The following is a 56,916-nucleotide window of genomic DNA, read 5'->3' on the forward strand; positions in this document are numbered from 1 at the left end:
AGGTGAGTCTGGCATTAGCGTGGGACATGGGAACCTCCGGACCGTGAAGGATTAGACAACTCCACTAAGCCCGGAGGCTCCCCCTTTTTTCAAGACCCGAGCGTCACCAACCTCATGGCCAAGTACACCTAACCCGGTCCCGGGACCTTCCGCCGGCGCCGGAAACGGTAGCATGGAGCTTTTGGATGCTGCCCGTTTTTGGGCCGGCGCCACGGCACATGGGGAGTGGAATGGCGGTCTGGACAGGGCACAACTGGCAGTTCATCGAGACAGGTGACGCACAGGCTGTCATCGGCATAGCCTTCGGCATTGGCCTGCTGGATGAGGCCGTCAGCTCCACCGGGGCACTGTCGATTGCCCTGTCCGCGCTCCGGGCGGAGCTGTCGCAGCCCGTCGACGTGGGCGACGGGACCTTCTTTGTCCCGGACGTAGAAGTTTCCCTGTGCACCGACACGGCCACCCTCACCATCCGGGGCAGCCGTGAAGGGGTCTCCGCCACCTGGCGCCGCCTGCCCGGGCTGTTCGTCCCCGGCACTGTTCACGCGGACGTCCCGCTGCTGCGGCCCGAGCCCCTTGCCTGGCCCGCTGACGTTGTGCACCGCACCGGACACAATGCCGCTGCCCTGGGCTGGTTGAAGACCACTGCCCCCGACGCCCACGGCCAGGCGGCGGCCCTCCTGCCCCGACTGGATCCCCGGTCCCGCGCATTCCCCGCGGTGTTTTTCACCAACGACAAGTTCCTCGTTGGCCTGGCGTTTCCCATCGAGCCCGTCACTGACATTCCACCCCTGTTCAGCGGGCCGGACGACGTCGTTGCGGCGCCCCGCTCGCTGTGGGCAGACGGCACCCCTGCCTGCACCGATCCGGACCGGGCCGGCCAGGAGCCGTCCACCGTCAGCAAGGGGGACTCCTCCCACCTCGACGGCTCCCTGGGCATCTCACAAACGGGCATCAGGCGGGTGCTGCTGTCGGCCCTGGTTCCGCGCTCTACAGGGGGCCAGCTGGCAGCCGAACTCCTGCGCCGAAAGGCCGCCGCGATTGGCGCCGACACCATCGGCCACCGGGACGGCCTGGGCCTTGAACTGCAAGGTGCCGGGGCCGCGTCGATGCTGGTGGTCACCTCTGGGCAGCCAATTTCCGGACCGGACCGGAACGAGCTGCTCAAGGAACTCGGCAAGGCCCTGGCGCTCGTTCCGGACGCCTGGATCCACGATGCCGTGGCCGATGCCGGTGCGTCGGATCCAAGGCTGGAACGCGAGCGCAGGCTCATGGGCCTCCCGGCGGAATCGGCCGCCACGGTTTTCGGGGTGCGCAAGGCCATCAGCGACGCCGTCAGTCACACCCTGAGATTGAACTTCGTCCTGGCCAGCTCCGGCTTCGGCGATGCCAAGCAGGCGGACGCCGGCCTGCCCCAGCCGGGAAGCGAGCAGGTATTCAAGACCCGGGTGGGCCGCGTGGTCCACGAAGCACGGGTGGATTCCTGGGACCCGACACCCCCTCCGGCGTGGATTTCCTCGCTCATTGTTGGCCGGGACAACATCCGCCTTGGCGGGCTGCAGGCCGGCCATGGCCAACGGGCACCCATCACCGACGGGGTTGCCACCACGGCAGCAATTGCCGTTTTGGAGGACCCGGCCGGCACAGTGGTGGTTGTCGATGACCAGCTGCGGACGCTGACACTGCAGCCGGAACTGTTCCACCGCCCCGACAAATTGCGCCAGGTCCTGTCCACGAGGCTGGCAGGGGTCCCACGCCTTGCTTTCACCAGCACAGTGGATCCCGCCAAGCTGAAGAGCTTCATCCGGCAAAAGCAACGCGCAAAACTGTGGCCGATCGTGGGTGCGGCTGCCGTGGTTGGGGCGGTGGTCGGCCTCAGTGCGCTGAACAACACTTCCGACCCCGTCGCCACCGAGCGCATTGCCTTCGGCGAAACCGCGCAGCTGAGCAACGGCACGACAATCACCGTGGGCAATCCGGAGCTTGGGGCGGAGGGCCTGCTGCGCACCGCCGCCGTCGATGTTCGCTTCTGTGCAGGTGGCGACACGAAGGCCAAGGGCCTGCCACCGGAAACCCGCCGAAGCATCGCCCCTGCGGACTTTCTCGGATTCAACAAGGGAGCGGGCAATGCCCAGCTGGTGGACAGTTCAGGGGGTCTGCATGCCGCCGTCCTCGCCGACGGCCAATGCACCACGGGCAGCCTGACCTTCGGGGCGCCACAGCTGGAGAACCCCAGGTTTGCCTACAAGAACCAGGCAGGCGACGACGTGGTCTGGTATCCGGCCGGTGAGCTGCCGGACGGCAAGTAGCCTTCCGCATTTTCAGCTTACAACCTGTGGGGGGCCTTGCCGCAAGGCCCCCCCACAGGGCGCACAATGGGTAGCTGCCCCACCAGCTCCACCCGAAGGAACCGCGCCCATGACCCCGGCAAACAGCCCGTTCAATCTCCCCGAAAACCTTGCCGCCAAGGCCCGTCATGCGCTCATCGCCGCCGACGAACAGCACTTTGACCTCATCGCCTCGACCCTTGCATCCACAGCCTCCCAGCTTGGCGAACAGCTCGTGGCCGCGCGCCGGGAGCACGTCCGGCTGGGGCAAGCCGCCGTGGAACGCGATGTCGAAGTCCGCCGGCTGGCCACACGCCTGCGCACGCTTGAGCGCTTTGGCCTGGACCTCTGCCTGGGCCGGATTGACCCGGCTGACGGTTCCGGGCCGCTCTACATTGGGCGGCTCGGCCTGACGGACTCCGAGGGCAACCGCCTGCTGACCGACTGGCGTTCCCCGGCGGCCGAACCGTTCTTCGGCGCAACCCACGCCAATGCCATGGGCCTGGCGGGCCGCCGCAGGTACCGCTGGACGCGCGGCAACATCACCGACTACTGGGACGAGGCGTTTGCCCTGGACGGCACCGCGCCGGATTCCACCGCAGCACTTGAAGACCTCTCCGCCTTCATCGCCAGCCTGGGCAGCGCCCGCTCGGACTCCATGCGGGATGTGCTCGGCACCATTGCTGCCGACCAGGACGCCGTCATCCGGGCACCAGCACGCGGCACGCTCGTGGTCGACGGCGGCCCCGGCACGGGCAAGACGGTCGTGGCACTCCACCGCGCCGCGTACCTTATCTACTCCGACCCACGCATCGGCCGGCACCAGGGCAGCGTGCTGTTCGTGGGACCGCACCAGCCCTTCCTGAACTACGTTGCCGACGTCCTGCCAAGCCTGGGGGAGGAGGGCGTTCGGACGGCCACCTTGCGGCACCTGGTCCCGGAGGGCACCGAGACCCTTCCGGAACGCGAGCCGAACGTGGCCAGGCTGAAATCAACGGCGGCCATGGTCTCCGCCATCGAATCGGCGGTGCGATTCTACGAGCAGCCACCCGCAGGGGCACTGTCCATCGAAACGCCATGGGCTGATCTCCAGGTCAGCACCGGCGACTGGGCCGAGGCCTTTGCCACGCCGGGCCCCGGCACCCCTCACAACGAGGCCCGCACCGAGGTGTGGGAGGCGCTGCTGGACATCCTCGAGGAGCGGCACAACGGCGGCGACTTCCCCGAGGGCGCGCTTCGCCAGGCCCTTGCCCGGCATGGGGAATTGGCGGCCACCTTCAGCCAAGCCTGGCCGCTGCTGCAGTACACGGACATTGTGGGTGACCTCTGGCGGGTCCCGGCCTACTTGCGCCTGTGCGCGCCGTGGCTCAGCCGCGCGGAGGTGGAGCTCCTGCAACGCGAGGACCCCTCGGCGTGGACCGTGGCTGACCTGCCCCTGCTCGGCGCGGCCAGGCTGCGCCTTGGCGACCCGGAGGAATCCCGGCGCAAGCTGCGGCAGGCCGCCGTCGAACGTTCCGGGAGGGAACTCATGGACAGGGTGGTGGGGGACCTCATTGCCGCCGATGATTCCGAGCTGCTCGTCATGACCATGCTGCGCGGCGACGACATGCGGGAGAGGCTGGGCGGCCAGGACCAGGTGCCCGGCGCGGAACCGGATGCACTGGCGGGCCCGTTCGAGCACATTGTGGTGGATGAGGCGCAGGAACTCACGGACGCCCAATGGCAGATGCTGCTGACGCGCTGCCCGTCGCGCAGTTTCACAGTGGTGGGGGACAGGGCGCAGGCGCGGCACGGCTTCGCAGAGTCCTGGGAGGAACGGCTGGCGCGGGTGGGGCTGGGCAGCATCTCGCTGGCGCGGCTCGGGGTCAACTACCGCACGCCCGCGGAGGTCATGGACGCGGCCGGGCCCGTCATCAGGGCGGCGCTTCCGGATGCCAATGTGCCGGCATCCATCCGCAGCGGCCCGCCTGTCCTGTACGGTTCGACGGCGGAACTTGGCTCCCGTCTGGAGGCTTGGCTGGGTGCCAATCCGGCGGGAACCGCGTGTGTCATCGCTACGATTCCGGTGGCCTCTGCGGTGACAGCCATGCCACGGGTTTCGGTGCTGGCGCCGGAATTGGCCAAGGGACTGGAATTTGACCTGGTGGTGCTGCTGGAACCGGAGTCGTTCGGAGCTGGCATCACGGGTGCGGTTGACCGCTATGTCGCCATGACGCGCGCAACGACGCAGCTCGTGGTGCTTGGCTGACGCCCGCCACTCGGCTGCATAGCCTTGGCTCCCATGGGAGACAAACAAACAGACATCACATGGGAACTGGCGCGCGCCACCAACTTGGACAACTGGGAGGACAGGGTCCCGCTGCACGAGGCGGCCTACGGCGTCGCGGCATTTGAGGATCCCGGCCACCTCAGTGAAGTGGCCCGGGAAGACCTAATGGCCATGGCGCCATTCCTGCCGGGCGGATCCGTTGCTGCCTTGGATGTGTGCCACCTGCAGTGCCACATCGGCACCGACACGTTGTCGTTGGCCAGGGCGGGTGCCAGGGTCACCGGCGTCGACTTTTCACCTGCGGCACTGGAGTCCGCGGCTGGGCTGGCGGAACGGCTGGGCCTGTCTGCCACGTGGGTGGCGAGCGATGTCCTGGACGCGCGGGCAGCTGTTGCCGGGGACTTCGACGTGGTTTACACGAGCATCGGCACCATCACTTGGCTGGATGACCTGCACCGCTGGGCCGCCCAGATCGCCGGGCTGCTGCGCGCCGGCGGACTCTTCTACATCCGGGATGGGCACCCCTCGCTGTACGCCCTGGATGAGGATGCCGAGAGTTTGCAGCTGCGGTACCCGTACTTCGGCGGCGGAGCTGCACAGCTCTGGGACGAGTCGACCACTTACGCCGGCGACGGCACTGTGGCGCACTCCCGCACCTACCAGTGGGTCCATCCAATGTCCGATATTCTCAACGCCTTGATCGGCGCCGGGCTGAAGCTGCTGCGCGTGGATGAGGGCAAGACCCTGCCGTGGCGCTTCAGCACTCGCATGGTTGAGGTGCCGGGTGGTTTTGCCTGGCCCGAGGAGGAGCGGGACCTGGTGCCGTGCACGTACACCATCATCGCCAGGAAGGGCGGGGCATAAGCCTTGCTCAGCCATCAATGACGGCGTCGCCACGCCGCCCAAGGTCGGGCAGCGCACTGGGTTGTCGCATCGAGGCAAGCAAAAGTCAGCGTCGGCCACAATTGAATGTCGGCCACAACGGGCGTGGGACCGCCGGAGTAGCGTGGAGGCATGGGTGAATGGGACGGACAGCCCGGAACGTTGATGCTCCCGGATGGCCGGACCGTCCGTGGAACGGGCGTTCGACGGGCTCGCGGAGATGTCGGGCCACCGGAGTTTGCCGTCTACCTGCTCGGCCGCGACCCGGGCATCCGTCTATGGGATTGCCGTTGGGTGCGATGGCGGGATTTTGGCCCCCCGCACTCAACCACCGACGCCTTGGCTGCGCTGCAAGAGGCATTTGCCAGGGCCGCATCGGAGCGGGTGGAAATAGCCTGCGGCGGCGGTGTCGGGCGAACCGGAACCGCACTGGCCCTCATGGCCGTCATGGCGGGCATCCCGGCTTCCGGCGCTGTGGCCTGGGTCCGGGAGAACTACCACCCGAGAGCGGTGGAAACCCGACGCCAGAGACGGTGGGTTATGGAGGCCTCGGCGACGCTGTGAGCCTGCCCCGGTGGTCGATCCCGTGCGCGGTGGTCGAGCTTGTCGAGACCCCGGGCGCCTCGGTGGTCGAGCCTGTCGAGACCCCCGCGCACCCCGGTGGTCGAGCCTGTCGAGACCCGGTTCGGCCTCCGGCGGTCGAGCCTGTCGAGACCCGGCCGTACCCCGGTGGTCGAGCCTGCCCCCGGTGGTCGAGGTTGTCGAGACCCGGGCCTTGCCCGTGATGCGAAAATATGTCCGTGAACTTCTCAACAACCATGTTGCTACTAGCAAATTTGATCTATAATTGATGCATGGGCGGTTCGGTGAATTTCCCGGCTAACCGGGAGGATTCCTCCACCACAGATGCTGTGGCGGAACTGCTGAATGCCTTCACATTTCCCACCATCATCCCCCTGACCACCGACATGGCAGCCCTGGAGGGTTTGCCCGATTATCCAGAGCTGGACATGGCCGCTGTTCCCGACGCCACCGTCCCAGATAGGGCCAGGGAGTTCCCGGAATCCCGCCTGGGCGGGCTCCGGTCCTTGCAGGACAGCACCGCAACAGCCTTGGCCGCGATGCACCGGCACAAGAACCAGGGCGCCGCCTTCACCGCGGTGTTGGTGGAACGAATGCTCTCCGCGGCGGAGGCCGAAGCCACCGTGTTGGAGTTGGATCCGTGGCAGCGAGAAACGTCCCGGGCCGGGGTGCGGGCCGAAATCGCCGCGCTGTTCACCATCTCCGAGGGCTACGCCGGGGCCTTGATGGTCGATGCGGCCATCCTGGTCCGGCACCTTCCCGCGACCATGGAGCAGCTCTCGGCGGGGGTGTTGGGGTGGGAGCATGCGGTCATCATCGCCGAAGAAACCACCCTGCTGCGCCAAGCCCGCCTGCCCCAAGACGTGATTGACGCGTTCGAACAAGTGTTGTTGGGGAAGGCGGAGCATGCCACGCTGCACAATTTCCGGGAGAAGGCACGCAGGGCGCGGGAACGCGCCTATCCGGAGACCCTGGTCCCCAAGACCCGGCAGGCCTATGAGCGCCGGCAACTGGGGATCAGCCGGTCCCGGGACGGGATGGCCTGGCTCAACCTCTACGGCCCCTCCCCAACCATCGAGGCGATCTGGGCCCAATGCACCGCCACAGCCCAGGGCGCCCAAGGCCCCCACGAAGACCGCACCCTCACCCAACTAAGGGCCGACATCGCCGCCGCCCTCCTCCTCTGCCAAACCCTCGATCAGAACGGGATCCACGCACCCGCACCAGCCCCCGCCAGTGACTGCGCCCTGGTGGCAGAGAAGACACAGGGAACAACCCCTGATAGTTCAGCCGACTCGGCCGATACTGCCCAGCAGGGCGCCTGGTTTACCACCCTGGCCGAGACCGGTCCGGACCCCTGCCAGGGCGCAGCGTTCCCTGACCCCGACCGCCTCGGCCCGCATTTCTACTCCTGGCAACTGCCCGTCTTTGACGACCCCGACTATCAGGACCCGGCCTTCAGGGAGCCTGACCCGCGGAACCTGCCCGACTGGCAAGTACCCGGACAGCCACCACACCTCACACCCACCAGCAACAACACCGCCGCCAACACCAGCGGTCCCGGCGGCAACGGCGCAGCCGGGCCCGGACCCAGCCCGAAGGGGAGCAGTGTGTCCGGATGTGGTGCTGGGACGTGGCCGCCACTGCCACAGGTCACCCCAATTCTGTTGGTGCCGGCGTTGTCACTGCTCGGGTTCACGGACGAGCCGGCCTGGATGTCAGGAGCAGGCCCGATCAGCATCGAGGTCGCGAAGTACCTCACCGCCAACGCACCCAGCTTCTACCGGGTGTTGGTGGACCCCATCAGCAACCAACCCCTGGATGCGGCACCCGACATTCACCGGGTGACGAAGGCGATGGAGATCAGGCTACTGATGCGCGATGAGTACTGCGTGTTCCCGGGCTGCAACGCCCGGGCCGTGAACTGCGAAACCGACCACCTCCAAGCCTTTAGCACCGGCGGACCCACCACCTACGACAACCTCGAATCCCTATGCAGGCTCCACCACCGGCTCAAGCACCACAAAGACGACAAAACCCGCAACGGCCGCATCCGCACCGAGCAGTCCTTTGAACGGCAATCCGTCCACCCCCGCGCCTGGAGCCCCCGCAAGACCCCGGACGGGATCGAATGGACCAGCCCCACCGGCCACCAACACCCACCCGAGCAACAAGACACCCAACCACCGGTCTACAACGAAACCCTCAAAACCCTCATCGATGCCACCCTGAAAGCACTCCAACAACGCCAAGAGTCCGGGAACGACGAGGACGGCACGGGCGCCTACGACCTCACCGCACCGCCCTGGGAGTACCGCCCCGACGAAGAAGACGAAGACGATCCCGACTTTGACTACGACGAGGCCGTAGCCGCCGGCTGGGATCCCGACAACCTCCCCGAACCACCGGCCCAAAGCGAGGAAGAAGTGGAAATCCTGGACCGCATGTCCATCGAAGAGTATCTACGCCGCCACCCCAACGCCGCCTAGTCGCTTGCACCATGGAACCCCGGGGGTTTCCACCCAAAGGGGGGATGAGTCCATCCGCTAGGCTCGTGAAATGGGACCTGACAAAGTGCACCGGCCGAATCTGGCAGTCGGCATAGCCGGCATCGCATTTGCTCTCACGGTGGCCTATTCCATTGCAGGGTCATTGCAGGTACTGGTGTGGAATCCGAAGGCAGCCGTGCCGGGTGCGACGCTGGAAGAGATAGCGGCAGCCATGGCGCGGGCCAATGAGACGCTGGCTGTGCCACTCGTCGTCACCTGGGCGGTGACTGGAATTCTGCTAGCCGCAGGCGTCTTCGTCGCGGCCTTGGCAATGCAGCTCCCTGCCGGAGCCGCGGCCAAGCTGGGCCTGGCGATTGTCGCGCTGGGTGCACCATCACATTGGTTTGCGTCGTTCCCTGCGGGCATGGGCATCGCAGACACTTTTGCCACTTCGGGAGGAGACCACGCCCCCTGGGGCATGCTCCTCTATGCGGTGAGTGTGGTTGCGTTCGCGGCCCTGCTGGTCTTAGTGGTCCGCAGGCGCAACGGCATCAAGCCGATTCCGGCTTAGTCGTCCGCGCCATCCACTGCGATGGAACGTCCAAGGGTTCGAACCCGAACTTTTCATAGAGCGTATGCGCGTCCTCCGTCGCTAGGAGTATGCGCTTGAGGTTCATGGGCTCGAACTCGTCCAGGATTCCCTGCAACAGGACAGAGCCGATACCCTCTCCACGATCCTCCGCGGAGACGAAGACATCGCAAAGCCAGGCAAAGGTCGCCCCATCCGTCACCACGCGGGCGTAGGCCACTTGCCGGCCAGATGCTGACTCGTAGACGCCAAAATTGCGGGATCCGCCGAACGCGCGGTCCTGCACCTCACGAGGCCGGCCCCTCGCCCAATAGCTCTCATTGCTCAGCCAGAGGTGGACCAGTGCCCGGTCAATGTCTTCCGTCGCTGCGGAGAAGTGGTAGTTCGAAGCCATCAACACATACAACCACAAGCTGGTTTCGACACGTTCAACGTTGGCCCCGAGCCACCATTGTGTTGACCTAGGGCAATTTTGGCCGCTCGGACTGCACGCTAGATTCAAGCGCCTGGATCTGCCGCGCGTGCACGTCTGCCACCCACTCCCAACCGGGCTTGGCAGAAGCGTCGATCCTCGAATCATTCACATCCTGGGCGCCCCTCAGTGCCTGCAGATACTTTCTATCCTGGAGGATCCGCGTCTTGGCCTCGCCTACACCCCCAATGGTGCCGTGGCCCGGAATGAGGACCTCGACGTCGTCCGCCAGACCCTCCAACATGAGCAGGGCAGCGAGGTAGTCCTCAATCGGGTCTGTCGCACCCGCCAGGTCCAGCATCGGAATCAAAACGTCAGAAAGTGTGTCGCCTCCGATGAGCACCCCCTGATCTTGAATCCAGAGCGCAGCATGCCCTGGGGCATGGCCTTCATGTCCCAGGATCTGGACAGGAGGGCCGTCCCATGGAATCTGCGTTGTTCCGTCTGGCAAGCCGGAAACGTGGCCCAGCAGCTCCAGTGGCACGTCCTCAGGGATGCCGAATCTCTTGGCATCGATCCCGCCGGCCAGCCTCGCCCGAACGGTGGCCGCGCAGCGGGACGTACCAAAGCGCGGCACGTCCCCGAATCCAGGGTGCCAGAGGAGGTGGTCCCAGTGCGGATGCGTTGAGAAGCCCGCCAGCACCCTCTGGCCCGCAGAGGCCAGATCATTTACCAGACAGTCCAATTCGTGGCCGTGCACTCCGGGATCAATGAGCAACACACCATCGCTGCCCTGCACCACAACAGTGTTGCTTTGGCAGAACTCGCTCACGTGCACCTGCACACCCGCCGCAACTTGCTTCAGCATGGGGGCTCTTTCCGTTGGTGGTTTGGAACCGCTGGTCAAGACTGTAGGGCGTGGTGGCGGCCAGTGGCAAGCAGGGAGCACGCGGGGGAGTGGTCCGCGCGAACGCACTTGCGACGGCACGCCTTCTCCACGACAAGCATGTAGGGGAGCTAGTCAGGACTGAAGACAGCCTTCCTGTTTTTCTATCAGGAACTCTTCAAAGGTACGCCGCCCCACGGTGCGATCAGGGGCCAGGTTGGCGCCGTCCCGCTGGGCCTTGGCCGCTTTTCCGGGAATGTGCATGGGCAGTATGAGGCGCCTGTGGCCAGTTGCCCGCACGTAGCTCCTGACCAGGTCTTCCATTGGATAAATGCGGGGCCCCCCGATGGCTGGCACAAAACCAGAGGCTTCGCCCAGCGACAACTCAACGAGGCGTTCGGCCACTTCGCGAACGTCGACGGGCTGGTAGGAGAAAGTCGCGAAGGTCGGAATGACCGGCAGCTTCATCCCCAGCTCGGCGAAGGCCGCGATGAAATCGTGGAACTGGGTTGCACGCAGGGTCGTGAACGGGATGCCGGAGCTGGCGATGATCAGCTCGCTTTTCCGCTTCTCCTCGAAGTAACCGAGTGTGGCCCGGTCAATCCGGCTGGCGAACGGCGTCGTGTCGGCTCCAACCACCGAGATGTACACCAGGTGCCGCACCGCGCCTGCCCGGATGAGGCTGTCCACCAAGTGACCGGCCTTGACCGAATCCCCCTTTGCGCTGCCGGCACCGTGGATGACCGTCTCCACGCCGGACACGGCCGCGTCAATGCCCTGGCCAGATTCCAGGTCGCCAATAAGGTATTCCACGCCGTCCCGGGGCCGCTGGGGGCTGCGACTGAGGACGCGCACGGTGTGTCCGGCGTCCACAAGTAGTGGCACCAGCGCCCTGCCCAGGTTGCCGGTGCCGCCTGTGACCAAAATGGGCTGATCCATGATTTGCTCCAAACTCTTTTCGAGGGAATGTGCCTTGTCGTGTCACATAGACCCCACTTTGCGGGTCTACTTAAGTGACACCACACAGCGGAGGAATGTGACCGAATGGGCGAGCAGGAGTGGTTCACCGAACATTTTGAGCAACATCGTCCCCGGCTACGCGCGGTTGCCTACCGCATGCTCGGTTCCGCCAGCGAGGCCGACGACGCCGTGCAGGACGCCTGGATTCGCGCCAGCCGCGCCCACACCACGGATGTCGACAACCTCGGGGCCTGGCTGACCACCATCGTTGCGCGGGTCTGCCTCAACTCTCTGCGTTCGCGCACGCGGTTGAAGGAAGAACCACTCGATGCCTTCGTGCCCGAACTGATCGTCTCCGGAGATAACGTCCGTGATCCGGAGGAACAGGCGCTGCTGGCCGACTCAGTGGGGACAGCATTGCTGGTTGTCCTGGAAACGCTGTCCCCGGCCGAACGCCTCGCTTTCGTCCTGCATGACCTCTTCGCGGTGCCCTTCGTGGAAATCGCTCCCATGATCGAGCGAACACCAGAAACCGCCCGGCAACTGGCTAGCCGGGCCCGGCGGCGGGTGCGCGGGCAGGCTCCAGCACCGGACCCGGACATCGTGCGTCAACGCGAGGTCGTTGACGCATTTTTTGCTGCCGCCCGCGACGGCGACTTTGACGCGCTCGTCGAACTGCTGCATCCCGAGGTCGTCTTCCGCGCCAACGGTCTCACGACACGGCCTCTTGTGATTGCAGGCGCCGAAACCGTGGCGAAGAACGCACGCATGTTCGGTCCGGACTCGCCACCATACCGTCACGTCTTGGTCAATGGGGCGGCGGGGGTGATCGTGGTTGCGGACGGGCAGTTGATGTCCGTCACGGGTTTCACGATCGTCAACGGTCGCATCGCCGCGATCGACGTACTTGCCGGCCCGGAGCGCATGCGCGAATACGACCTTTCGCTTCTACCTCTGGACGGTGGATCGTGAGACGCGGGAACTGTGGGGGAGTGGCGCCTCACATTTCTACGGGAAGGCGGCTAGGTCTGCGTCGTAGCTTGAGCATTCCTGTCCAGCACTGAACGTGAGTGAAGCGATCCGCGGCATGAGTGCAAAGAATAAAGTGACTGCCTTGACGCCCTTTGCGACACGTCGGCTTCGAGGAGGCTCAACCATCAATTCCGGGTGGACCTGCGGATGCACTCAGGACCCCGAAACCAAGGGACACAGGGAGTGGGCGTCACTGCAGATATCCAGCCCCTTCCGGGCCCAGATTCACTTTACTTGACATAATGTAGATTATCGGCGCTTTGGACGAGTCTTCAGAAGATATGATTTCACGACCAAATATCAAGTATCGCCCGATCTGGCTGACAGCGTTCACCGAAGAACACTGAGGGCCCTCCATCCTTCGCGCCCAGCGTCTTTTGTTTGCCCTGGAATGAAGCCAGCACGTGGCTCGAGGGTCGCTACTTCCTGCCGATCAATCGTCGTTCAGTCGGTCATCCCATATGACGAGACGATTCGGAATTGGCCATTCCAAGTCATCGAGGCTAAAACTATCGCCCCCATCGAGCGAGGCAGGCAGGCTATTTCGATCACTATCACTGAGATGACCGAACAGTCCTTCCTCCTTGACGAATCGCGCCGCGGAAGGAGAGCTAACCTCCCGCTCTCGAACTTCTGGCACGTGCATCCCTCGAATTACGTTCTCATCATCAGGATGAGAATAGAGACAAGTTCTAGAGTTGGTGGCGGTCGCCTGATTCATGCTTTTCGCGGTCAGCGCAGTCCCCTCCATCCTAAGATCAGGAAGGTCCGGAGAAGCACCTATCACAAGCCCATGAGTCCTGGACAGTGGCAGTGCGAATCCGCCAGCATTGGCCAACCCAACACCGAAGAAGGGCGGGTGCTGAGGGGTTTTGAGCAACGATACTGGATGGTCGCCCGTAACAAGATGTTTCCGCTTGTAGACGTTCACAGACCATTGCATGCTTGCCAGCATGGTGGCCGTCGGCTCCAAAAGCTCACCAACCATTCTGAGATGACTACGGGCATCTGCTCGCAGTCTCGGGCCTCCATCCCGAGTGAGCTCGGCCCATTCAAAGTCCAGACGCTCACTGCTTATGGGTGCACTTTCGGCATTTTCAATGTGTCGCCTCAAGGCCTCTTTTCCTGAGGTTCCCACGACAAGTTGAATCATGAGGGCATTGATGTTGTTTCCTTGCGTCCGAACACCCTCGGAACGAAGGTGTTGCAGGGCGATCCAAAGCGCCAGATCACACTTCTCTTCCGCACTAAGTGGCCAGCCGCCATTGCCCACGACGGACTTGAGTACCGCGCCGGCTGGCCCTTCTACGTCAGAAAACGCGCGTTCGAAATAGTCACTGAGTTGACCATCTTCCAACTCAATGGTGTAAAAGTCTTTGACAACGGAGGCCCTTTCGACGGAGATGAGGTGGCTCCGGTACCCGGGCAGGAGCGTTCGGCGAAGGCGATTCGATGAATCAGCAAAGCCCTTTAGGTAGAACTTTGATACAACATGCTGTTTGCGGACGAGCTCTGGTTTCCCCATCTGCCCAGCTTAGGACATCAAAGTTGCCGCACGCTGCCAAGTTGTCGTTTCTTGCAGCAGGTCAGGTACCCCGACCAGCCGCCCTTAGAGAAACCCCGCAGGGCTTCCACCCACGCCTAAAAATCTCCAAATGGGCGTCATGGCCTGCATCTGCAATATCGATCCGCAACGTCCCGGCCACAACAAACTTGACCTTCTTCGTTTCGTCGAACATTCCACCTTCCGCGTACAGGACAAGCGTCCTTGCCTTGACCCTGACCCTCTCTTCCCTGTGCGGCACCATGACGTGGCGGATGCAGGCCTCCATGATGTCAGCGTCAAACCTTGGCTACAGGCCACAGTCCCAGTACTCCAGCGCGTCAACCCACGCGCCCGCAATGGCGCTTCGCCCGTGTCCGCGCTGGTCCAGCGCCACCACCCGGAATTCACCGGCAAGGGCACGCAGGGTGGGCTCAAACTCCCCCGACTCCCCCGCCAGGCCGTGCAAAATCACCACAACCGGCCCCTGCCCGACCTCCAGGTACGACAACCTCACGCCATCCCGTTGGAATGCGAACCGGCGGATGTCCACGCCCAACTCCCCCACCGCCGCCATGTCCCCAGGGTGATTCACATTAGAAGATGTATTCCAATCCAGCGTCAGGCGCCCACGTAGGCGGCCAGGTGCTGCCCGGTTAGCGTCGCACGGGATGCCACAAGCTCTGCCGGCGTGCCCTCGAAAACCACCGTGCCGCCGTCGTGCCCGGCGCCGGGGCCGATGTCGATGATCCAGTCCGCGTGCGCCATGACGGCCTGGTGGTGCTCAATCACAATGACCGACTTTCCGGATTCCACGAGCCGGTCCAGCAGCCCGAGGAGCCGTTCGACGTCGGCCAGGTGCAGGCCGGTGGTGGGCTCGTCGAGGACGTAGATACCGCCCTTCTCCCCCAGGTGCGTGGCCAGCTTGATGCGCTGGCGCTCACCGCCGGACAGCGTGGTCAGCGGCTGGCCCAACTTCAGGTAGCCAAGTCCGACGTCGGCCAGGCGGCTGACGATCTTGTGCGCGGCAGGCAGCTTCGCATCGCCGTCGCGGAAGTACTCCTCAGCCTGGTCCACGGACATGCCAAGGACCTCGCTGATGTTCTTACCGCCCAGGTGGTATTCGAGCACGGCGGCCTGGAAGCGGCGGCCCTCGCACTCCTCGCAGACGGTGGAGACGCCGGCCATCATGCCCAGGTCCGTGTAGATGACGCCCGCGCCGTTGCAGGTGGGGCAGGCGCCCTCGGAGTTGGCGCTGAACAGGGCGGGCTTGACGCCGTTGGCCTTGGCGAACGCCTTGCGGATGGGTTCCAGCATGCCGGTGTAGGTGGCGGGGTTGCTGCGGCGCGATCCGCGGATGGCGCCCTGGTCAACAGTCACCACGCCCTCGCGGCCCGAGACCGAGCCGTGGATGAGCGAGCTCTTGCCCGATCCGGCCACGCCCGTGACCACCGTGAGCAGGCCCAGCGGGATGTCGACGTCGACGTTCTTGAGGTTGTTCTCCGTTGCCCCGCGAATCTCCAGGGCACCGGAAGACTTCCGGAATGAGTCCTTCAGGGACACCCTGTCGTCCAGGTGCTTGCCGGTCAGGGTGCCGCTGGCGCGCAGCCCCTCGATGCTGCCCTCGTAGACCACCTGGCCGCCGGCGGATCCTGCCCGGGGGCCCAGGTCAATGACGTGGTCGGCGATGGCAATTGCCTCGGGCTTGTGCTCCACTACCAGCACTGTGTTGCCCTTGTCGCGCAGCTGCAGCAGGAGCTTGTTCATGCGGTCGATGTCGTGCGGGTGCAGGCCAATGGTGGGCTCATCGAACACATAGGTGATGTCCGTCAGCGAGGATCCCAGGTGGCGGATCATCTTGGTGCGCTGTGACTCGCCGCCGGACAGCGTGCCGGAGGGCCGGTCCAGCGAGAGGTAGCCCAGGCCAATGTCCACGAAGGAGTCAAGGGTCTCCCCCAGCGCCTCCAGCAGCGGCGCCACGGACGGTTCGCTCAGCGAGCGGACCCAGGCGGCGAGGTCGCTGATCTGCATGGCGCAGGCGTCGGCGATGCTGACACCCTCAATTTTGGAGTTGCGGGCATGCTCGGCCAGGCGTGTGCCGTTGCAGTCGGGGCAGGTGGTGAAGACGACGGCGCGCTCCACGAAGGCGCGAATGTGCGGCTGCATGGCGTCAACGTCCTTGGCCAGCATGGACTTTTGCATCTTCGGGATGATGCCCTCATACGTGAGGTTGATGCCTTCGACCTTGACCTTGGTGGGCTCCCTGTACAGCAGGTCGTGCAGTTCCTTCTTGGTGAACTTGCCCAGCGGCTTGTCCATGTCAAAGAAGCCTGTGCCACCGAAGATGCGCCCGTACCAGCCGTCCATGCTGTAGCCGGGCACGGTGAGGGCGCCCTCGGAAAGTGACTTCCCGGCGTCGAACAGGGCCTCGAGGTTGAAGTCGTTGACCTTGCCCATGCCCTCGCAGCGCGGGCACATGCCGCCGGTCACGGAGAAGCTGCGGCGCTCCTTGACCTTCTCCCCCGCCTTTTCAATGGTGATGGCACCGGCGCCGCTGACGGAGGCCACGTTGAAGGAATAGGCCTGCGGCGAGCCGATGTGCGGCTGGGCCAGGCGGCTGTAAACGATGCGCAGCATGGCGTTGGCGTCAGTCACCGTGCCCACCGTGGAGCGCGGATTGGCGCCCATGCGCTCCTGGTCAACGAGGATGGCGGTGGTGAGGCCCTCCAGCACGTCCACGTCCGGGCGCGCCAGCGTGGGCATGAAGCCCTGCACGAACGCGCTGTAGGTCTCGTTGATCATGCGCTGGGACTCGGCGGCAATCGTGCCAAAGACCAGGGAGCTCTTGCCCGAGCCGGAGACGCCTGTGAAGACCGTCAGCCGGCGCTTGGGGATCTCCACGCTGACGTCCTTGAGGTTGTTCACGCGTGCGCCCTGCACCCGGATCATCTCGTGGCTGTCGGCAATGTGCGACGCCGGGGCGCGCGTTTCGCTGCTGGCTTCCGTGGTCATGGCTCTCGTTTCGTCTGGGCGCAGCCGCTGGGCGGTGGGCGCTGGCGGGCGGTCCGGCCCCGCGGGTGCCGACTGGATGTGTGGCGGCCCGGGTGCCGGAATCCAGTCTAGGGGGCGCCGGGGGTGGACACTTCTTGAATCCTGCCCGGACTTCCGGCAGGAACGCCAAAGCCGCCCGGATGCAAGCATTCCGGGCGGCTCTGGGCCGCTGGCGTGGCGTAGCTGTCGCCGCCCGCCCTTGGAGCGCTAAGACTCCGTGGCGGGGTTCTTCACCACGAACAGTTCGCACCGGGCGTTGTAGTACTTCTTGGTCGTGCCCTGGTGTTCCATGCCGATGCGGCGGCACACGCTTTGCGAGGCCTCATTGGCGGAGTTGGTCACGGCAACCACGTGGGGCAGGCCGGCCGCGAAGGCGTGCTCAAGCACGGCAGTTGCAGCTTCCGAGGCGTAGCCGCTGCCCCAGTGGTCCGGATGGAAGTGCCAGCCGATCTCCACGTCGTCGGAGGGTGCCAGTGGCTCCTCGCCCGAGGCGGGAATGGGCTTGAGCAGCAGCGTCCCCACGGGCAGGCCGTCTTCCTTGCGGGTCACGGCCCAAACGCCATGGACGGGGTGCTGCAGTTCCTGGAACCGGCGCACACGCTCCACCGCTTCACTGCGGCTTTCCATGACGGCGGGTTCGGTGCCGATGAAGCGCTGCACCACCCAGCGGGAGTATAGGTCGTAGGCAAAGTCGACGTCGGAATCTTCCCACGGGCGCAGGGCCAGGCGTTCGGTTTTGATTTCAGCAGTCATTTCTTCATTATGCACGGTTCTCCGCGGCCCGCCCGTGGTCCGCGGATTCCCGGGCGAGCTCCGCCGTAACAAAGTCCTCGGCCGCCTGGCGCCCCACTCCGGCGCCGGACAGCACGCCGGAGCCGTTCTCCTGTTCCAGCAGGGCCAGCAGGATGTGCTCGGCCCCCACATGGTTGTGGCCCAGCCGGAGCGCCTCACGGAACGTCAACTGCAGCAACTTGCGCGCATCGGCGTCGAACGGCACCATGTCCGGAACCTGGTCCGCGGCGGGCTCCAGCCGGGCAGTGGCGGACTCCCCCACTCCCCCCGGCGAAACGCCCTGTGCGGCCAGCGCCCGCACCGCGAGGGAGTCCGGCAGCGCCAGCATGCCCAACACCAGGTGCCCCGGGGTGATGGTGGCATTCTTCGCGGCATGCGCCTCGTTCTGGGCGGCCACCACCACGTTCCGCGCTTCCTCGGTGAAGCGGCTGAAGCCCTGGCTGGCATCGAGGTCCGGGGCCTCCCCCTGGGCCTTGTCCACAAACCTCTTCTGCGCGGCCTGCTTGGTCACGCCCATGCTGCGCCCAATCTCGGACCATGAGGCCCCCGACCGCCTCGCCTGGTCAACAAAGTGCCCAATGAGGTGGTCCGAGACCTCGCCGAGGTGCTCGGCCACCAGCATGGCACCGGAAAGCTGTTCGAGGGGGCCGTTGTGGTTCTTCACCAGCGCGGCGATGAGTGAGTCCAGCGGGGCGGGGTTTGCAATGTCAAAAATGTTCGTCATGCGTCAACCCTAGGTTGACACGCATCAATCGTCAACAGCAGGTTGACGATTTGCGGCCGCAGGTCATTTGCTTGGCACAATGGAGGCCACACAACACCACACCACAAGGAGCCGTGATGACGTTTGCATTTGACGCCGCCTACCTGCGCAGCGCCGTGGAATCCGTGCTGGATGCCGGCGAGTTGCCGGTGATCGTGCAAGCAGGCCACCCCGTGCTTCGTGCACAGGCACTGCCCTTCACGGGCCAGCTGACGGACACCGAGCTGGCCCGGCTCATCGAGATCATGGTGGACACCATGCGCGCGGCCCCCGGCGTGGGGCTGGCCGCACCCCAAATCGGCATCCCGCTACAGCTGGCCGTGCTTGAGGACCAGTACCCGGTCAGTGAGGAAAACGCCGCCGCCCGCGCTCGCGAACCGCTGGAACTGTTCACCATCATCAACCCGCGCTACACGCCCTCGGGCACGGAACTCGCGTCACACTACGAGGGCTGCCTGTCCATGTCGGGCTGGCAGGCAGTGGTGGACCGCGCCGCCGCAGTTGACCTGGCGTACGACGACGAATACGGCACCGCGCGCACCCGCCGCTTCACGGGGTGGCAGGCACGGATCGTCCAGCACGAAACCGACCACCTCGGCGGAACCCTCTACATAGACAAGGCCCACACACGCTCGCTGGCCTCCAACGCCGAGTACAGCCGCAACTGGGCCAACCCCGACGTCGCCGCCGCGAGGTCCGGGCTGGGCTTCGGCACCCCGCGGCCCGCCTAGGATTGATGCATGGAAACCCCCGCACTCAATGCCCTGCTGTGCCCCCACTGCGGCCTGGAATTCACCGCGCCCCAGCCGGACGCACACTCGCTGGCCTGCGCGGGCGCCCACACCTTTGACGTGGCCCGCCAGGGCTACCTGAACCTGCTCACGGGCCACGGCACCAAGTTCGTGCCGGACACCGCGGCCATGGTCGCCGCCCGGGATGCCTTCCTGGAGGCCGGCCACTACCAGCCCCTCGCGGACGCGCTCGCGGACCGGGTCGGCTCGCTGCTGGCCGCGGCCGAGGGCAATGCGCTGATTGTCGACGCCGGCACGGGCACCGGCTGGTACCTCCAGCAGGTTTTGGCGGCCCTCGGCGGGCGCACTGTGGCTGCTGTTGGCCTGGACATCTCCAAATTCGCCCTGCGTCGTGCCGCCCGGCGCAACCCGCAGGCCCTGAACGTGGTCTGGGACCTGTGGCGCGAACTGCCGCTGGGTGCCGGCACGGCTGACGTGGTGCTGGTGGTGTTTGCCCCGCGCAACGCGGCCGAGTTTGCGCGGATCCTCAAGCCCGGCGGCTCGCTCGTCATCGTGACCCCGCTGCCGGGGCACCTGGCGGAAATTGCCCAGGAGGCCGGCATGCTGGGCATCCAGGACGGCAAGGAGGAGGCGCTGGCCGCCTCGCTGGCCGGGGACTTCACAGCAGAAGGCAGTGCGGAGCTTCACGTCCCGCTGGAGCTGGGCGCGGCCGACGTCGGAAATGTGGCGCTCATGGGCCCGGCCGGCCACCACCTCGACGAGGTGGCGCTGGGCGAACGCCTGGCCGCGCTCCCGGCAACAACCCGGGCGACGGCGGCCTTCCGGATTTCGGTGTTCCGCCCACTGCCGCGCCCGTAGCGTTCCCCTCCCTAGGGCTGGGCCTGCGGCACCGCGGCGGGGGCAGGCAGATCCACCATTGCGGCGCCTGGCTTCTTGGCGTGCAGGTCCACCCGCAGCCAGCGCAGCGTCAGCTGGGTCAGCGGCCCCACGCCGAGGGCAAATGCGGCCGTTCCGGCACCCACCACCCCGCCCAGCAGGAAGCCAATCACCACAACGCTCAACTCAATGCCGGTGCGGATGAGCCAGACGGGCCGGCCAGTGACGCGGACCAGGCCTGTCATGAGGCCGTCGCGCGGTCCCGGGCCGAGCCCTGCGCCAATGTACAGGGCCGTGGCGAAGGCCAGCAGGAACAGCCCTCCGGCAAAGGAGGCGCACTGCAGGGCCAATTGCTCCGCCTGCGGGATCAGGGCCAGTCCAATGTCGGCAAAGACGCCCACCAGCAGTGCGTTGGCGATGGTGCCAAAGCCGGGCCACTGCTTCAAGGGGATCCACAGCAGCAGCACGGCGCCGCTGATGATGATGGTGCACAGGCCAAAGGAAATTCCGGTGGTACGGGACATCCCCTGGGCGAAGACGTCCCAGGGCGAGGCGCCAATGTTTCCGCGGATCATGAGGGCAATGGCAATGCCGTACAGGGCGAGGCCCAGGACGAGCCGGATCACGCGGACGGGCAGGTTTTTGCTGGCTAGGAATTGGCGCATGTCCCAAGTCTAGAAGAACTGGCCTTACGCAAAAGGGCCAATTCAACTAATGTGGCCTAATGAACACTTTGGTGACGGGCCGCCGGCTGGCCCGCGAACTTGGCGAGTGGCGCAGCAACGCCCCCGCCTACAAGTCCCTGGCCGAGCGCATCCGGGTGCTGCTCATGGACGGCCGGCTCGCCAGCGGGGCACGGCTCCCGGCCGAGCGGGAACTGAGCCAGGCACTGGACCTGAGCCGCACCACGGTCGCTGCCGCCTACTCGAAACTGCGCGACGACGGCTTCCTGGACAGTGTGCGCGGCTCCGGCAGCACGCTTCGCCTGCCCGGCCGGGAGCGCGGCGAGCATGCGCTCCACACGGGCCTGCCGCTGGACTTCACCAAGGCCACAGCACCTGCCTACCCGGGGCTGCAGGCCGCCTACGCGGCGGCAGCCGCCGAGCTGCCGGCCCACCTGGGCCACGACGGCTTTGACCTCGTGGGGCTGCCGGACCTGCGCGAGTCGATCGCCCAGAGCTACCGGGACCGCGGCCTGCCCACCTCGGCCGAACAGGTCATGGTCACGATTGGCGCGCAGCATGCACTTCAGCTGGTGACACGCACCCTCTACTCCCCCGGCGAACGCATCCTGGTGGAGCAGCCCACCTATCCGCATGCACTGGACACCTTCAGCTCGATCGGCGCCCGCGTCCTGGCGTTCCCCGTCCGGCAGGACGGCGGCTGGGACCTGCCCGAGGCCTTGCTGCAGATCCGCCGTGCCGCGCCCACCCTGGCATTCCTCATGCCGGACTTCCACAACCCCACGGGCATGAGCATGTCGGTGCACGAGCGCGAGTTCCTCGCCGCGGCTGCCGCACGCGAAGGCACCGTGCTGGTGGTGGATGAGACCACAGCCCTGTTGGACATTGACCGCGGACCCCTGCCGCCCATGGCGTGCTTCTCGCCGAACATCCTCACGCTCGGCTCCCTCGGCAAGGTTGCCTGGGGCGGGCTGCGCATCGGCTGGATCAGGGGCCCGCGCGACATGCTGGCGCAGATCCTGCGCAACCGCCCGGCAGTGGACCTGGGCACCCCGCTCGTGGAGCAATTGGCGGCCACGCACCTGCTGGCCGACCTCCCCTCCATGGTGGCCAGCCGCAGCCTGGACCTGCGCCGCGGACGCGACAACGCGGTGTCGCTGCTGCGCGAGGCACTCCCGCAGTGGAAGGTACGCTCCCCCGACGGCGGGCTGAACCTGTGGATCAACACCGAAACAGTGTCCAGTTCCGCACTGGCGCTCGCCGCGCGGGCCGAGGGGCTGGGCCTGGTGCCGGGCCCCCGGTTCGGCATTGACGGTGCGTTTGAGCGGTACCTGCGGCTGCCGTTCAGCTACGGTGAGGGCCAAATGCGCGACGCCGTGGACATCCTGGCCCGGCTCGCCGGACGGGTGGGATCCGACCCGCTGAGAATGCCGCTTCAGGCCGTCATTTAGCCGGATTTTCCCAGCCCCGCGTAGTAGGCTCAAGGATACGGAGAACAAGTCTCTAAGGGGGACTCAATGCTTGAATGGATTAACGACTTCGGCTGGATCATCTGGTTGACGGTATTCCTGCTGCTGGCCGTGGCGGAGATGCTGACGCTGAACCTGTACTTCATCCTCATGTCGGTCGGAGCGCTGGCTGCGCTGGTGGCGTTCCTGTTCAATGCCGAGCTGTGGCTGCAGATCGTCATCTTCTGCGTCGTTGCCCTCGCCACCACAGTCCTGATCAGGCCCCTGGCCCTGGCACACCTGCACAAGGGCCCGGCCGACCAGCTCTCCAATGTTGACCGGCTCATCGGCCACAAGGCCGTGGTGCTGGAGACGGTGGGCACCGGAGGCGGACTCGTCAAGATTGGCGGGGACATCTGGACCGCACGGATCGCCGGCGGCAGCGAGATTCCCGTCGGGACCAATGTGGAGGTCTCCGCCATCGACGGCGCAACCGCGATCATCAGCCACCCGTCGGCACAGAAGTCCGGCGGCACCGCCGCAACAACGGCCTAGGCACCTGCCGGCGCGACGCGGCTTCATGCCAGCGCGCCGGCGGCCAGGTGCAAACAAGTTCTTTACACAGAAAAGAGGGGATTTCATGGGAGACGCCGGCACCATAGTTTGGCTTTTTGTTGTCTTGGTCCTGTTGATATTTGTTGTCATTGTCCTGGTGCGGTCGGTGCGGATCATTCCGCAGGCCCGCGCGGGCGTGGTGGAGCGGCTGGGCAAGTACCAGCGCACGCTCAACCCGGGCCTGACGGTGCTGATTCCGTTCGTGGACAGGCTGCTGCCGCTGCTTGACCTGCGCGAACAAGTTGTCTCGTTCCCGCCGCAGCCGGTCATCACGGAGGACAACCTGGTGGTCTCGATCGACACCGTGGTGTATTTCCAGGTGACCGACCCGCGGGCCGCCACCTACGAGATCGCCAACTACATCCAGGCCGTGGAGCAGCTGACCACCACCACCTTGCGCAATGTGGTGGGTGGCCTGAACCTGGAAGAGGCACTGACCTCCCGCGACCAGATCAACGGCCAGCTGCGCGGCGTGCTCGATGAGGCCACGGGCCGCTGGGGCATCCGCGTGAGCCGAGTGGAGCTCAAAGCCATTGACCCGCCCCTATCGATCCAGGATTCCATGGAGAAGCAGATGCGTGCCGAGCGTGACCGCCGTGCCGCGATCCTGACCGCGGAGGGCACCAAGCAGTCCGCCATCCTGACGGCCGAGGGTGAACGCCAGTCCTCCATCCTGAAGGCCGAGGGTGACGCCAAGGCGGCCATCCTGCGCGCCGACGGTGAATCCCAGGCCATCCAGAAGGTCTTCGGTGCCATCCACAAGGGCAACCCGACGCAGAAGCTGCTGGCGTACCAGTACCTGCAGACGTTGCCCAAGATTGCTTCCGGAACGTCCAACAAGCTGTGGATCATCCCCAGCGAGGTGGGCGAGGCCCTCAAGGGAATCGGCAATGTGCTGGGCACCAGCACCCCGGACACAGACGACGCCGGTGAGCCCGCCAAGGCTGCCGGGGAGTAAGCTGCGCCACAGCAGCGCAGGCAGGCAGTGATGCACGCGGCCAAGCACGTATAATGGGTGTTTGGCCGCGTGGCATTGTTGCCCGGCCGCTTTTCAATGCCCACTCCCCCGCAGGAACAACTGCGCCAAGTGGAGCGTTGAATCAATGGACATTAACAAATTGAGGGAGAAGTCATGAGCGATCGCAGCTTGCGTGGCATGCGCCTGGGCGCACAAAGCATGGAGACCGAATCCGGTGTGGAGCCGGCTCCCCGGCAGCGCGTGGAGTACCGCTGCGCCGACGGCGAGCAGGTTTTTGTCATGTTCTCCTCCGAGGCCGAGATCCCTGCCACCTGGACGTCAAAGACCGGCAAGGAAGCCCTGCTGGTCAACGGCGAGGCACCGGACACCTCCAACGACAAGCCTGTCCGCACCCACTGGGACATGCTGCTGGAACGCCGCACCCTGCCGGAGCTGGAAACCATCCTGGCGGACCGCCTGACCATCCTGCGCGAAAAGCGCGGCGAGAAGGTCTAGCCTCCACGGCTCCCAGAACGCAAAAGACGCCCCCGAGGATTCCTCGGGGGCGTCTTTCGTTGGCAGCCAGGCTACTTGTTGCGGCCGGTCAGCTTGTTCCAGCGGGCAGTCAGGCCCCACTTGGTCACGTTGACCATGGCTTCCTGGACAATGTTGCCGCTCATCTTGGAGGCACCAAACTCGCGCTCCACGAAGGTGATGGGAACCTCCACCACCTTCAGGCCCTTCTGGCAGACGCGCCACAGCATGTCCACCTGGAAGCCGTAGCCCACCGATTCGACGGCGGCGAGGTCCAGGGCCTCAAGGGTGGTGCGGCGGAATGCACGGTAGCCGCCGGTGACGTCGCGGATGGGAATGCCCAGGATCACGCGCGAGTACAGGCTGCCGCAGGTGGAGATGAGCTTGCGGTGCAGCGGCCAGTTGACCACCTTGCCGCCTGGAACCCAGCGGGAACCCAAAACCAGGTCCGCGCCCTGGTCAACGGCATCCAGCAGCAGCGGCAACTGCTCGGGCTGGTGGGAACCGTCGGCATCCATTTCCACAAGAACGTCGTAGCCGGCATCCAGGCCCCAGGCGAAACCGGCCAGGTATGCCGCGCCCAGGCCTTCCTTGCCGGCGCGGTGCAGGACATGCACCTGCGGGTCGTTGGCGGCGAACTCGTCGGCCCAGCGGCCGGTGCCGTCGGGGCTGTTGTCATCGGCGACCAAGACATCCGAATGCGGGACGGCGGCCCTGAGCCGGGCGAGCGTCTTGGGCAGCGACTCAATCTCGTTGTAGGTCGGGATGATCGTCAGGACACGCAGCAATTGGTGCCTTTCCGTGGTCTGGAGTGTGTTCTCAAGTATGCGGCGGCCGGCCAGCGGCGCCAATGAACCAGTATATGGGAGGGCACTGCAAAAAAGATAAGTCCACGCGCCTTCGGACCAATCGCGGGACATGCGCAAGCATGGCAGGCAACTGTTTTCTAGTGGCGCGTGGACCTATCTCCCAAGTGCCGGCATACGGTTTCCCGCACCGGCTGGGACCCTCGCCTAAGGAGGTCATCCGCTCCCCTAAAACTAATTGCCGCAGCGGGGGGTGTCAACACGTGGCTGACCTGCAACGATGTGCATCGTTGCAGGTCAGGGGCCCTTTTTGCCTGGTCAATTTGCCCCGGCCAAGATGCGGGCCGTTGCCAAAAACTGGCCTCAGGCGGCTGTTTCCGGCGTGCTGAAATCCTCGCTGGCGTACAGCTCGCGCCCCCTGTGCACGGTCTGCAGGCAGCGGGGGTCGCTGCCGGTGTCCAGTGCCGGGAGCAGGGGTGTGCGGGCGCGTGGGTCGGTGGACCAGGATGTGACGCGATCGTCTGCCACCTGCACCATGAGCTGCTCCACATCCCAGATGGCGAAGCTGGCCGGCGCACCCGGCCCCAGCTGGCCGTGGAAGGGGTTCTCGGACTTCGCCGCGCGCCATCCGGCGCGGGTGTGGCCAATGAAGGCGGCCCGGGCTGAGATGCGCGAGGAAGGTTCGTGGTGGTTCAGTGCCGCACGCACGCTGGCCCAGGGGTTCAGCGGGGTCACGGGCGCGTCCGAGCCGAAGAACAGCGGCACGCCCGCCCCGTAGAAGCGGGCCAGCGGGTTCAGGGTGAGTGCGCGTTCGGCTCCCAGGCGCTGGGCATACATGCCGTCTGCCCCGCCCCACTGGGCGTCAAAGGCCGGCTGGACCGAGACACCCACGGCATATTTGGCCAGGGCAGCCATGGCCGCCTCGTCAACCATCTCCGCGTGCTCCAGGCGGTGGCCTGCGGCACGGATCTTCTCAATGCCCACCTGGCGCGCGGCAATTTCCAGGCCTTGGACCGCAACTTCCATGGCGCCGTCGCCGATCACGTGGAAACCGCCCGTGAGCCCCAGCTCGGAGGTGGCGGCAAAGTGTGCGGCCACCTGGCCGGCGTCGAGGTGGGCCGTGCCGGAGGTGCCCGGCGCGTCGGTGTAGGGGCTGCGGAGCAGGGCCGAGCGTGAGCCCAGTGAGCCGTCAATGTTGATGTCCCCGGCCAGGCCCAGGACATCGACTCCGGCGGCAGACAGCCCGGCCAGCACGGCCCGGGCTTCCCCGGCGCTGGAAACCAGCTGCCCCCAGTAGGGCAGGATTTCAGGCAGCGCCTCGGCCGCATCCACGGCACCGAGCGCTGCCAGGGCGGCCAGGTCCTCGATGGAACCGACATGCGGGGCGCTCATCTCGGCGAGCCCCACGTAGCCGTTCGCGGCGGCGTGGCGCAGCGCGCGCTGCTGGGCGGCCATGCGCCGGGTGGGGTCCAGGTTGCGGGCCGCGTCCCTGGCGGCCGCGTGGGCGGCGCCGCTGAGCAGTCCCGCCCCGTCCCAGCCGGGGAGGGCGGCCAGGCCGCAGCGGGCGGCCAGGGAGCCCGAGACGATGCCCGAGTGGACATCAACACGGGCCAGGTACACCTCGCGGCCGCCGGCGGCCCGGTCCAGCTCCTCGGCCGTGGGCAGTGCGGCGTCCGCCCAGCCGGCGTTGTCCCAGCCGTGGCCCAGCAACACCCCGGCCGGTGTGCCGGCCACGGCGGCCGCCACGAGGTCCAGCACGTCGCGGGCCGAGCGGGCACCGGAGAGGTCCACGGAGTCCAGTGCCAGGCCGGTTTCGGTCACGTGCACATGGGAGTCGACGAAGCCGGGCGCAACCAGTGCGCCACCCAGGTTGACCTCACGCATGCGTGAATCCAGCAGCGACGCGGCGGCGTGCTCCGAACCCACCCAGGCCACGACGTCGCCGTCCACCAGCATGGCGGTGGCGAAGGGGTCGGCGGCGCTGTACACGGAACCGTTGCGGTACATGGTCAATGACATGGAAAAGCTGTCCTCTCAACAAAAACAAATCAACAAGGCGTTGGAACTTGGGGCCCGGGGGCTGCAACCACGGGCGGGCCGGAAAAAATCCCGGCGGCGGCTAATCCACGACGGTGCCGTAGGCCACCACGCCGCGGCGCAGCAGCTCAATGGCCTGCCGGCAGGTGCCGGAGAAACCCTGCGGGAGCGACGGGACCTGGGAAAGCTGCCCCAGCAGGTCAATGACCTGCTTGGTCCAGCGGACAAAGTCACCGGCGGCCAGTTCCGTGCCGTTCAGGGAGTCCTGCAGGCTCCGCCCGCGCGCCCACTTGTACATGGGCCACACCAGGCCCAGCTCGGGCTCGCCGGTCAGCGGCAGCTTGTGCGACTCCTCGGCGTCCTGCAGGGCCGACCACAGCACCACCACGTCCTCCACGGCCTGTTCCAGGCTGACGCTGGGCATGCGCGGGCGCATCCCCTCGGCGTCGCGCTTGGACTGGTACACCAGGGCCGTGGTGAAGGCCGCCAGTTCGGCCGCGTCCAGCCCGTCGAAGGAGCCGTGGCGCAGCACGAGCGCTGTCAGCAGGTCCTTTTCACCGTAGACGCGGCGCAGGCGCTGGCCGTCGTCGCTGGGGCGCAGGTTGCCGCTGGCGTCGGCCACAACAAATCCGTAGCCGGAGAGCAGGTCGATGACACGGTCAAAGGTGCGTGCAATGGTGTTGGTCCGGGACTGGATGGCCCGCACGATCCCGTCGGTCTCCTTGCGCAGCTTCCACCAGCGCTCGGACCAGCGGGCGTGGTCCTCGCGTTCGCTGCAGCCGTGGCAGGGGTGTGCGCGCAGGGTGCGGCGCAGCGCGTCCACCGCCTCGTCGGCGGCCGCGGCTGAACTGTGCCGGTCGAAGGCTGCCGAACGGTTGGGGAGCCGGCCGGAGGTGTCGGCCAGCTTGTCCTGCACGGCTGCCAGCAGGTTGCGCTTGTCCTTGGGCACCTTGGGGTTGAAGCCCTTGGGCACCCTGACCTGGGCCACGGGTTCCAGCGGCGCTGTGAGCTCGTGCATGCTGAGCCGGCGGTATTCGCGGTCCATGCCCAGCACCCCGGGTCGCGGGATGCGGGCGCTGCTGTCCGCCTCAAGCACGACGGCGTACCCCTGGTTGCGCCCGCCGCCCACCATGACCACGTCCCCGGCACGCAGGCTGGAGAGGGATTCGGCAATGGCGTCCCGGCGCTGCTTGGCCTTGCTGCGGGACGCGCCGGATTCGTGGTCGGAGAGTTCCCGGCGCAGTTTCGCGTATTCGCGGAAGTCGCCCATGTGACAGGTCATGGCTTTTTCGTAGCCGGCCAGTGACTCCTCGCGGGAGCGGACCTGGCGGGCCAAGTCCACCACTGAACGGTCGGCCTGGAACTGCGCAAAGGAGGATTCCAGGATTTCCCGGGTCCGGGTGCGGCCAAACTGGGCAACGAGGTTCATGCTCATGTTGTAGGTGGGGCGGAAGCTGGAGTTCAGCGGGTAGGTGCGCTTGGAGGCGAGCCCGCCCACGGCCGCGGGGTCGGTGCCCGGCTGCCACAGGACCACGGCGTGGCCCTCGACGTCGATGCCTCGCCGGCCGGCGCGGCCGGTCAGCTGGGTGTACTCCCCTGCCGTGATGCCCACGTGGGCCTCGCCGTTGTACTTTTCCAGCTTTTCCAGCACCACTGTGCGGGCAGGCATGTTGATGCCCAGGGCCAGGGTCTCGGTCGCAAAGACTGCCCGGACCAGGCCGTCGGCAAAGAGGTCCTCGACAACTTCCTTGAAGCTGGGCAGCATGCCGGCGTGGTGGGCGGCCAGGCCGCGCAGCAGGCCGTCGCGCCAGCCCCAAAAGCCCAGTACGTCGCGGTCGGAGTCGGGCAGCTCGGCGCACGCCTCATCGACGCGGCGGGCGATTTCCTCGCGTTCCTCAGGCGTGGTCAGGGAGAGCCCCGCGGCCGCGCATTGCTGCACGGCGGCGTCGCACGCGGCCCGGGAAAAGATGAAGGTGATGGCGGGCAGCAGCTCCTGTGCCTCCAGTGCGCGGATGACCTGGGGGCGGGAGGCGGCGCGTGCCCAGCCCGCAGGCCCGGCCAGGCTGCTGCTGGAATCGCGGCGTTCACGGCCGCCCTCCTGGTATGGGCTGTTGTGGGGGCCGCGGCCCCTGCCTCCTCCGCCGCCGCGCCCGCGGTTTCCGCCGCGCCCAATGCTGACGGATTCGGTGCGGGCCAGCTTGAGCAGCTCGGGGTTGATCTTTGGCGACTTGCCCGCCTGGCCGGCCGGGCCGCCGTCGTCCGGGGATGCCTCATCGAACGGAACATTGCCGGCGAACAGGTCCACCAGGTCGCGGCGCACCATGACGTGCTGCCACAACGGCACGGGGCGGTGTTCGGAAACCACCACGGCGGTGTCGCCGCGGACGGTGCCCAGCCAGGCGCCGAATTCCTCGGCGTTGGACACAGTGGCACTCAGGGAGATGACGGAGACCTCCGTGGGGAGGTGGATGATGACTTCCTCCCAGACGGCGCCACGGAAACGGTCGGCGAGGTAGTGGACCTCGTCCATGACCACATAGGCCAGTCCGGCAAGGGTGGGGGAATCGGCGTAGAGCATGTTGCGCAGCACCTCCGTGGTCATGACCACCACGGGGGCTTCGGAGTTGATGCTCGTGTCGCCCGTCAGCAGGCCGACGTTGGCGGCGCCATACTTGGCGGCGAGTTCCTGGAACTTTTGGTTGCTGAGGGCCTTGATGGGGGTGGTGTAGAAGGCCTTGTGGCCGCGGTGCAGGGCCAGGTGGACGGCAAATTCGCCCACGATGGTCTTGCCGGCGCCGGTGGGGGCCGCAACCAAAACACCGCGGCCGGCCTGGACGGCACGGCACGCGGTGTTTTGAAAATCGTCCAGCTCAAAGTCCAGGCCCGCCTTGAATTCCCCGAAATCGGTTCCGTGGTCCCGGCCCCGTTCCTTGGCTGCCAGGTAGCGTTCGGAGGGACTTGGCATTTCAGAGCTTGGCATGCCTCCAGCCTACTTCAGGTCAGAGTATCTCCAGGTCCTTGGACGGGGTGGCGACGTCGGCGTTGGCCTCGGACTCCTGGACCTTCTTTGCTTCCTTGCGGTCGCGGCGCTTGTCGTTGAGGATGCAGATGCCAATGGCGCCGAAGTACAGCACCAGCAGCGGGGCAGCCAGGAAGAACATGCTCATGACATCCGAGCCGGGGGCGGCCATGGCGGAGACGATCGTGACACCGAGAATGGTGAAGCGCCACGCCTTCAGGTACGTCTTTCCCCGGACAAGGCCGATGCTGTTGAGAGCAATCAGCAGCACGGGGACCAGGAAGGCCACACCCATGAACAGCATCAACTGCAGGGCAAACTGCAGGTAGTCGATGGCCTTCATGAGGTTGGCGCTCTCGGTGTCCGCCGGCGTGAAGGACGTCAGTGCCTTCACAATGTTGGGCCAGATGGTCCAGCCGGCGAAGATGCCAGCCAGAAACAGCGGCACCGAGGCAAACATGTACGACAGCGTGTAGCGGCGTTCCTTTTTGGTGAGCCCGGGGGTGATGAACGCCCAGAGCTGGTAGATCCACACCGGTGAGGCGATGATCAGGCCAAGGATCAGCGAGATCTGGATCTTCAGGTCAAAGGACGTTGTGACACCCTCAAAGTTCAGGGACGCAACAATGTTGCGGTCATGGCTGATGTCACGCAGTGGCTGCGTGATGGCATACATGAGCGGGTCGTACAGGATCCAGCCAAGGACGACGCCGGGCAGCATGGCCAGGGCACTCTTGAACAGGCGGTTTCGCGCCTCGACCAGGTGTGCCTTCAGCGGCATGCGGCCTTCAGGGTTGGCCTTGCGGCCCTTGGCGTTGGCCACCGGTGCTGCTTCCGTTTCTATGACTGTGCGCCGGTACCGGTTCCGGTACCGTCGCCCGAAGCATTGCCCTGAGTCGGGTTGTTGACGATCTTGCCCTCAAACGGGGCCTCGGGTGCCGGTGACGCGGACGGGGCGGCGGAGGGCTTCTCGTCCTTGCCGTCGTTCTTCATTTCCTTGACCTCGGACTTGATGATCCGCATGGACTGGCCCAGGCTGCGGGCCATGCCGGGCAGCTTCGGTGCTGCGAAGAGCAAGAGAACAACGATGATGATGATGGTGATAGCCCAGGGGCTCTCAAAAAGTCTTCCCACGGTAACGCCTTTCCTTTTGGTTCATCCTACGTCTTGTAATGCTTGAATGTCGCGCAAGGATTGGAGCTGTCCGCGTTCTTTCCTGCGGGCGACGCGCCGTTGGAGGCGGGCGAAACGCCGTTCCTCCTTGGCAGCTAGGTAATCATCCTTCATTTTTTCAGGTGTTGCAAAAACCGCGCTGCCGGGCACTGTTGTTCGGGGTTCTGTGACGTGCTGCACCTTGGCGCGCTCCAAGGCGGCGTCCCAGTAGGCCGTGCGTTCATCGCTGACATCGCCGGCCGTGCGCAGCACCGCGGAGGCGCCGCGCCACACCTTCCAGGCCAAAAAGGCCATGAAGAGCAGGGACAGCGCAATGAGCGCCATCCAGATCAAGATCCACGACCACCAAGGCATGTACGGAAGTCTATCGGCCGTTGCTGGGAACATGCCCCGCGGTTTCGCCCACAGCGTGAGCGGCGCCATAGCTGTCAGCGGCCGCCTCCAGCCATGCCACGGCTGCCGTGCGGACCTCTTCCGGTCCGGCGATGCAGGCGCGCCCGCCGAGCCTGGCCATGAGGGGTGCCAGGGTGGCGGTGTCCCCCACCAGGAACTGCAGCCCCGCCCGCTGGCCGGCACCGGATGCACCACCGGAGGGGGCAAACAGCTGGGCGTTGTAGGCGGGGGCAAGCCGCTGGGCCGTGGTGGGGTCGGCCAGCACTCGCACGGCGGTGTCGTCGCTGCCGGGGTTGTACACGCCGGCGGCAGGTGCCCAGGCGGACCCTGCGGCGGGCAGCTGGTCCTGCGCCCCGGCGTCGGACAGGGACTGGATCCTGTCCACCCGGAAACTGCGCAGCCCCCCGGCCCGGCGGCACCAGGCACGCAGGTACCAGGCGGCATCCACCGAGAAGAGCCGGCGTGGCTCCACGGTCCGCTCCCCCACCTCGTCGCGCGAGAGGACAAGGTAGGAGATGTGGCATGCGCGCCCGTTCTGGATGGCTTCCTGCAGGGCCGTGATGGTTTTCATTTCCGGCCCGGACACCAGGTGGAGGCCGACGGCGTCACTGAGCCAGGCGTCCCCGCCCGCCACAGCGGACAGCTGGGCCGTCGCGTGCGCGAGCGGCTCCGATTGGCCACTGCCGGCAACCCCGGCCAGGGCGGCCAGGCCCACCAGCACCGTGCAGGCCTCCTCGCGGCTCAGGCGCAGCGGGCTGGCGAGGGTTTCGGCGTCCCTGATGAACACCTGGCCGGCCTCCGTGGTGACGTCCATGAGGTCGCCGTGGAAGTAGCCGGGCAGGCCCGTGACGTTGAGGGTGTCGCGGTCCCGTGCCCACTCTGCGGCGGTGATGCCGAACTCCGCCAGGACCTCGGCCTCCTCCACCCCGGGATTGGCCACGAGGTAGGGCACCATGGACAGCAGCCGCACGAGCCGCTCCCGCGTGTCCTTCCGCCGGGCCGGGCGGGCGGGCAGCGGCTTGTCCCACGCTGCGCCGCCACCAGGGGACGGGGCGGCTGCGGCGGCATCTGCGGCGCTGCGCAGGCGTGCGGCCACGGCGGCGCGGAGTGCGGCAGGGGCCAGGATCTGGGCCTGCGCACCCAGGGAGGCGGCGTCGTCGGCCATGAGTTCAGCCTCGCGGTAGGCAACGCGCAGGACATCCCAGCCCTCCGGGCACTGCACGCCGCGCGGCCAGTTGGAGGCTTCGCGGTCTTCCCCGGACAGTTGCACCGTGCCGGTGCGGGCGCGCAGCTCGTGGGCTGAACCAGCGGGAACGGCGATGTCGGCGGTGAGGGGCTCGCCCGTGCCGAGCCGGTCCAGGACGGAGGAAATATGGAAATCCGCGGGGCGCACAAATTTGACGCGTGCGTTGACCTCAACATCCGAGGTGATGCGGGACAGCCGGAAGATGCGCTCCTGGCCCTTGTCCACATCCAACCCGGCGAGGTACCACTGGCCGTACTTGTTCCCGAGCCCCCAGGGCTGGACGGTGCGGCGGGTGTCTTCCGGTGACTGTGAACCGCGGTAGCCAAACGATGCGGTGTGGTGGTTGCGCAGCGCGTTCCAGAGCGGCTCGAAGGCGGGTTCGGCGGTGCGAATGCGTGACTGGGAGGTGGTGTCGTCCTCATACCAGCCCGTTCCGGAGCGGGTGGCGATCTTGCGCAGGGCCGACTGCGCGGCCTCGCCCAGGGCGGCCTCCGCCCACAGGTTGGCGGCAACAGCCACCAGGGACATGGCGGATTCATCCAGGCGCACGGCGGGGACGCGGTAGTCGGCCGGCTTGATGCGGTAGAGGGCCTGGTCCTCTTCACTGCCGGCCGGGTTCGCCAGGATGCTGATGGGAATCCCCAGCTCCTGGAGTGTTTCCTTGTCGCGTTCAAACATGCGGTTGAACGACTGTGCGGCCTTGTCCTCCTCCGCGGCGGTGGCGCCCTCGCCCATGTATCCGTTGATGTTGCTGCGGATGTAGCTCTTGCTGTGGCCGCGGCGGGTGCCCAGGAGGGCAATCACCAGGTTCAGCAGTCGTTCGGTGGAATCGATTTTTGTGGGCACAAGGCCTAGCGTACTAGCCGTCCGCGCAAGTTTTGGCCCGGTACGCAAGCGACCCGCTGCAGGGCTTGAGATCTCAAGTCCTGCCGCGGGTCGCTTGGGTGGAACAGGTGGTTAGCGCACTGCCACGAGGTCAACCACGAAGATCAGCGCTTCGTTGGGGCCGATGGCTCCACCGGCGCCGCGCGAGCCGTAGGCCAGCTCGGAGGGGATTTCCAGGCGGCGGCGGCCGCCGACCTTCATGCCCAGCAGGCCCTGGTCCCAGCCCTGGATGACCTGGCCAATGCCGGCCTTGAAGTCCAGCGGGGTGCCGCGGCCCCAGGAGGAGTCGAATTCCTCGCCGGTGGAGAAGGCGACGCCCACGTAGTGGGTTGAGACGGTGCTGCCGCGCACCACTTCGGTGCCGGTGCCCTCGATGAGGTCCTCGATCACGAGTTCGGTGGGGACGCCGTGGTCCGGGAATTCAATTTCCGGCTTGGTGCGGTCAAAGTTGCGTGCTCCGAAAGACATGGTGCTCCTTAGTTACGGTTACTTCTTCGATTCAATCTTAACAACAAACACGAGCGTTCCGGCGGGATTGCCCTTTGCGGCGGCGTCCGCACCGTAGGCCAGGTCCGCGGGGATGGTCAGCAGGACGGTGGAGCCCACCTTCTGGCCGGCCAGGCCCATGGTCCAGCCCTGGATGACCTGCTGCAGGCTGAAGCTTGCTGCCTCGCCGCGGTCGTAGGCGGAGTCGAACTGCTTGCTGTCTGACCAGGTCCAGCCCGTGTAGAGGGCGGAGATGCTGTCGGTGGCGGCGACGACGTCGCCGGTGCCTTCGGTCAAGACCTGCACGGCGAGGTCAGCCGGGGCGTCGACCTTGGGGATGGTGATGCTGGGGATGCCCTTGTCGTTGAACTTGGCGGTGGGCAGCTTGCCTTCCTTGGCCAGCTTGGCAACGTCATCGGCGCTCATGAGCTTGGGGGCAGGCGGGGCGTCCTTGGCCGTCATGACCTGGAAGACGCTCATGCTGGCCGGGGTGGCAGCCTGTGAGGGGGCGGCGGTGGATCCCTCAACGGCAGCGGTGCCGGGGGTGCCGTAGGCGATGAAGGCACCCACCTTGGCCTTGGCGAAGGTGGTGTAAACCAGCGGGAACTGCTGCTTGAACGCGTCATTGAGCACAATGGTGCCGCCGGCATCCTTGGTGAAGTTCTCGCCCACGGTTGCGCCGGTTTCGGTGTTCAGGGCGATTTCGCGGAACTCCACGACCTGGCCCTCCTTGACCTGTGCGCCGTCGCCCGGGGTCACCAGGGCCATGGATTCGGCCTTGATGGCCAGCGGCTTGTCAAAGGTGACCTTCGGGGCCTTGCCCTTGCCCTGGTCCTCAACCTTGACCGAGGCCAGCGCCTCGGCGTTCGACGGCGGGACCGAGACGGATGCACCGGGGGTGGCGTCCGGGGCGGCGGGGTCGGAGGACCCTTGTGAACAGGCTGTCACGAGGAGCAGCAGTGGAAGAAGCAGTGCAAGAAGTCGGCGCACAAGGACACTTTCGGTGGCTGGGTTTTTCGGACTGAACATGGGCGCGGCAACCTGCGCGAATGCGCATGGGGCGTCGGGCCTTGAACAGCCTAGCGTCTGAAGCTGGACAAACGCTGCAATGTTTCACCGTGCCGGATGCGCGCGCTACCAGCCGGCGCGCAGCGATTCGATGAGTTCATCCACCCGGGGGTCGGAGTTGCTGAAGGGGTCCTTGCACAGGATGGTCTGGTGCGAGCGGTCGTTGAGTTTCAGGTGCACCCAGTCCACCGTGTAGTCGCGCCCGGAATCCCGGGCCGCGCTGACAAAGCGCCCGCGCAGGGCTGCCCGGGTGGTGGCCGGGGCATTGTCGACGGCGGCGGCCACCTCCGCGGCGGTTGTCACCCGGGCCGCGGCCCCGCGCCGCTCAAGCATGTTGAACAGGCCCCTTTCCACGGAGATGTCGTGGTAGCGCAGGTCCAGCTGCGCCACCTCGGGCGAACCCCAGGACAGCTCGTGGCGGTTGGCGTAGGCGCCAATGAGCTTGGCCTTGATGGCCCAGTCAATTTCGGCGTCGATGCCGGAGTGGTCGCCCGATTCCACGGCGTCCAGCGTGCGTTCCCACAGGTCCAGGATTTGCGGCACGAGTTCGTGGTGCGCGCCGTTGGCGGCGACGAAGGCAGTGACCTTTGCCAGGTAGTGGCGCTGGATCTCGATGGCCGTCATGGTGCGCCCGTCGGCCATTTTCAGCGGGTGCCGGCCGGTGATGTCGTGGGAAATTTCGCGGATGCTGCGGATGGGGTTCTCCAGGCGCATGTCCCCCATGATGGTGCCGGCCTCGACCATGCGCAGGATCAAGTCCACGCTGCCCACCTTGAGCATGGTGGTGGTCTCGGACATGTTGGAATCGCCCACGATCACATGCAGGCGCCGGTACAGCTCGGCGTCGGCGTGGGGTTCATCCCGGGTGTTGATGATGGGCCGGGAGCGGGTGGTGGCGGAGGAGACGCCCTCCCAGATGTGGTCGGCGCGCTGGGAGAAGGCGTACTTGCCGCCCTGTTGTGCCGGCAGGACCTTGCCGGCGCCGGAGATGAGCTGGCGGGTGACAAGGAAGGGGATGAGGATGTCGGCCAGCCGGTTGAACTCGCCCTTGCGCGTGATGAGGTAGTTTTCGTGGCTGCCGTAGGAGTTGCCGGCAGAGTCCACATTGTTCTTGAACAGGAAGATCTTCCCGGCGTAGCCCTCCAGCTCCAGCCGGGCCTGGGCCTCGTGCACCAGGTCGTTCAGGATGGCCTCCCCCGCCCGGTCGTGGGCAATGAGCTGGGCGATGCCGTCGCATTCGGCCGTGGCATATTCGGGGTGCGAGCCCACGTCCAGGTACAGCCGTGAGCCGTTGGGCAAGAAGACATTGGAGGAACGGCCCCAGCTGACCACCTTGCGGAACAGGTAGCGGGCAACTTCCTCCGGTGAGAGGGGCCGGGAGCCGGGTGCCGAGTACGTCACGCCAAACTCTGTTTCAATGCCAAATATCCGCCGGTCCACCCGTTGTATCCCCTTGCTCGAAAAATGCGTGTTGCCCAGCGAAAGCTGGATTGGTCCTGCCCTGTTGTGTTGCTAGCCCGCGGCAGCGGCCAAAAGGCCCGCCACCTCGGCGTCCTCAAGGCGCCGGAAGGCGCGGTGTGAGCCGCGGATGCGGGAGGCGCTGCGGTCCAGCACGGCCACCTCTAGGTTCTCCGCGTCGAGGGCCGTGGCCGTCCCCGGCGAGGACGCAGCAGCCTCCGCCCGCGGCGCTTCCAGTGCACCGACCGCCCAGTGAAGTGCCGTGGCCAGGCCGGCACCGGGGGCCCAGGAGCCCGCCAGCGACGCCTGGACCAGCTCGGCCCGCCCGCCCATGGCCAGGTAGCCGCGTTCGTCGGAGATGGAGCCGTCAAAGTTGAGCCGGAAGATGTGGTCGCCGTCCTGCCCGTCGCCCACCTCGGCAACGGCCAGTTCCACCTCGAAGGGCTTTTGTTCGGCCGTGAAGACGCCGCCCAGGCTCTGGGCGTAGACGCTGGCCAGGCCGCGGGCCGTGACGTCCACCCGGTCGTAGGAGTAGCCGCGCACATCGGCGTAGCGCACCCCTGCCTGGCGCAGGCTTTCAAACTCGTTGTACTTGCCCACCGCGGCGAAGGCGATGCGGTCGTAGATTTCCCCGATCTTGTGCAGGGTCGGGGAGGGGTTCTCGGCCACGAGCGCCATGCCGCCGCCGTAGCTGAGCACCACCACCGACTTGCCGCGGGCAATGCCCTTGCGCGCAAAGTCTGCCCGGTCCTTCATGACTTGTTCGGGCGATACATAGAACTGCTGCGCCATGCTAGGCCTCCCTGTGCTCTGCGGTGCGGCGTGCCACGATGGCCTCCACCACGGAGGCGAGCTCGGCCTGCCCAACCCGGGCGGCGCCGTCGTCCGTGACCACGTAGACAACGGGCCAGAGCTGGCGGACCAGGTCCGGACCGCCCGTCGCGGAGTCGTCGTCGGCCGCGTCAAAGAGCGCCTCGACCCCCACCGAGACCGCCGCGGCGCGGTCCATCCCGGGCTGCCACAGCTTCTTCAGCGCGCCCCGGGCGAACACCGAGCCGGAGCCGACGCTGTGGTGTTCGCGTTCCTCGTACCGCCCGCCGGTGACGTCGTAGGAAAACAGGCGCCCCGTGGACTGCCCCGCCTCGACCCCGGCAAACAGGGGCACCACGGACAGGCCCTGGAGTGCGAGCGGAAGGTTGGCGCGCACCATGGCGCCGAGCCGGTTGGCCTTTCCCTCCAGGCTCAGCAGCGTGCCCTCAATTTTTTCGTAGTGCTCCAACTCCACCTGGAACAGGCGCACCATGTCGATGGCGATTCCGGCTGTGCCGGCAATTCCGAGAACGGAGAAGCGGTCTGCCGGGAACACCTTTTCAATGCGCCGGCTGGCGATCATGGTGCCCATCGTGGCGCGCCGGTCCCCCGCCATGAGCACGCCGCCGGCAAAGGTCAGCGCAACAATCGTGGTGCCGTGCGGGGCCTCGGGGGCCGCACCTGCCGGAAGCGGCCGGCCAAAGGGCAGCAGCCCGGGATGGTGCGCGGTGACGTGGTCAAGGAACGACGGCGTGCCGGATCCTTCCAGCGCCGGGAACCCGCGGCCTGTGCCGTCCATGGCTGCTACTGTCCGCCCTTTTGCACGAAACCGCGCACAAACTCCTCGGCGTTGGCTTCCAGGACGCCGTCAATCTCGTCCAGGAGGTCATCGACCCCTGAGGTCGCAGCCTGGGCGGCTGCCGAATCCGCGCCGGGGGCCGGCAGCGGGAGGTCCTCGACGTGTTCCTCGTCGGTGCGGGAGGAGACGTTCTTTTGTTCCTGTGATGCCATGGTGCGTCCTTTTCAAAGGTCCCTGTGGGCACCTGCTTCGGTGCTTGGCTTCAATACTGCCACGCCATGCCCCGGTTTGTGCCAAGGCCGGGCAGGCAAGGGGGCCGGGGCCGGCTTGGGGGTGACTGTTGGACACTGCCAGCACCACCACGGAGACCACCACAACGGACCGCAAGGTCTGGCTCATCACCGGAGCCGGGCGCGGCTTGGGGACAGACATCGCCAAGGCCGCCCTGGCCGCGGGCCACGCGGTGGTTGCCACGGGCCGCAACCCGGTCAGGGTCACCGAGGCACTTGGCGAAAACGATGCCCTGCTGGTGGTTGCGTTGGACGTCACAGACCCCGACAGCGCCACGGCCGCCATCGCGGCCGCCCTTGACCGGTTCGGACGGATCGACGTCCTGGTCAACAATGCAGGCAATTTCAATGCAGGGTTCTTCGAGGAGATCTCCCCGGAGGACTTCCGGGCCCAATTGGAAACAACCTTGTTTGGACCCATCAACGTCACCCGGGCGGCCCTGCCGGCCATGCGGGCCCAGCGTGCGGGCCTCGTGGTCACCATTTCCTCCACCGCGGGACTTCAAGGCGGGGAGTTCCTGAGCGCCTACGCAGCATCAAAGTTTGGGGTGGAGGGTTGGGCGGAATCCCTGGCCCCGGAAGTGGCCCCGTTGGGCATCCGCACCATGCTCGTGGAGCCGGGGTTCTTCCGCACCGAATTGCTCAGCCCGGAATCCACCCGCTATGCCGAATCCAGCATCGGGGACTACGCCGAGCGTGCCGAACAGACAGTCACTGCATGGAAGGGTATGGACGGCCGGCAAGGCGGGGACCCGGCCAAGCTCGCCGTCGCCGTCGTTAAGCACGCCGCACTGGACCAGCCACCACTGCGTTTTGCCGCCGGCCGCGACGCCGTGGAGGTTTTCCAGGCCCGTGCGCGGGAACTCCGGGACCAGGCCGCGGCCCACAGGGAACTCTCCAGCGGCCTGGCCTACGACGTGCCCTAGTGCGTGTCGGCGAGCAGCTGGGCCAGGAAGCCCGCCACCTCGGTGTTGGCGTCGAACAGCTTGCCTGTCAGCTCCCGTGTGCCGCGCAGGGGTTCCTTGGTGGAAATACGCTGCAGGCGGCGCAGCTGCGGCAGTTCAAAGATGACCGAGTCCCAGCTGGCGCCCACCACGTTGGCCCCGAACTCCTGGATGCAGCGGCCGCGGAAGTAGGCCCGAGTGTCGGTGGGCGGGTTGGCCACGGCGGCGGCAATGGACTCGTCCGTGACGAGCCGTTCCATGCGGCCATGCTGCAGCAGCTTGTAGTACAGGCCCTTTTCGGGCCGGACGTCCGACCACTGCAGGTCGATCAGGCCCAGGCGCGGATCGGTCCAGGCCATCTTGTCCCGGGCCCGGTACTGCTGCAGGAGGGACAGCTTGGCCACCCATTCCAGCTGTCCGGACAGCGACATGGGATCGGATTCCAGCCCGTCCAGGACTTGTTCCCACTTGGCCAGCACACCGGCCGTGTGGCCGTCGCCGGTCTCCGGGTGGCTGGAGCCGTTGGCGGCGCAGTGGGCGATGGCGGCGTTGAGGTATTGGCGCTGGACCTCCAGGGCCGTAGCGGTTGAGCCGTCGGCCAGCAGGTGCCGTTCCCGCAGTTCCCAGTCGTGACTGATGTTGCGCAAAGTGGCCACGGGGTTGGCGAACTCCAGTTGCGGGGCCGTGCCGTGCTCAATCATGTCCAGGACCAGGGCCGTGGTGCCGAACTTGAGGTAGTTGGAGACCTGCGCCAGGTTGGCGTCGCCAATGATGACGTGCAGCCGGCGGTACTTCTCGGCGACGGCGTGGGGTTCGTCGCGGGTGTTGATGATGGGCCGGCGGATGGTGGTTTCCAAACCCACCTCGGCCTCGAAGAAGTCGGCGCGCTGGCTGATCTGGAAGCCTGCTCCGGAGCCGTCCTGGCCGATCCCCACCCGCCCCGCACCGCACATGATGGCCCGGGTGACGAAGAAGGGGGTCAGCCCGGAAACAATGTCCTTGAACGGAACGGCGCGCGGCATGAGGTAGTTTTCGTGGCTGCCGTAGGAAACGGACTTGTTGTCCGTGTTGTTCTTGTACAAGTTGATGGCGGGCACGCCGTCGGTGGCAGCAATGCGCCGCACCGCCGCCAGCGCAACCAGGTCGCCGGCTGCGTCCCAGCGCACGGCGTCAAGCGGGTTGGTCACCTCGGGCGAGGAGTATTCCGGATGGGCGTGGTCCACATACAGCCTGGCCCCGTTACCCAGCACCATGTTCATCATGAGCGGCTCGGTGGGATCGCCCGTCTCGCCGCCCTCGAGGGCAATCTGGGCCGCCGTCACTTCTGTGTCCGTCAGCTGGCTGGGGTGCGCGGCGGAACGGGGGTAGCTCCAGCCGCGGGCATCCGCCAGCGGGTCCTCGTCGGTGTAGTCCCAGCGTGTCTCCCCGCCGGCCGAGGCGCGGTGGCTGGTTTCGCGGGAGTAGGCGTGCACCACCTGGGTGGAGAGCCAGGTCGCGTTGAAGGAGGTTTCGCCGGGTGCATGGATGCCGTATTCGGTTTCGGCACCCATGACCCGGACGGCACTCACAGGTACTGCCCCGTGTTGGGCAGGGTTTCCAGGGTTTTGCCCGGAACCTGGCCTTCCTTGCTCTGGACGATGGTGCGGATGTAGGTGATGCGCTCGCCCTTCTTGCCTGAAATCCGGGCCCAGTCATCCGGGTTGGTCGTGTTGGGCATGTCCTCGTGCTCGCGGAACTCATCCACCACCGCGCGCAGCATGTGCTCGATCCGGATGCCCTTTTCGCCGTGGGTCAGCAGGTCCTTGATGGCGTACTTCTTGGCCCGGTCCACCACGTTTTGGATGACGGCGCCGGAGTTGAAGTCCTTGAAGTACAGCATCTCGGTGTCGCCGTTGGCGTACGTGACCTCCAGGTACTCATTGGACTTGCCCGTGGCGTACATGGCCTCCACGGTGCGCTGGATCATTGCGTCGACGGTTTCCTGCAGGCTGCCGTGGTTGGCGGCGAGGTCGTCGGCGTGGAACGGCAGGCCCGTGGTGACGTATTTGGCAAAGATGTCCGCGGCGGCCTCGGCGTCGGGGCGCTGGATCTTGACCTTCACGTCCAGGCGGCCGGGCCTCAGGATGGCGGGGTCGATCATGTCCTCGCGGTTGGAGGCGCCGATGACAATGACGTTGTCCAGGCGTTCGACGCCGTCGATCTCGCTCAGGAGCTGGGGCACGATGGTGGTTTCAACGTCGGAGGAAACGCCAGTGCCGCGGGTGCGGAACAGTGAATCCATCTCGTCGAAGAACACCACGACGGCGCTGCCGTCGGAGGCCTTTTCACGGGCCCGGCTGAAGATGAGCCGGATCTGGCGCTCGGTCTCGCCCACGTACTTGTCCAGCAGCTCGGGGCCCTTGATGTTCAGGAAGTAGCTCTTCTGGTCCATGACGCCGGAGCGTTCACGGGCCCGCTTGGCCAGCGAGTTGGCCACGGCCTTGGCGATCAGCGTCTTGCCGCAGCCGGGAGGGCCGTAGAGCAGGATGCCCTTGGGTGCCTTGAGCCCGTGTTCACGGTACAGGTCGGGGTGCAGGAAGGGCAGCTCCACGGCGTCGCGGATCTGCTCGATCTGGGAGGTGAGCCCGCCAATGTCGGAGTAGGAGATGTCCGGGACTTCCTCCAGGATCAGGTTCTCCACCTCGGAACGGGGCACCTTCTCCAGCGCGTAGCCGGTGCGCCCGTCAACTGTCAGGGCGTCACCCACCTTGACCGTGCCACCCTGCAGGGCGCCTGCGAGGCGGACCACGCGTTCCTCGTCGGCACGGCCAATCACCAGGGCCCGGCCCGTGCCCAGCAGTTCCTTGACAGAGACGATCTCCCCCACGGTGTCGTAGCCGAGCCCGGCAATGACCGTGAAGGCCTCGTTGAGCAGGACTTCCTGGCCCACCGACAGCTCGGAAAGGCGCAGCAGCGGGCTCACACCCACGCGCATCTTCCGCCCGGAGGCGTGGATGTCGACGCTTTCCCGTGCCACGGCCGCCACGTTGCCGGGGGCCGGGGCGTTGATGGCCAGGATGGTGCCGAAGCTGTAGGGCGGTTCGCCCTCGTTTTCCAGCGCTGTGCGCAGCTTCAGGATCTCCGCCTTGGCCGTTTCGAGCATGGCAACGAGCTTGCCGTTGTTGCTGGTGGCGGAAGCGAGCTGCCGGTCAAGGTTTCTGGCCTTGTCCCGCAGCACATTGAGCTGGCGTTCGAGCACTGCCTGCTGGCCGGGCCCGGCCGAGTAGCTTGCGCCCAGCGAGCCGGGCGCGGCCGCCGCGGAGCCTTCCGGTGCCGGATTTTCATGGACAGGGTTGCCTGCATCGCTCATGTCGTTCGCTCCTTCCGCGGCCGTCGCCGGCCGGTACTGCTGATCTTAGTGCTACTGCCCGTTGAAGCCGTCCTGGCGGGTTTCCGTTTCCTCGGACTGTTCCTGGTTCCGCTTGGTCTGCACTGTGGAGGAGGCATCCCGGGCGGCGCGGCGCAGCTTCTTGTCCGACACGGAGCGCTCCCCCACGGCGGCGGGGGTCCACGCATCCAGGTCCTCCTGGGCGAAGTCGGTCTTGGAGGCGCGGCGCTTGGGCGACATGCCCGTGACGCCGTCGGCGAGGCGGCGGGTCACCATCAGGAAGCCGGTGTGGGCCACCATGCGGTGGTCCGGGCGCACGGCCAGGCCCTCCAGGTGCCAGCCGCGGACCATGGATTCCCAGGCGTCGGGTTCGGTGAAGCGGCCGTCGGCGCGGATGGCCTCGGCGGTGCGGGAGAGCTGGGTGACGGTGGCAACGTAGTTGATCCACACGCCGCCGGGGGCCAGCACGGTGGCCACGGCGTCAAGGCATTCCCAGGGTGCAAGCATGTCAAGGACCACTCGGTCAATGCTGCCGGGCGCTTCCTGCGCAACCACCTGGTCCTGGAAGTCGCCCAGGGAGATCTTCCAGGCCGGGTGCGGGCCGCCGTAGATGGTTTCGACATTGCCGCGGGCAATGTCGGCGAATTCCTGGCGTCGCTCGAAGGAGTGCAGGTAGCCGTTGTCGCCCACGGCGCGCAGCAGCGAGATGGACAGGGCACCGGAGCCCACGCCGGCCTCGACCACACGGGCGCCGGGGTAGATGTCGCCCATAGTGATGATCTGGCCGGCATCCTTGGGGTACACAACTGCCGCGCCGCGGGGCATGGACAGGACAAAGTCGGACAGCAGGGGGCGCAGCGCCTGGTACTGCTGGCCCACGTTGCTTTCCACCATGGAGCCCTCGGGGGCGCCAATGAGGAGATCGTGGTTAAGGAAGCCCTTGTGCGTGTGGTACGCCGTGCCCGGGGTCAGCGTGATGGTGTTCATGCGGCCGCGCTCGTCGGTCAGCTGGACCCTTTCACCGGGGCGGAAGGGTCCGCGGCGTGCGGCTGCACCGTGGGGCGCGGCCGTGCTGGTGTTCTCTGCGGTGGACTCGGGGATGCTCATGGGTGGTTCCTGTCGTGTGGTTTCATGCAAAATCAGTGGATTGGCTTGCCGGTGATGGCGGCAACAACCTTCGCCTGGCTCAGCAGGCCGGTGATTTTCCCGTCGAGGTCAATCACCGCATATTCGGTGTCGGGCAGTTGCGCCAGGTAGGAGACCAGCTCGGATCCGGCGGCAACGTTGGGAACGTAGGCTCCCTGGGACAGTGCGCGGGCCACGGAGGTGGCCGGGGTCAGTGCGGCGGCCTGCGGTGGCACGTGCGCCAGCGCGTTTTCATCCACGACGGCGGACGGGCGTCCGTCCGCGCCGAACAGCACGATGGGCTGCTGCGGGTACTCCCCGCGCAGTGTCCACAGCTGGGCCACGCTGCACTGGCTGGAGGCGCTGACGGCCGGGACCGCCAGGGTTCCGGCGTTGATCTCCGGCAGGCGCAGCCGGATGGCGGCGCCCTTGATGGAGGCGGAGGCACCCATCCACAGGAAGCCTGCCAGCAGCACCACAATGAAGGTGGTTGTCAGGTCCGGCGTGGTGCCCTGCACATAGGGGCCGCCCAGCGCGACAACCACAATCAGCACCACGATGACGCGACCGGCCCAGCCGGCGGCGATGGTGCCCTTTTCCTGGCTGCCTGTGGACTTCCAGACAATGGACTCCACGAGCCGGCCGCCGTCCAGCGGCAACCCGGGGAGGATGTTGAACAGGCCGATCAGCAGGTTGGCCCCGATGAAGATTCTGGTCAACAGGATCGCCATGTCCATGCCCAGGGACTCAGGGCCCGCGGTCCCGCCGTCCAACAGGACAAGTTTCAGCAGTGCGCCGAGGCCGGCCAGGACAAAGTTGGCCACGGGTCCGGCGAAGGCCACCACGAGCGCCTTGCCGGGGGTGGCCTTGCTGAAGTCAAACTCGGTGTGGCCGCCCCACAGGTTCAGCACGATCTTGTGGGTGGTCCAGCCGAAAATCTTCGCTGCCACGGCGTGTGCCAGTTCGTGGATGAACACAGAAACCAGCAGCAGCAGCGCATAGGCGAAGGCCACACCGTAGGCGCGTAGCCCCAGGGCCGGGTGGATGGCCTGCAGCTGCGGCCCAAAGAGCAGCACAGTGACGGCGGCTATCAAGAACCAGGAGTTGGCAAGGATGACGGGGGTGCCCCGCACCGAGCCAAGGACGAATCCCTCGCGGCGCGGCTTGGCGCCGTCGGCGGAACCGCTCACAAAGCAGCCCCGGCGTTGGCGGCATGGGAGGCAACCACTTTGGCGACGTCGTCGTGCGTCATGCCAGCCAGGGTGGACCAGGTGGTGTGGTCAGGGCCCTCCTCCAGCGCAACGGCGTGCGGGATGGCGATGGCGGCGGCACCCGAGGCCACGGCCGAGGCCAGGCCCGGGATCGAGTCCTCAAGGGCGGCGCAGTTGGCTGCCGTGAGGCTCGGATCGCTTTCGCGCAGCTGTGCAATGGCCTTCAGGTAGGGCTCGGGGTGCGGTTTGCCGTGCTCCACCTCATCGCCCGTGACGAGGAACTCGAAGTACTCCTCATCCAGTGCGCCGACAACCTCACTGGCCATGGCACGCTCGCTCATGGTGACGAGGGCGCAGCGGACGCCGCGGCCATGCAGCTCCGCCAGCAGTTCCCGGGCACCGGGGCGCCAGGGCAGTTCCCCGCGGAGCCGGGCAATGACCACGCCCGAGAGGTGGTCGATGATTTCGCGCTCGGAAAGCTTGACGCCGGCTTCCTGGAGGATGCGTGCACTGTCATCCAGTGCGTTGCCCACCAGCTGGTGCGCCTGTTCCAGGTCCCAGTGCCCGCCATGGGCTGCCACCAGGGCCATCTCGGCGTCGATCCAGTAGGGTTCGGTGTCCACGAGGGTCCCGTCCATGTCCCAGAGGACGGCTTTGAGAGCTGTGGACGTCGGGGCAGCAAGGGGCGCGGCGGCGGCAGTGGCTGAAAGCATGCTTCCAGTCTACGGGTCTTGCGGGGCTGTTCTGATTTCCGCTTTCGGCTGCGCGTGGTGGCTAGTGCCCCGCGCCGGAACCGCCGTAGTGTGGGAGCGTGAGCAGATTCAACGATGGGGAATCCGGTGGGCCCGCCCGGCTGCTGGAAGCAATTCCCGGAGAAAAGCGTGTGACAGTCATGCTGGCGGCCTTCGAGGGCTGGAACGACGCCGGCGAGGCGGCCAGCGACGCCCTCAAGCACCTCCACAGCTTGTGGGGCGCCAAGCGGGTGGCGGTGATTGAGCCAGACGACTTCTATGATTTCCAGTTCACCCGGCCCGAGGTGCGCCTGACGTCCACCGGTGGCCGCAAGATCAAGTGGCCTGTCACCAAGATTGCCAGGGCGTCAGTGCCCGGCACCGAAATTGACGTGGTCCTGGTGCACGGGATCGAGCCCTCCTACCGCTGGCGCGCCTACACGGCGGAGCTGCTGGCCAAGGCCGCGGAGCTGAACGTCAACTATGTGCTGCTGGTGGGCGCCCTGCTCGCCGACGTTCCGCACTCACGGCCAATCCCCGTCACGGCAACGTGCGACGACGAAGAGCTCGCCGAACGCCTTGGCCTGGAACAGTCACAGTACGAGGGCCCCGTGGGCATCGTGGGGGTGCTCAACGAGCTGGCCCTGCTGGCCGGGTTGCCCACCGTTTCATTGTGGGCTGCCGTGCCGCACTACGTTGCACAGTCCCCCTCCCCCAAGGCGGAGTTGGCCCTGCTGAACCGGATCGAGGACTTCCTGGGTGTGCCGTTGAACACCACGGACCTGGTGGACGACGCCCAGGCGTGGGAACGCGGCGTCAACGACCTCGCCGCGGGCGACCCGGAAATTGCCTCCTACGTCCACCAGCTGGAGGAGGCCAAGGACACAGCCGAGCTGCCCGAGGCCACGGGCGAGTCAATCGCCAAGGAGTTCGAGCGCTACCTGCGCCGCAGGGGCACCGAACAGCCGTAACTGCAGTGGGGACGGGCCCGGGAGCCCGCCCCCACTTTGCTACAGCTCGATGCCCAGGAGTGCTTCCACCGCGTCGGAGACGATGTAGGAGTCTCGCACGGAGCCTTCGGCCCCGGTGGCTGCGGCAGCCCAGGCGTCCATGGCGGCCAGCGCGCGCGGTGCGTCGAGGTCGGCGGACAGCGCGGCACGCAGCTCGGCCAGCAGCACATTCGCGGAACCCTCCGGTGCCAGCGGCAATGCCCGGCGCCAGCGCGCAAGTCGGTCAACGGCGTCATCCAGCAGGCCCTGGGTCCAGAACCAGTCGCTGCGGTAGTGGTTGGCCAGGATGGCCAGGCGGATCGCGGACGGCTCAACGCCTTCGGCACGCAGCTTGGAAACAAGCACCAGGTTGCCCAGGGACTTGCTCATCTTTTCCCCGTCGAGCCCCACCATGCCGGTGTGGCTGTAGTGCTGGGCCATGGGTGCGCCGCCGAGGGCATAGGCGTGGCCTGCACCCATTTCATGGTGCGGGAAGATCAGGTCACTGCCGCCGCCCTGGACGGTGAAGGGCTTGGGCAGGAAGCGCTGGGCAATCACCGTGCACTCGATGTGCCAGCCCGGGCGTCCCTTGCCGAGGGTGGCGCCGTCCCAGGACGGCTCACCGTCACGGGCCACGCGCCACAGCAGGGCGTCGAGCGGGTGGCGCTTGCCGGCACGCTGGGGGTCCCCGCCGCGTTCGGCAAAGAAGGGGAGCATTTCTTCCTGGCTGAGACCGGAGATCTGCCCGAGCCACCACGGCGCGTCCAGCGAACCGTCGTGGGCTGCCGCCGAGGCGGCCTCCACGGAGAAGTAAATGTCGCCGTCGGGCTCGCCATCGGTACCGGCCACGGGGTAGGCCAGGCCGCCGGCGATGAGCTGCTCAACTTCCGGCACGATCCATTCAATGGACTCCACGGCACCGATGTATTCCTCGGGGGCCAGCACGTTCAGTGCTTCCATGTCGGCGTGGAACAGGGCGATCTGCGATGCGGCAAGTTCCTGCCAGTCAACGCCGTCACGGTTGGCGCGCTCCAGGAGGGGGTCGTCAACGTCTGTGACATTTTGCACATAAGTTACGGTGCGATCCTGGTCGCGCCAGGCCCGGTTGAGCAGGTCGAAGGCGACGTAGGTTGCGGCGTGGCCCATGTGGGTTGCGTCGTAGGGTGTGATGCCGCAAACGTACATGCTGGCCGGGCCGGCGCCGGGCAGCGGCACCACCTTGCCGGTGGATGTTTCGTGCAGGTTGATCTCTGGCATCACGCCGGGCAGCTGGGGCAGGGCGTGGGACTTCCAAGTTTTCACAGGGTCAAGCGTAACCTCCGAGGGACCCCGCGCGCGCTACGGGGTGATGGTGCCGGTGCCGAGCAGGATGTACAGCAGCACGCCCAGGCCGATCCGGTACCAGACAAAGGGGCGGAAGCTCTTGGTGGAGATGAACTTCAGGAACCAGCCAATGATGAGGTAGCCCACCACGAAGGCGATCACTGTGGCCAGGGCGGTTTCGCCGATGCCAAAGGGGGCCTCGGAGGCGACGTCATGCTTGGCGAAGATCTTGTACAGCTCATAGAAGCCGCTGCCGAAGACCGCGGGGATGGCCAGCAGGAATGAGTAGCGGGCGGCTGCTTCTCGGTTGTAACCCATGAGCAGGCCGGCCGTGATGGTGCCGCCGGAGCGGGAGACACCCGGAATGAGCGCCAGGGCCTGGGCAAATCCGAAGATGATGCCGTGCTTGTAGGAGAGCTGCGTCAGGTCGCGGCGCTGCGTGGCGATGGCATCCGCCACGGCCAGGATGAGGCCAAATACAATGAGCGTCGTGGCCACGATCCACAGGTTGCGCAGCGTTGATTCAATGTGGCTCTGGAAGACAACGCCGAGCAGTGCAATGGGGACGCTGCCGATGATGACGAGCCAGCCCATGCGGACGTCGGGGTCGGTGCGCGGCAGCCGCCCCCGCAGGGAGCCCCACCAGGCCTTGATGATGCGGACAATGTCACGCCAGAAGAACACCAGCACCGCTGTTTCCGTGCCAAGCTGGCTGACCGCCGTGAAGGCGGCACCCGGGTCCTCGCCCGAGGGCAGGAACTTTCCGACCACAAAAAGGTGGGCGCTTGAGGAGATGGGGAGGAATTCTGTCAGGCCCTGCACGAGGCCCAGGAAGGCTGCTTCAAACCAGTTCACGCGTTTTAGCCTAAAGCATGCGCAGCAACCCGCGTTACGTGCCGCGGCGCTGCACCAAGTGCACAGGAAGTTAACCGTAAGCTTGCAGGTATGGAACAACGATTCATGGGGACGAGCGGGCTGCGCGTCTCCGAACTGGCGCTGGGCACGATGACCTGGGGCAATGGAACGGATGCGGAAACCGCCCGGGCAATGCTGCGCGACTTTGTGGACGCCGGCGGCACCACAGTGGACACGGCAGGCAGCTACGAGGAGGGCCGCAGCGAGGCCATCATTGGCGAATTGTTGGGCGATGTGGTCCCGCGCAGCGACCTGGTGCTGGTTTCCAAGGCCGGCGTGGGCCACCGCAACGGGCGGCGCATGGTGGACACATCCCGGCGGGCCATGCTCGCCGCGCTCGACGCCACCCTGGCCCGCCTGGGCACCGACCACCTTGACCTGTGGCTGGCGAATGTGTGGGACGAAAACGTTCCCCTCGAGGAAACACTGGGCGCCCTCGAATCGGCCGTCAACAGCGGGCGCGTGCGCTACGCGGGCGTGTCCAACTACAACGGCTGGCAGCTGGCCCGCGCGGCGACACTGTGCGATGTGCCGCTCGTGGCCAACCAGGTGGAATACTCGCTGCTGGCGCGAGGGGCAGAAGCTGAAATCCTGCCAGCCGCCGAACATGTCGGTGCCGGGCTCATGTGCTGGGCGCCGTTGGGCCGCGGCGCCCTGACAGGAAAGTACCGCGGCCAGGTGCCGTCGGATTCCCGGGCCGCCGACACCGCCACGGCAGGCTATGTGGAGAAGTATTTGGAGGGGCGGCCGGCCCGCATCACGGATGCGCTGGCCACCGCTGCCAAGGGACTGCAGCGCACACCGCTGGATGTCGCCCTGAGTTGGCTGCTGGAGCACCCGGGCGTGTCCACGGCCGTGGTGGGACCGCGCACGCAGCTGCAGCTGAAGGATATTCTTGCCGCCACCCTGGCGCCCCTGCCGGAACAAATTGAGACCGTGCTGCGCGAGGTTTCACAGCTCGCGGCAGTGCCCGTGGCATAGAGCGGGCCCGCCCCCATGAAGGGACGGGCCCGGTTCACGCGCGCCTGCTAGTTGCCGGCGGCGCTGGATTCTTCCTCGTCAACGTCTTCGGACTCATCGTCCTGGAAGTCCTCGGACTCCTCCCCGTCCTCCCCGTAGATGACCAGCGGGGTGACCTCGTCAAAGGCGTCAAACAATGCTTCCTCGTACGCCTCAAAGGCGTCGATGATGCCAAGGAACGTGGCCTCGACAATGGGGTCTTCCTCACCCCGGCGCGCTGAGGCGGCCACGAGGTGTTCTTCCAGGGCTGTGGTCAGGGCACTCAGGGCTGCGCGGGGATCGATGCTCATGCGATTGACGGTACCAGTGTGCAGGCCAAGTTGAAAGTCCCCTCCCGCCACTGGATTTTCGCCGCTGGCCGCGTGCAACTCGTGCGTCTGTGGGGCGCGCCCGGGCACCGTACGGGGTAGCTTTGGAAGTGCACGGAACCAGCAAGGCATCCGGCGGAAAGGGCAGTCCATGAAGGAAACATTGAAACCGGCACTGACCGGCCGCGGGGCGCCCCTGCGGCAGTACGAATACCTTGTCATCACCCTGCCCGTGGGCGAGTCCGTTCCGGGCGCCTACCAGCGGCTGCGCGAACATGCCGAGTACGGCAGGTGGGAGCTTGAGCGCAGCACCCTGTACATGGGTGGCGAGCGGAAATACCTCATGCGGCGGCGGGTGTTGCGGGTGGAGCGGACCCTGGATATTTACTAGGCCCGCCCCGGCCCGCCTACGGCTCGATCGGCCCCAGCCACGCGTTGGCGATGGTTGAGTGCGCCGACTCGTCGTCGGAGGGGTGGAACATCCCGGCCAGCACATCGCGGTACAGCCGGCCCAGTTCATTGCCGGCGAAGTAGCTGCCGCCGCCGCTGACGCGGATGATCAAGTCGACCACGGTGCGTGCCGTTTCCGTGGCACGGACCTTCAGCCCCACCATCTTCGGGAACCACTGCGCCCCGTGGTCCACCTGCCCGTCAATGTCCCGGGCCAGCGATTCCAGCTGCGGGTAGAGCCCGTCCATGGCCAGGGCCGCATCGGCGATGCGCCAGCGAATGTCCGGGTCCTGCGCATAGCTCTTGCCGGACTTCTTTGACATGCGCCGCTTCACATTGGCCACGCCGATCTGCAGGGCCCGCTCCCCCAGCCCCGTGTACACGGCGGCAAGGAGCGTCTCAAAGCACGCAAAGATGGCGAAGATGAGCGGGTCGGCATTGGGTCCCACGGGAAGTTTCCGGAAAACGCGCTCCGCAGGCGCCACAACGCCGTCGAGCACTGTGGTGTTTGACTGGCTGGCGCGCATGCCCAGCGTGTTCCAGTCATCCTTGATGGTGTAGCCGGGTGTTTCACGGGTGATGAAGGCGTGCACCAGCGCGGGCTCCTCCCCCGTGCTGTCCTTGCCGAAGATGCCCAGCCGCGTCCATGCGGGCGACAGCGAGGTGAAGATCTTTGTGCCGGTGAAGGAGTAGCTGCCGTCGGCCAGGGGCTGCGCCACCGTGTTGGAGTCAAAGAGCACTGAGTCGTTGCCGGCCTCCGAGTTGCCAAAGGCAAACACCTCCCCCGCCACGGCCTCCGCCAGCACGTAGTCCAGGGAGTCATCCCCGCGCCCGCGCAAAAGATGGGCGACGCCGGTCCACACCAGGTGCATGTTGATGGCAAGCGCCGTGGCCGGGGCGGCCGTTGCCAGCCTGCGCTGGGCGGCAGCCGCCGCCTCGAGGCCATAGCCGAGTCCGCCGTCGGCCTTTGCGGCAAACATGCGCAGGTAGCCCTGCGCCTTCAGCTCGGCCAGGTCCTCGTGGAAGAACTCGTTGCGTTCGTCGTAGCCCTTCGCGCGGTCGCGGAAGCGCTCCAGGAGCTCATCGGGCAGGAGTTCGTTCAGGTCCATTCCCATGCCCCTAGTAGTTGCTCAGCAGGCGGTCCAGGACGCGGGCTCCGAACTTCAGCGAGTCCACCGGCACGCGCTCGTCCACGCCGTGGAACATGCCGGTGAAGTCAAGCTCCGGGGGCAGCTGCAGCGGGGCAAAGCCGTAGCCGGTGATGCCCAGGCGGCTCAGTGACTTGTTGTCAGTGCCGCCGGACAGCGTGTAGGGCAGCACCGTGGAGCCGGGATCCTCGGAGTGCAGGGAGTCAATCATGGCGTCCACCAGGTTTCCCGCGAAGGGTGTCTCGAGGGAGACGTCGTTGTGGATCGTGGAGATGTCGATGCCCTCGCCGGCCAGTTCACGGACCAGCTCCAGCACTTGTTCGTGCTGTCCGGGCAGTGTGCGGATGTCAATCATGGCCTCGGCAGTGCCGGGAATCACATTTGCCTTGTATCCACTCTTGAGGAACGTGGGGTTGGCCGTGTTCTGCAGCGTGGCACCCACAAAGCGGGACACCGTGCCCAGCTGGCTCAGCAGCGTGTCCGGGTTTCCCTCGTCAAATTCGATGCCGGTCAGTTCGGAGACGCCCTCCAGGAAGGCCCGGGTGGTGTCGGTGTATTCAATGGGCCATTCGTGGTCGCCGATGCGGGTGACGGCCCGGGCCAGGCGGGTCACTGCATTGTCGGTGTTGATGTGCGAGCCGTGGCCGGCACGGCCGTGTGCGGTCAGGCGCAGCCAGGCCAGGCCCTTCTCGGCCGTCTGCAGCAGGTAGGCGCGCTTGCCGTTGATCTCGGTGGAGAAGCCGCCCACCTCGGAGATGGCCTCGGTGGCACCCTCGAAAAGGTCGGGACGGTTGTCCACGGACCAGCGGGCGCCGTACGTGCCGCCCGCTTCCTCGTCGGCGAAGAAGGCAAACACAATGTCCCGCTTGGGCTTGCGCCCCTCACGGCCCATGGAACGCATGACGGAAAGGATCATGGCGTCCATGTCCTTCATGTCCACGGCGCCGCGACCCCAGATCAACCCGTCGCGGATTTCGCCGCCGAAGGGGTTAACGCTCCAGTCGGCGGCCTGGGCGGGCACGACGTCCAGGTGGCCGTGGACCACCAGGGCCGGCAGGGAGGAATCAGACCCCTCTATGCGGGTGACCACGTTGGCGCGCCCCGGGGAGGACTCGTACAGCTCGGGTGAGAGTCCGGCCTCGGAAATCAGGGCGGCCGTGTGCTCGGCAATGGCCCGCTCCCCCGGGCCCTCGTTGTCGGCGAAGTTGCTGGTGTCGAAACGGATGAGGTCGGCGCAGATGCCGGCCACTTCATCTTCGGGCCTGAGGGTGCTCACGAAATAACTCCTTAGTGCTGTGGCGTGGATCCCAGCCTACCTTTTGGCCTGTTTTGGTGCCCGCAGGGGGTCAAAAACGGACCCGGAACCCTCGATTGTTGTTTTGCGCAAAAGTCGTGCTATTGTTTTCATCGCTGCTGCGGCGGACAACGATTCAACCGAAAGGAAGAACCGGTTCGCTGCGATCACCTGCGCGGGTGGCGGAATGGCAGACGCGCTAGCTTGAGGTGCTAGTCCTGGAAACGGGGTGGGGGTTCAAGTCCCCCTCCGCGCACAGAATGACTCCCTGGGAACTCCGGTTCCCAGGGAGTTTTTTGCATCCCTGCACGAATGGTCCACGGGAATGTGAGGCAACTCATAGAGTAAGGAGCCAATCATGGAAACTGAACGGGAAACGCACCAGGATGCGGCCCGGAAGTCCTCAAGGACGCTCAAGCTCATCACCAAGTTGCTGGCCAAGGCCGAGTCAACGCCCTTCCCCGCCGAGGCCCTGGCCTTCCAGGAGCACGCCGAGCGCCTCATGGTCCGCTACGGCATTGAACAGGCTGCCATCGACGCCGAGGCCCGCAGCTCCGGGCGCCCGCAGGAGCGAATGGTGGAGGAACGCGTCGAGTTCACGGGGCAGTACCGCGTGGGCCAGGCCCGCGGATTCACCCACATTGCGCTGGCCTTCAACAACGTTCGGGTCCTGCAGGCCACCACCAGCTCTCGGAAATTGCTGTATCTCATTGGTGCGGAGTCCGATGTGACCCAGGTCCTGCGCCTTTTTGCCTCCCTGCGGCTGCAGCTGGAATCGGCCATGGCCGCGTGGTGGCTGGACTACCCCTACAAGGATTTCCTGTCCACGCATGAGCGGACGCTGGAGCGGCGCCAGTTCCAGTTGGGGTTCCTTTCCACGGTGGCCGGCCGGATCGAGGCCGCCTACAGCAGCGAGGTCGCCGCGGCAGGTCCCGGCAACGAACTGGTCCTGGCCAGCCGCCGCGACCGTGCCGATGCGAAGGTGGCCGAGCTCTACCCCCAATTGCGCACGGCCCGCAGCCAGGCCATGTCCATGGGTTCCCGGGCAGCCCACTCGGCGGGCAGCCTCGCCGGAACCATGGCCACCGTCAACAGCCAGGTGGACACGTCCAGGCGGCGGTCCCTGGGCTCCTGAAGCGGATAGTCTGGGCTTTTCAATCCACCCAGCAAGGGAAACTTTTCATGCCGCACACCCGGGCCTCCACGCTCGCCGCCACCATTGCAGGGTGCGCAGCCGTTGCCCTGGCGCTGACACCGTCCCTGGTGCCGCGCCCGGCCACGTTCCAGGGATTCCTGGCCGGGCTGTCCTTTGGGCTCGCCTGGCTTGGTGCCTCGTGGCTGTGGCGCCTTGCTGCTGCGGGGATGGCACGACGCCGGTCCGCCGGTTCCGCGGCGACCACCCGGTCCGCTCCTGCTCCCCTGCCGCGCTGGGCCTGGCCCGCCGCACTTGCCGCCGTGGCCTTGTACGTACTGCTTCTGGGCAGGCTCGTGATCCGCTGGCAAAACGAGGTCCGCGCCATGGTGGAGATGCCGCCGGTTGACGGGCTCGACGTCGTGGCGTTTATGGCCGTCGCCCTGATTGTTGCGGCCCTGGTTTTTGGCGCCCAAAGGGGCCTGCGGCGCATGGCCGCACTGGGACGCGGCTGGACGCGGCGTGCCCTGCCTGCCTCGGGATCACGGCCCGGGGTGGCCACGGCAGGCGGCCTGCTGGCGGGGACCGCTGCAGCGGTTCTTGTGCTGGCCCTAGTTGTGTCGGCGGCGCTGATCGGCACGGACGCCGTCTACTCGGCGCGCAACGGCACCACGCCTGAGGGCATCTCGGAACCCTCAGGGGAATTCCGTTCCGCCGGCCCAGACTCGGCCGCCAGCTGGGACAGCCTGGGCATGCAGGGCCGCGCGTTTGTGGGCGGCGGACCCACGGCTGCACAAATTGGGCAGGTGACAGGCCATCCGGCCAAGGAGCCTGTGCGTGTCTACGTGGGATCTGCGCAGGAGGACAGCATGGAGGCCCGGGCCAGGGTTGCCGTGGCGGAACTCAAGCGCACCGGCGGATTTGGCCGCGGCACACTCATGGTTGCAACACCCACCGGCTCCGGCTGGCTGGAACGGCAGGCCGTCGATTCCCTGGAGTACCTGCACGGCGGCGACACCGCCATCGTGTCCATGCAGTATTCATACCAGCCAAGCTGGGTGTCGTTCCTGTTCCACCAGGACCTCCCCCGCGACTCCGCCCAGGCGCTGTACAAGGCGGTCAAGGCCGAATGGGACACCCTGCCCGCCGCCACGCGGCCCGCACTGCTTGTCTACGGCCTGAGCCTCGGGGCCTCGGGCATGCAGTCCGCCTTTTCCGGAGTCGGGGAATTGACCCAAAGTGTGAGCGGGGCGGTGTTCTCGGGCGCCCCCAACAACTCCCAGCCGTGGGGGACGCTGCAGGCGCAGCGCGACACGGGCTCACCCGTGTGGCAGCCGCAGTTCGACGGCGGCCGCAATGTGCGCTGGCTGTCCAACAACGGCGACTTCGCCAAGATCCAGGGGGCCTGGGAACCCGGCCGCATCGCGTACCTGCAGCACGGCACCGACGCCGTCACCTGGCTGACGCCGCGGCTCATCTGGGACAGGCCGGACTGGCTGCAGGGCAGCGCGGCAGGCGGAGGACGCGCGCCCGACGTCAGCGACTCAATGCGCTGGATCCCGCTGGTGACCTACCTGCAGGTGGCGTTTGACATGTTCATGGGCGAGGCCGTGCCTGCCTCCCACGGCCACAACTTTGGCGATGTGGCCGTGGGGGCCTGGCACGGCGTCCACCCCTCCAGCCTGGACCGGGCGGCTGTGGACCGCATCCAGGCGGTCATCGCCGCCTACCCCTACGAAGACTCCATGGACAACTGACGGCCGCTCAGGGGCAGCCGGCTGCCACCGAGCCGCTGAAATAGCGCCGGGCGGTGTGCGCATTCCACGCCGTGAACTCCGAACCCAGCCACACGCCGTCGTCCGCCCTGCGGTCCAGCACCTCAAGGGAGACGGTGGCCGGCAGGAAGATGGGCGAGTCAAAGGAGATATCCCAGCTGAACGCGTCCGGCTTGGACGGCGGAACCGTTGCCAGGACGCGGGCGGCCGCATACATGCCGTGGGCAATCGAGCGGCGCAGGCCCAGGGCCTTTGCGCTCAGCACGCTCAGGTG

At 66.4% G+C, this 56,916-nt stretch carries 52 protein-coding genes and 1 tRNA gene (1 of these 53 only partly in view); 20 read left to right on the top strand and 33 right to left on the bottom strand.

Annotated elements, in window-relative coordinates:
- Positions 1 to 230 precede the first annotated feature (230 nt).
- The 6 genes from PCK14_RS16420 (at position 231) to PCK14_RS16445 (ending at position 9,117) form a co-directional block, all read left to right on the top strand.
- Positions 231 to 2,306 (top strand): hypothetical protein, encoded by a 2,076-nt coding sequence (locus PCK14_RS16420; protein WP_269939593.1) that lies wholly within the window; start codon positions 231 to 233, stop codon positions 2,304 to 2,306.
- Positions 2,307 to 2,415: 109 nt separating this feature from the next.
- Positions 2,416 to 4,572, top strand: coding sequence for an RNA polymerase recycling motor ATPase HelR (helR, locus tag PCK14_RS16425; RefSeq protein WP_269939594.1), 2,157 nt, complete (start codon positions 2,416 to 2,418; stop codon positions 4,570 to 4,572).
- Between the two features lie 33 nt (positions 4,573 to 4,605).
- Complete coding sequence (locus PCK14_RS16430) at positions 4,606 to 5,457, top strand: class I SAM-dependent methyltransferase (protein ID WP_269939595.1); 852 nt, start codon at positions 4,606 to 4,608, stop codon at positions 5,455 to 5,457.
- A gap of 183 nt (positions 5,458 to 5,640) precedes the next feature.
- Positions 5,641 to 6,039 carry a protein-tyrosine phosphatase family protein gene (locus tag PCK14_RS16435; protein ID WP_269939647.1) on the top strand — a complete coding sequence of 133 codons (399 nt, stop codon included), beginning with the start codon at positions 5,641 to 5,643 and terminating at the stop codon, positions 6,037 to 6,039.
- Between the two features lie 290 nt (positions 6,040 to 6,329).
- Positions 6,330 to 8,546, top strand: coding sequence for an HNH endonuclease signature motif containing protein (locus tag PCK14_RS16440; RefSeq protein WP_269939596.1), 2,217 nt, complete (start codon positions 6,330 to 6,332; stop codon positions 8,544 to 8,546).
- 70 nt (positions 8,547 to 8,616) lie between these two features.
- Positions 8,617 to 9,117 (top strand): hypothetical protein, encoded by a 501-nt coding sequence (locus PCK14_RS16445; protein WP_269939597.1) that lies wholly within the window; start codon positions 8,617 to 8,619, stop codon positions 9,115 to 9,117.
- Here the strand turns inward: PCK14_RS16445 and PCK14_RS16450 are convergent.
- The 3 genes from PCK14_RS16450 to PCK14_RS16460 form a co-directional block, all read right to left on the bottom strand.
- Positions 9,098 to 9,529, bottom strand: coding sequence for a GNAT family N-acetyltransferase (locus PCK14_RS16450; RefSeq protein WP_269939598.1), 432 nt, complete (start codon positions 9,527 to 9,529; stop codon positions 9,098 to 9,100). The genes PCK14_RS16445 and PCK14_RS16450 overlap by 20 nt on opposite strands.
- A gap of 67 nt (positions 9,530 to 9,596) precedes the next feature.
- Positions 9,597 to 10,415, bottom strand: a complete 819-nt coding sequence (locus tag PCK14_RS16455; protein ID WP_269939599.1) for an MBL fold metallo-hydrolase — start codon at positions 10,413 to 10,415, stop codon at positions 9,597 to 9,599.
- Between the two features lie 153 nt (positions 10,416 to 10,568).
- Complete coding sequence (locus tag PCK14_RS16460) at positions 10,569 to 11,372, bottom strand: SDR family oxidoreductase (RefSeq protein WP_269939600.1); 804 nt, start codon at positions 11,370 to 11,372, stop codon at positions 10,569 to 10,571.
- 105 nt (positions 11,373 to 11,477) lie between these two features.
- Here PCK14_RS16460 and PCK14_RS16465 point away from each other — a divergent pair, with 105 nt between their 5' ends.
- Positions 11,478 to 12,365, top strand: a complete 888-nt coding sequence (locus PCK14_RS16465; RefSeq protein WP_269939601.1) for a sigma-70 family RNA polymerase sigma factor — start codon at positions 11,478 to 11,480, stop codon at positions 12,363 to 12,365.
- Between the two features lie 493 nt (positions 12,366 to 12,858).
- Here PCK14_RS16465 and PCK14_RS16470 read toward each other — a convergent pair whose 3' ends face one another.
- The 5 genes from PCK14_RS16470 to PCK14_RS16490 form a co-directional block, all read right to left on the bottom strand.
- Positions 12,859 to 13,950: a DUF4238 domain-containing protein gene (locus tag PCK14_RS16470; RefSeq protein WP_269939602.1), complete on the bottom strand. Its 1,092-nt coding sequence runs from the start codon at positions 13,948 to 13,950 to the stop codon at positions 12,859 to 12,861.
- 328 nt (positions 13,951 to 14,278) lie between these two features.
- Positions 14,279 to 14,446 (bottom strand): alpha/beta fold hydrolase, encoded by a 168-nt coding sequence (locus PCK14_RS16475; RefSeq protein ID WP_269939603.1) that lies wholly within the window; start codon positions 14,444 to 14,446, stop codon positions 14,279 to 14,281.
- A 143-nt stretch (positions 14,447 to 14,589) separates the two neighbouring features.
- Positions 14,590 to 16,980, bottom strand: coding sequence for an excinuclease ABC subunit UvrA (locus tag PCK14_RS16480; protein ID WP_269939604.1), 2,391 nt, complete (start codon positions 16,978 to 16,980; stop codon positions 14,590 to 14,592).
- Between the two features lie 246 nt (positions 16,981 to 17,226).
- Complete coding sequence (locus PCK14_RS16485; RefSeq protein ID WP_269939605.1) at positions 17,227 to 17,772, bottom strand: GNAT family N-acetyltransferase; 546 nt, start codon at positions 17,770 to 17,772, stop codon at positions 17,227 to 17,229.
- 7 nt (positions 17,773 to 17,779) lie between these two features.
- A complete protein-coding gene (locus PCK14_RS16490) occupies positions 17,780 to 18,535 on the bottom strand; it encodes a Clp protease N-terminal domain-containing protein (protein ID WP_269939606.1) in 756 nt (251 codons plus the stop codon).
- 116 nt (positions 18,536 to 18,651) lie between these two features.
- On the opposite strand from PCK14_RS16490, the gene PCK14_RS16495 reads away from it, so the two are divergent.
- A complete protein-coding gene (locus PCK14_RS16495) occupies positions 18,652 to 19,305 on the top strand; it encodes a peptide deformylase (protein WP_269939607.1) in 654 nt (217 codons plus the stop codon).
- Positions 19,306 to 19,314: 9 nt separating this feature from the next.
- Positions 19,315 to 20,184: a methyltransferase domain-containing protein gene (locus tag PCK14_RS16500; RefSeq protein WP_269939608.1), complete on the top strand. Its 870-nt coding sequence runs from the start codon at positions 19,315 to 19,317 to the stop codon at positions 20,182 to 20,184.
- 11 nt (positions 20,185 to 20,195) lie between these two features.
- On the opposite strand, the gene yczE is transcribed toward PCK14_RS16500, so the two are convergent.
- The gene (gene yczE, locus PCK14_RS16505) at positions 20,196 to 20,867 is read right to left on the bottom strand and encodes a membrane protein YczE (protein ID WP_269939609.1); all 672 of its coding nucleotides are present in this window, start codon (positions 20,865 to 20,867) and stop codon (positions 20,196 to 20,198) included.
- A gap of 59 nt (positions 20,868 to 20,926) precedes the next feature.
- Here yczE and yczR point away from each other — a divergent pair, with 59 nt between their 5' ends.
- The 4 genes from yczR to PCK14_RS16525 all read left to right on the top strand — a co-directional run bounded on the left by yczR (position 20,927) and on the right by PCK14_RS16525 (position 24,422).
- The gene (gene yczR, locus PCK14_RS16510; RefSeq protein ID WP_269939610.1) at positions 20,927 to 22,336 is read left to right on the top strand and encodes a MocR-like transcription factor YczR; all 1,410 of its coding nucleotides are present in this window, start codon (positions 20,927 to 20,929) and stop codon (positions 22,334 to 22,336) included.
- A gap of 66 nt (positions 22,337 to 22,402) precedes the next feature.
- Positions 22,403 to 22,888, top strand: coding sequence for an NfeD family protein (locus PCK14_RS16515; protein ID WP_269939611.1), 486 nt, complete (start codon positions 22,403 to 22,405; stop codon positions 22,886 to 22,888).
- Between the two features lie 85 nt (positions 22,889 to 22,973).
- Positions 22,974 to 23,906 (top strand): SPFH domain-containing protein, encoded by a 933-nt coding sequence (locus PCK14_RS16520; RefSeq protein WP_269939612.1) that lies wholly within the window; start codon positions 22,974 to 22,976, stop codon positions 23,904 to 23,906.
- A gap of 174 nt (positions 23,907 to 24,080) precedes the next feature.
- Positions 24,081 to 24,422 (top strand): RNA polymerase-binding protein RbpA, encoded by a 342-nt coding sequence (locus PCK14_RS16525; RefSeq protein ID WP_269939613.1) that lies wholly within the window; start codon positions 24,081 to 24,083, stop codon positions 24,420 to 24,422.
- A 71-nt stretch (positions 24,423 to 24,493) separates the two neighbouring features.
- Here PCK14_RS16525 and PCK14_RS16530 read toward each other — a convergent pair whose 3' ends face one another.
- The 13 genes from PCK14_RS16530 to PCK14_RS16590 form a co-directional block, all read right to left on the bottom strand.
- Complete coding sequence (locus PCK14_RS16530) at positions 24,494 to 25,225, bottom strand: polyprenol monophosphomannose synthase (RefSeq protein WP_269939648.1); 732 nt, start codon at positions 25,223 to 25,225, stop codon at positions 24,494 to 24,496.
- A gap of 384 nt (positions 25,226 to 25,609) precedes the next feature.
- Positions 25,610 to 27,265, bottom strand: a complete 1,656-nt coding sequence (locus tag PCK14_RS16535) for an amidohydrolase (RefSeq protein ID WP_269939614.1) — start codon at positions 27,263 to 27,265, stop codon at positions 25,610 to 25,612.
- A 100-nt stretch (positions 27,266 to 27,365) separates the two neighbouring features.
- Entirely contained in the window at positions 27,366 to 30,263 is a 2,898-nt protein-coding gene (locus tag PCK14_RS16540) for a DEAD/DEAH box helicase (protein ID WP_269939615.1), read from the bottom strand.
- 19 nt (positions 30,264 to 30,282) lie between these two features.
- Positions 30,283 to 31,125 (bottom strand): twin-arginine translocase subunit TatC, encoded by an 843-nt coding sequence (tatC, locus tag PCK14_RS16545; protein WP_269939616.1) that lies wholly within the window; start codon positions 31,123 to 31,125, stop codon positions 30,283 to 30,285.
- 17 nt (positions 31,126 to 31,142) lie between these two features.
- Positions 31,143 to 31,436 carry a Sec-independent protein translocase subunit TatA gene (gene tatA / locus PCK14_RS16550; RefSeq protein ID WP_269939617.1) on the bottom strand — a complete coding sequence of 98 codons (294 nt, stop codon included), beginning with the start codon at positions 31,434 to 31,436 and terminating at the stop codon, positions 31,143 to 31,145.
- A 21-nt stretch (positions 31,437 to 31,457) separates the two neighbouring features.
- Positions 31,458 to 31,829, bottom strand: a complete 372-nt coding sequence (locus tag PCK14_RS16555) for a hypothetical protein (protein ID WP_269939618.1) — start codon at positions 31,827 to 31,829, stop codon at positions 31,458 to 31,460.
- Between the two features lie 10 nt (positions 31,830 to 31,839).
- Entirely contained in the window at positions 31,840 to 33,960 is a 2,121-nt protein-coding gene (locus PCK14_RS16560; RefSeq protein WP_269939619.1) for a helix-turn-helix transcriptional regulator, read from the bottom strand.
- A 111-nt stretch (positions 33,961 to 34,071) separates the two neighbouring features.
- Complete coding sequence (locus tag PCK14_RS16565) at positions 34,072 to 34,467, bottom strand: FKBP-type peptidyl-prolyl cis-trans isomerase (protein WP_269939620.1); 396 nt, start codon at positions 34,465 to 34,467, stop codon at positions 34,072 to 34,074.
- Positions 34,468 to 34,485: 18 nt separating this feature from the next.
- On the bottom strand, positions 34,486 to 35,475 hold the full coding sequence (locus tag PCK14_RS16570) for an FKBP-type peptidyl-prolyl cis-trans isomerase (protein ID WP_269939621.1): 990 nt from the start codon (positions 35,473 to 35,475) through the stop codon (positions 34,486 to 34,488).
- A gap of 144 nt (positions 35,476 to 35,619) precedes the next feature.
- Positions 35,620 to 36,993, bottom strand: coding sequence for a Pup--protein ligase (gene pafA / locus PCK14_RS16575; RefSeq protein ID WP_269939622.1), 1,374 nt, complete (start codon positions 36,991 to 36,993; stop codon positions 35,620 to 35,622).
- A gap of 72 nt (positions 36,994 to 37,065) precedes the next feature.
- Positions 37,066 to 37,803, bottom strand: coding sequence for a proteasome subunit alpha (gene prcA, locus PCK14_RS16580; RefSeq protein ID WP_269939623.1), 738 nt, complete (start codon positions 37,801 to 37,803; stop codon positions 37,066 to 37,068).
- Position 37,804: 1 nt separating this feature from the next.
- The gene (prcB, locus tag PCK14_RS16585; RefSeq protein WP_269939624.1) at positions 37,805 to 38,620 is read right to left on the bottom strand and encodes a proteasome subunit beta; all 816 of its coding nucleotides are present in this window, start codon (positions 38,618 to 38,620) and stop codon (positions 37,805 to 37,807) included.
- A 5-nt stretch (positions 38,621 to 38,625) separates the two neighbouring features.
- Positions 38,626 to 38,832: a ubiquitin-like protein Pup gene (locus PCK14_RS16590; protein WP_269939625.1), complete on the bottom strand. Its 207-nt coding sequence runs from the start codon at positions 38,830 to 38,832 to the stop codon at positions 38,626 to 38,628.
- A gap of 128 nt (positions 38,833 to 38,960) precedes the next feature.
- On the opposite strand from PCK14_RS16590, the gene PCK14_RS16595 reads away from it, so the two are divergent.
- Positions 38,961 to 39,836, top strand: coding sequence for an SDR family oxidoreductase (locus PCK14_RS16595; protein ID WP_269939626.1), 876 nt, complete (start codon positions 38,961 to 38,963; stop codon positions 39,834 to 39,836).
- Here PCK14_RS16595 and dop read toward each other — a convergent pair.
- From dop to PCK14_RS16620, 5 genes are read right to left on the bottom strand one after another with little or no spacing between them, the layout of a single operon-like run.
- Positions 39,833 to 41,404, bottom strand: a complete 1,572-nt coding sequence (dop, locus tag PCK14_RS16600; protein ID WP_269939649.1) for a depupylase/deamidase Dop — start codon at positions 41,402 to 41,404, stop codon at positions 39,833 to 39,835. The genes PCK14_RS16595 and dop overlap by 4 nt on opposite strands.
- Before the next feature lie 14 nt (positions 41,405 to 41,418).
- Positions 41,419 to 43,203, bottom strand: a complete 1,785-nt coding sequence (gene arc / locus PCK14_RS16605; RefSeq protein WP_269939627.1) for a proteasome ATPase — start codon at positions 43,201 to 43,203, stop codon at positions 41,419 to 41,421.
- Between the two features lie 51 nt (positions 43,204 to 43,254).
- Positions 43,255 to 44,328: a tRNA (adenine-N1)-methyltransferase gene (locus PCK14_RS16610; RefSeq protein WP_269939628.1), complete on the bottom strand. Its 1,074-nt coding sequence runs from the start codon at positions 44,326 to 44,328 to the stop codon at positions 43,255 to 43,257.
- 32 nt (positions 44,329 to 44,360) lie between these two features.
- Positions 44,361 to 45,536, bottom strand: coding sequence for a site-2 protease family protein (locus tag PCK14_RS16615; protein WP_269939629.1), 1,176 nt, complete (start codon positions 45,534 to 45,536; stop codon positions 44,361 to 44,363).
- A complete protein-coding gene (locus PCK14_RS16620; protein WP_269939630.1) occupies positions 45,533 to 46,270 on the bottom strand; it encodes an HAD family hydrolase in 738 nt (245 codons plus the stop codon). The genes PCK14_RS16615 and PCK14_RS16620 overlap by 4 nt, the downstream gene beginning before the upstream one ends.
- Positions 46,271 to 46,368: 98 nt before the next feature.
- Here PCK14_RS16620 and PCK14_RS16625 point away from each other — a divergent pair, with 98 nt between their 5' ends.
- Positions 46,369 to 47,259, top strand: coding sequence for a PAC2 family protein (locus PCK14_RS16625; protein ID WP_442864746.1), 891 nt, complete (start codon positions 46,369 to 46,371; stop codon positions 47,257 to 47,259).
- A 39-nt stretch (positions 47,260 to 47,298) separates the two neighbouring features.
- Here PCK14_RS16625 and mshC read toward each other — a convergent pair whose 3' ends face one another.
- Together mshC and PCK14_RS16635 are read right to left on the bottom strand one after the other, a co-directional pair.
- A complete protein-coding gene (gene mshC, locus PCK14_RS16630) occupies positions 47,299 to 48,579 on the bottom strand; it encodes a cysteine--1-D-myo-inosityl 2-amino-2-deoxy-alpha-D-glucopyranoside ligase (RefSeq protein ID WP_269939631.1) in 1,281 nt (426 codons plus the stop codon).
- A gap of 36 nt (positions 48,580 to 48,615) precedes the next feature.
- Positions 48,616 to 49,455, bottom strand: coding sequence for an undecaprenyl-diphosphate phosphatase (locus PCK14_RS16635; RefSeq protein WP_269939632.1), 840 nt, complete (start codon positions 49,453 to 49,455; stop codon positions 48,616 to 48,618).
- Positions 49,456 to 49,545: 90 nt separating this feature from the next.
- Here PCK14_RS16635 and PCK14_RS16640 point away from each other — a divergent pair, with 90 nt between their 5' ends.
- A complete protein-coding gene (locus PCK14_RS16640) occupies positions 49,546 to 50,496 on the top strand; it encodes an aldo/keto reductase (protein ID WP_269939633.1) in 951 nt (316 codons plus the stop codon).
- A gap of 47 nt (positions 50,497 to 50,543) precedes the next feature.
- Here PCK14_RS16640 and PCK14_RS16645 read toward each other — a convergent pair whose 3' ends face one another.
- Positions 50,544 to 50,825, bottom strand: a complete 282-nt coding sequence (locus PCK14_RS16645) for a hypothetical protein (RefSeq protein ID WP_269939634.1) — start codon at positions 50,823 to 50,825, stop codon at positions 50,544 to 50,546.
- Positions 50,826 to 50,994: 169 nt separating this feature from the next.
- On the opposite strand from PCK14_RS16645, the gene PCK14_RS16650 reads away from it, so the two are divergent.
- Positions 50,995 to 51,234 carry a DUF5703 family protein gene (locus tag PCK14_RS16650; RefSeq protein ID WP_269939635.1) on the top strand — a complete coding sequence of 80 codons (240 nt, stop codon included), beginning with the start codon at positions 50,995 to 50,997 and terminating at the stop codon, positions 51,232 to 51,234.
- A 16-nt stretch (positions 51,235 to 51,250) separates the two neighbouring features.
- On the opposite strand, the gene PCK14_RS16655 is transcribed toward PCK14_RS16650, so the two are convergent.
- Entirely contained in the window at positions 51,251 to 52,402 is a 1,152-nt protein-coding gene (locus tag PCK14_RS16655) for an acyl-CoA dehydrogenase family protein (protein WP_269939636.1), read from the bottom strand.
- 10 nt (positions 52,403 to 52,412) lie between these two features.
- Complete coding sequence (locus PCK14_RS16660) at positions 52,413 to 53,717, bottom strand: M20/M25/M40 family metallo-hydrolase (protein ID WP_269939637.1); 1,305 nt, start codon at positions 53,715 to 53,717, stop codon at positions 52,413 to 52,415.
- Positions 53,718 to 53,908: 191 nt separating this feature from the next.
- On the opposite strand from PCK14_RS16660, the gene PCK14_RS16665 reads away from it, so the two are divergent.
- From PCK14_RS16665 to PCK14_RS16675, 3 genes are all read left to right on the top strand, one after another.
- Positions 53,909 to 53,991: transfer RNA gene (locus PCK14_RS16665), tRNA-Leu, on the top strand.
- A gap of 102 nt (positions 53,992 to 54,093) precedes the next feature.
- Positions 54,094 to 54,870: a DUF2786 domain-containing protein gene (locus tag PCK14_RS16670; protein ID WP_269939638.1), complete on the top strand. Its 777-nt coding sequence runs from the start codon at positions 54,094 to 54,096 to the stop codon at positions 54,868 to 54,870.
- A gap of 47 nt (positions 54,871 to 54,917) precedes the next feature.
- Entirely contained in the window at positions 54,918 to 56,624 is a 1,707-nt protein-coding gene (locus PCK14_RS16675) for an alpha/beta-hydrolase family protein (RefSeq protein WP_269939639.1), read from the top strand.
- A gap of 7 nt (positions 56,625 to 56,631) precedes the next feature.
- Here the strand turns inward: PCK14_RS16675 and PCK14_RS16680 are convergent, their stop codons facing one another.
- Positions 56,632 to 56,916, bottom strand: the end of a protein-coding gene (locus PCK14_RS16680; RefSeq protein WP_269939640.1) for a MaoC/PaaZ C-terminal domain-containing protein. 627 nt of this gene lie beyond the right edge of the window; the window shows 285 of its 912 coding nt (coding positions 628–912); its start codon lies beyond the right edge, outside the window; the stop codon is at positions 56,632 to 56,634.

The sequence above is a fragment of the Arthrobacter sp. HY1533 genome (assembly GCF_027568515.1).
GTDB lineage: Bacteria > Actinomycetota > Actinomycetes > Actinomycetales > Micrococcaceae > Specibacter.

Coding starts and splice junctions, on each gene's coding strand:
- PCK14_RS16420 (WP_269939593.1), top strand. CDS start 231: ATGGCGGTCTGGACAGGGCACAACTGGCAGTTCATCGAGACAGGTGAC.
- helR (WP_269939594.1), top strand. CDS start 2,416: ATGACCCCGGCAAACAGCCCGTTCAATCTCCCCGAAAACCTTGCCGCC.
- PCK14_RS16430 (WP_269939595.1), top strand. CDS start 4,606: ATGGGAGACAAACAAACAGACATCACATGGGAACTGGCGCGCGCCACC.
- PCK14_RS16435 (WP_269939647.1), top strand. CDS start 5,641: ATGCTCCCGGATGGCCGGACCGTCCGTGGAACGGGCGTTCGACGGGCT.
- PCK14_RS16440 (WP_269939596.1), top strand. CDS start 6,330: ATGGGCGGTTCGGTGAATTTCCCGGCTAACCGGGAGGATTCCTCCACC.
- PCK14_RS16445 (WP_269939597.1), top strand. CDS start 8,617: ATGGGACCTGACAAAGTGCACCGGCCGAATCTGGCAGTCGGCATAGCC.
- PCK14_RS16450 (WP_269939598.1), bottom strand. CDS start 9,529: ATGGCTTCGAACTACCACTTCTCCGCAGCGACGGAAGACATTGACCGG.
- PCK14_RS16455 (WP_269939599.1), bottom strand. CDS start 10,415: ATGCTGAAGCAAGTTGCGGCGGGTGTGCAGGTGCACGTGAGCGAGTTC.
- PCK14_RS16460 (WP_269939600.1), bottom strand. CDS start 11,372: ATGGATCAGCCCATTTTGGTCACAGGCGGCACCGGCAACCTGGGCAGG.
- PCK14_RS16465 (WP_269939601.1), top strand. CDS start 11,478: ATGGGCGAGCAGGAGTGGTTCACCGAACATTTTGAGCAACATCGTCCC.
- PCK14_RS16470 (WP_269939602.1), bottom strand. CDS start 13,950: ATGGGGAAACCAGAGCTCGTCCGCAAACAGCATGTTGTATCAAAGTTC.
- PCK14_RS16480 (WP_269939604.1), bottom strand. CDS start 16,980: ATGACCACGGAAGCCAGCAGCGAAACGCGCGCCCCGGCGTCGCACATT.
- PCK14_RS16485 (WP_269939605.1), bottom strand. CDS start 17,772: ATGACTGCTGAAATCAAAACCGAACGCCTGGCCCTGCGCCCGTGGGAA.
- PCK14_RS16490 (WP_269939606.1), bottom strand. CDS start 18,535: ATGACGAACATTTTTGACATTGCAAACCCCGCCCCGCTGGACTCACTC.
- PCK14_RS16495 (WP_269939607.1), top strand. CDS start 18,652: ATGACGTTTGCATTTGACGCCGCCTACCTGCGCAGCGCCGTGGAATCC.
- PCK14_RS16500 (WP_269939608.1), top strand. CDS start 19,315: ATGGAAACCCCCGCACTCAATGCCCTGCTGTGCCCCCACTGCGGCCTG.
- yczE (WP_269939609.1), bottom strand. CDS start 20,867: ATGCGCCAATTCCTAGCCAGCAAAAACCTGCCCGTCCGCGTGATCCGG.
- yczR (WP_269939610.1), top strand. CDS start 20,927: ATGAACACTTTGGTGACGGGCCGCCGGCTGGCCCGCGAACTTGGCGAG.
- PCK14_RS16515 (WP_269939611.1), top strand. CDS start 22,403: ATGCTTGAATGGATTAACGACTTCGGCTGGATCATCTGGTTGACGGTA.
- PCK14_RS16520 (WP_269939612.1), top strand. CDS start 22,974: ATGGGAGACGCCGGCACCATAGTTTGGCTTTTTGTTGTCTTGGTCCTG.
- PCK14_RS16525 (WP_269939613.1), top strand. CDS start 24,081: ATGAGCGATCGCAGCTTGCGTGGCATGCGCCTGGGCGCACAAAGCATG.
- PCK14_RS16535 (WP_269939614.1), bottom strand. CDS start 27,265: ATGTCATTGACCATGTACCGCAACGGTTCCGTGTACAGCGCCGCCGAC.
- PCK14_RS16540 (WP_269939615.1), bottom strand. CDS start 30,263: ATGCCAAGCTCTGAAATGCCAAGTCCCTCCGAACGCTACCTGGCAGCC.
- PCK14_RS16555 (WP_269939618.1), bottom strand. CDS start 31,829: ATGCCTTGGTGGTCGTGGATCTTGATCTGGATGGCGCTCATTGCGCTG.
- PCK14_RS16565 (WP_269939620.1), bottom strand. CDS start 34,467: ATGTCTTTCGGAGCACGCAACTTTGACCGCACCAAGCCGGAAATTGAA.
- prcA (WP_269939623.1), bottom strand. CDS start 37,803: ATGGCGCAGCAGTTCTATGTATCGCCCGAACAAGTCATGAAGGACCGG.
- prcB (WP_269939624.1), bottom strand. CDS start 38,620: ATGGACGGCACAGGCCGCGGGTTCCCGGCGCTGGAAGGATCCGGCACG.
- PCK14_RS16590 (WP_269939625.1), bottom strand. CDS start 38,832: ATGGCATCACAGGAACAAAAGAACGTCTCCTCCCGCACCGACGAGGAA.
- dop (WP_269939649.1), bottom strand. CDS start 41,404: ATGGGTGCCGAAACCGAATACGGCATCCATGCACCCGGCGAAACCTCC.
- arc (WP_269939627.1), bottom strand. CDS start 43,203: ATGAGCGATGCAGGCAACCCTGTCCATGAAAATCCGGCACCGGAAGGC.
- PCK14_RS16610 (WP_269939628.1), bottom strand. CDS start 44,328: ATGAGCATCCCCGAGTCCACCGCAGAGAACACCAGCACGGCCGCGCCC.
- PCK14_RS16620 (WP_269939630.1), bottom strand. CDS start 46,270: ATGCTTTCAGCCACTGCCGCCGCCGCGCCCCTTGCTGCCCCGACGTCC.
- PCK14_RS16640 (WP_269939633.1), top strand. CDS start 49,546: ATGGAACAACGATTCATGGGGACGAGCGGGCTGCGCGTCTCCGAACTG.
- PCK14_RS16645 (WP_269939634.1), bottom strand. CDS start 50,825: ATGAGCATCGATCCCCGCGCAGCCCTGAGTGCCCTGACCACAGCCCTG.
- PCK14_RS16650 (WP_269939635.1), top strand. CDS start 50,995: ATGAAGGAAACATTGAAACCGGCACTGACCGGCCGCGGGGCGCCCCTG.
- PCK14_RS16655 (WP_269939636.1), bottom strand. CDS start 52,402: ATGGACCTGAACGAACTCCTGCCCGATGAGCTCCTGGAGCGCTTCCGC.
- PCK14_RS16670 (WP_269939638.1), top strand. CDS start 54,094: ATGGAAACTGAACGGGAAACGCACCAGGATGCGGCCCGGAAGTCCTCA.
- PCK14_RS16675 (WP_269939639.1), top strand. CDS start 54,918: ATGCCGCACACCCGGGCCTCCACGCTCGCCGCCACCATTGCAGGGTGC.